Here is a 56,804-nt window from a genome sequence, read left to right on the forward strand (position 1 = left end):
ATTCGCGCAAATGCAACGCAGTACCGACGATTAACACCACGCTGGAAACAGTGCGACTGCCAAGCGGCACCTCTTCTTCCTTTTGCCGCATTGCCCACAAATATCCGCCTATTTTCACCCCCATGGACAGTGTTGGATGGAACGAACAAGTGCCGAGGTTTGGGTGAAACAAGAAAACGTGCCAGAAGGCGAGATGAGCCCGGATCGTTCGGACGTATCCACAGAAGAGTGGCTGAACGAGCTGGAAGATCTTGGCGAAGAACGCGGCTATTTCGAGCCGCTGGGATCAGATCATTCTGCCATTCTGACAGATGATGGGTCTACTCTTATCGTCACATTCGAGACGATAGATGACATCCGCAACACCTCGCCGCAGCAAGACCCCTTTGGTTGGGCGCTGGTGCGGGAAAACGGCTGGTCCAACCTCTGTATATTGTCCCACGGTCAGACATGGTTCCGCGACCGCGCTGTTTATGGCTATTTCGACCGCCTGATCGAAGATGGTTTCTTTGAAGAGTTCGACAAAGTCATTTTTTATGGGGCGGGAATGTGCGGATATGCTGCTGCTGCGTTTTCAGTTGTGGCACCCGAGGTCACGGTTATTGCAGTCCAGCCCCAGTCCACCCTCGACCCCGAGCGGGCGGATTTTGACCGGAGATTTCCCAAAGCTCGCCGACGCGACTTTACGGACCGTTATCATTACGCGCCCGAAATGGTTGAGATGGCGCAAGATGTGTTCATCCTGTTTGACCCGGCCATCCCGGAAGATGCCGTGCACGCCGGGATGTTCAAAGGCACGCATATCCACCGCATTCACTGCCGACATTTCGGGGAAAGTCTGGCCAAGGCGCTGCGCGCTATGGGCGTGACCCAAGCTCTGGTGGACCAAGCGTCAGATGACACACTCACAGACGTAATCTGTTACCGTGGTTTGCGGGCACGACACCGCTACCGACCCTATCTGCGCAGGCTACTTCAAACCGCTGAGGCACGCGGGAAGCCGTTACTGATCAAGTGGTTGGCTACCTCTGTCACAGCGCGCCAAAACGCCCCGCGATTTCAAGATGCGCTAAAACGAGCGGATAGTGCTTTGGCAAGCCCCGGTCATCGGGGGCCTTCCACCTAGCAGGCGCGGCAGTGTTTGCAGGTTAAGCCGTATGATCCAAGGGCGCGGGACACGCACCTTTTGAAACAGATTGCCCCGCTGTGCACTCCCCCCGCTGCCGACGAACTGTCGCGACTGCGCAAGCACGGACAGGAAAAAGTGCGCCCATAGGCCTGTGCTAAGGCACCATCACAGCACTCACATCGCGACGGTCAGGTTACATCAATCGGCCGAATCATCTGGCACGAATGGCGGCGCTGCGTTATGCCCTGTGCCGATGACCAAAACACTGACGCTTCACCGCCCCGATGACTGGCACTTGCATTTGCGCGATGGCGCGATGCTTGCAGCCGTTTTGCCCGAAACCGCGCGCCACTTCGGTCGCGCGATCATCATGCCCAACCTCGTGCCCCCGGTGGTCACCCGCGCGGATGCGGAGGCCTATCGCAACCGAATTTTAGCCGCCTTGCCGGCTGACATGCGTTTCGAACCTTTGATGACGCTTTACCTGACCGAAGACACGGACCCGGCCGATGTCGCCGCGGCAGCCGCAAGCGGCTTGGTGAAAGCCGTGAAGCTTTATCCGGCAGGCGCGACGACAAATTCCGCTTCGGGCGTGCAGGATTTCGACAAAGTGCGTCCCGTACTTGAGAAGATGGCCGAGATTGGCCTGCCGCTTTGCGTCCACGGCGAAGTCACCGACACCGAGATCGACATCTTTGACCGCGAGGCCGTGTTCATCGACCGTGTCCTTGACCCAATCCGACGTGCGACTCCCGACCTCAGGGTGGTTATGGAACACATCACCACCAAGGACGGAGCGGATTATGCGCGTGCGGGTGGCGACACGCTGGGCGCGACGATCACCACCCACCACCTGATCATCAACCGAAACCACATTCTGGTTGGCGGGATTAAGCCACATTACTATTGCCTGCCGGTCGCAAAACGCGAGGCGCACCGCCTTGCTCTGCGCGCCGCCGCCACGTCGGGCGATCCAACCTTTTTTCTCGGCACTGACAGCGCGCCGCATATCGACCCACTGAAGGAAAACAGCTGTGGCTGTGCCGGCTGCTTTACCGCAACCAACACGATGTCCTGCCTTGCAGAGGTCTTCGAACAGGATGGCGCGCTTGACAAGCTCGAAGCCTTCACCTCGCTCAACGGCCCCACATTCTATGGCCTTCCCGTGAACGAGGACACGATCACCCTGACCAAGGGCGAACCTGTCACCTATCCCGCGAAGATCGACAGCGGCGATGGCCCCGTCACCGTGTTCGACCCCGGCTTCCCGCTTCATTGGCGGGTCGAAGTTTAACCAAAACAAGGACGCTGCCCATGATCCCTTCAACCTTCCCCACCAAAGACGAGATTGCCCGTCTGACCGCCCGGATGCTGTTGGAAATTGGGGCCGTCAACTTCAACACAGACGAGCCGTTTACCTTGGCCTCTGGTCTGCCCAGCCCCTCCTATATCGACTGTCGCAAGCTGATCAGCTTTCCCCGCATCCGCTCGACCTTGATGGATTTCATGACGGTCGAGATTATGCGCGAAGCGGGCTTTGAAGCTTTCGACAACATCGCAGGGGGCGAAACCGCTGGCATCCCCTTCGCGGCCATGGTCGCCGAACGTCTGGCCCTGCCGATGACCTATGTGCGCAAGAAGCCCAAAGGCTACGGCAAGAACGCCCGCATCGAAGGTGCGATGAGCGAAGGACAGCGCGTGCTGCTGGTCGAGGATCTGACCACCGATGGCGGGTCCAAGCTCAGCTTCGTGGATGCGATTCGCGAAACGGGGGCCACCTGCGCTGCCACTGCGGTGATCTTTTACTACGACATTTTCCCCGAGACGGAAAAAACCCTTGGGGATCATGGCGTTCAACTGATCCACCTGTGTACATGGTGGGATGTGCTGGCCGAAGCCAAGGCCCAAGGCGCGTTCACGACCGATACGCTGGACGAGGTCGAACGCTTCCTAAATGATCCGCGTGCGTGGCAAGACGCCCGAATGAAGGCCTGAAACGCTTCAATATATGGGATTTCTGCTGCGCCGACCCGCCATATGTGGTAAGATCGCGTTATCCACAGGATTCCCACAGGAACATACATTTTGCGCTGTCACGCGCAGACGCGTAGAACCAACCCCACAAAAGGGGCATTGAGCAGATGAACGAGATTAGCGGCTTCCAGCAGGGCGGCGCGTCGGGCAAACCGGCGGATGAGGACGGGGTGCAGGACGCCCTGCCCCACCACATCGAAGCAGAACAACAGCTTCTGGGCGCGATCCTGACCAACAATGATGTCTTTGACCGTGTCGCCTCGATCATCAACGCGGGACATTTCTATGAACCCGTGCACGCGCGTATTTGGGAAATTGCCGCCAGCCGGATCTCCAAGAATGCTCTGGCCAGTCCCGTGACCCTGAAAGCCTTTCTGGAAGACGACGAAGGTCTGAAAGAGCTCGGTGGTCCCTCCTATCTTGCGCGCCTGGCCGGCGCTGCAATTTCCAGTTTCGCGGCGCGCGACTATGCGCAAATGATCTATGACCTCGCGATCCGTCGCGAGTTGATTCAGCTTGGTCAGGACATTTCCTCCAAGGCGCAGAAAGTCGACATTTCCTCCGAGCCAAAAGAACAAATCGTAGAGGCGGAACAAGCGCTTTATAAACTCGGGGAAGCGGGCCAAACCGACAGTGGTTTTCAGAGCTTTCTGAAAGCAGTGACAGACGCCGTTCAAGTCGCTAATGCCGCCTATCAGCGTGAAGGCGGGCTGGCAGGCGTGTCGACCGGGCTGTCTGATTTGGACACCAAACTTGGCGGGCTTCACCCGTCCGACCTACTGATCCTTGCAGGTCGGCCGTCGATGGGAAAAACCTCGCTGGCCACTAACATCGCCTTCAACGTGGCGAAGGCTTATAAGAAGGGCACCCGCCCTGACGGCAGCGAAGGCGCGATTGACGGCGGCGTGGTTGGCTTCTTCTCGCTCGAAATGTCCGCAGAACAACTGGCCGGTCGTATCCTTGCCGAAGCGTCCGAAATCTCGTCCCACAAAATTCGTCAGGGCGACATGGACGAAGGCGAGTTTCGCCGTTTTGTTAATGCAGCGAAGGACTTGGAAAGCTGCCCGCTGTTCATCGACGACACGCCCGCTTTACCAATCAGCCAGCTGGCGGCCCGCGCGCGCCGTCTGAAACGGACCCATGGTCTTGACCTTTTGATCATCGATTATCTGCAGCTCTGTCGCGGTACCGCCGAGAACCGAGTGAACGAGATCGCCGAGATCTCGATGGGCATGAAAGCCATCGCCAAGGAACTGAACATCCCTGTCATTGCGCTGTCTCAGCTCAGCCGTCAGGTGGAAAACCGCGACGACAAGCGCCCGCAACTGTCGGACCTGCGTGAATCAGGCTCGATCGAGCAAGACGCTGACGTCGTGATGTTCGTGTTCCGCGAAGAGTATTACAAGGAACGTGAAAAGCCCGGCGATCACGAGCTGGACCGTATGGCCGCATGGCAAGACGAAATGTCGAACTTACACGGCAAGGCCGAGGTCATCATTGGCAAGCAACGTCACGGTCCGATCGGCACTGTCGACCTGTCGTTCGAAGCGCAATTCACCCGCTTCGGCAACCTCGTCCAGAAGTGGCAACAAGGGTCAGACAGCGGCTTCTGATGGCGGTCACCGGCGTCAACCACATCACGCTTGCGGTCGCCAATCTTCCAAGATCGGTTTCCTTCTACACCAAGGTTTTAGGTGGGCGTTTGCGAGCCGATTGGGATCGCGGTGCCTATCTGGAACTGGGAAGCTTGTGGCTTTGTCTGACGCAGTCCGACGCGCCCATTGCGCCAAGGACCGATTACACCCACCTTGCCCTGTCTTGCCCAGATAGCGAATTCGCAGCTCTCAGCCAGACGATCCGTGCGAACGCCGATCTTTGGCAGGCCAACCAATCAGAAGGCCTGTCGCTCTACTTTCTCGATCCCGATGGGTACCGGCTCGAACTGCATCAAGGTGACCCGAGCAGCCGCCTTGATCATTATCGGACACACCCCGAAAAAGGCGTCCACCTGTACGCCTGACACCCCAGCTTCTTCTGGCCCCAAATATCCTGGGGTGAATGCGCGAAGCGCAGAGGGGCAAAGCCCCTACCCGCCCGTCTTCTCAACAGACACGCCCACAGACTTGTTTGCCGCGCCGCAGCGGGCTATGACCTGCGCGACTGCTCATCATTTGAAAAAAGGTCCGCGCGCATGATCCCCCGCTATTCCCGCCCCGAAATGGTTGCCATCTGGTCCCCCGAAACAAAATTCAAAATCTGGTACGAGATCGAGGCGCACGCCTGCGACGCCATGGCTGATCTGGGTGTGATCCCGCGCGAGAATGCTGAGGCCGTCTGGAAAGCCAAAGATGTCGAATTCGACGTGGCCCGCATCGACGAGATCGAGGCCGAGACCAAACATGATGTCATCGCCTTTCTCACCCACCTCGCCGAACATGTGGGCAGCGAAGAGGCGCGGTTTGTCCATCAGGGCATGACCTCGTCCGACGTTCTGGACACCTGCTTCAACGTGCAACTCGTTCGCGCGTCAGATATCCTGATCGAAGACATGCAGGGATTGCTCGCCGCCTTGAAGCGCCGCGCGCTGGAGCACAAAGACACGATCCGCATCGGGCGCAGCCACGGCATTCACGCGGAGCCCACAACAATGGGTCTGACCTTCGCCCGGTTCTATGCGGAAATGGACCGCAACCTGAACCGTCTGAAGAAGGCGCGCCACGAGGTTGCCACTGGCGCGATTTCCGGTGCGGTCGGCACCTTCGCCAATATTGACCCGGCCGTGGAAGAACATGTCTGCGCGCAACTGGGGTTAGAGCCCGAGCCGATTTCGACCCAGGTTATCCCACGCGACCGCCACGCGGCCTTCTTTGCAGCCCTTGGTGTGGTGGCCAGTTCGATCGAGAACGTCGCCACCGAAATCCGCCACATGCAACGGACCGAGGTTCTGGAAGCGGCCGAGTTTTTCTCGATGGGTCAGAAAGGTTCCTCCGCCATGCCGCACAAGAAAAACCCGGTTCTGACCGAAAACCTGACCGGCCTGGCCCGGCTTGTGCGCATGACCGTTGTGCCCGCGATGGAAAACGTGGCGCTTTGGCATGAACGCGATATCTCGCACAGCTCGGTCGAACGCAACATCGGCCCGGACGCCACCATTACGCTTGATTTTGCACTGGCCCGCCTGACCTCGGTCATCGATAAACTGTTGGTCTATCCCGAAAACATGATCGCCAATATGAACAAGTTCCCCGGTCTGGTCATGTCGCAGCGCGTGCTACTGGCCCTGACGCAAGCTGGCGTAAGCCGAGAAGACGCATACCGCATGGTGCAACGCAACGCGCTGAAAGTCTGGGAAACCGGCTGCGACTTCAAAGAAGAGCTGCTGGCAGATGGTGACGTGGTCAAAGCGCTCGGCGTCGACGGGATCGAAGAAAAATTCGACCTCGGTTACCACACCAAACATGTCGATACGATTTTCAAACGAGTATTCGGCGAGGACTGATCCACATCATGGCGTTCTTTGCGGTCTGGCTCCTAATTAAGCCTGACTGCAAAGGAGAACAACATGAGCAGCACCGCAAGGAATCGGGCCAGCGCTGTCTACGGCGTTGGCCTTTCATTTGTCGTCATGGTCGTCAGTGGCGCACTGCTTTTTCTGGCGCCTAAGGGGCAGACGGCACAAAGGATCGACTGGCACCTTCTTGGTTTGAGCCGTGAAGGGTGGGAGGCTCTGCACCTTGGCACATCCGTCGCGTTCTTGATCTTCGGCCTGTGGCATACGGTCCTTCATTGGCCCATTCTGCGCGGCTTCGTGATGGGCACATCAATGCATCCCGAAGGCCATCGTCGCGAAGGGGTAATTGTTCTGGGGCTGATTCTGCTTTTGGTCATCACAGCCATCTTGAACCTGCCGCCCACAAGTTGGCTTATTGACCTCAACGAGTTCTTCAAAAAGGAGTATTGGGAATTTTCCGGCTAATTTTGGATCGGGCTCTTTTCATGCTATGATGCGGCTTCCGAAAGGAGGATCCAATGAACTTCAAGACTCTCTTCTGCGCGCTTGCGCTTTCGCTGTTGCCGACACTTTCGACGGCAATGGGATGCGAGCGTGGTGACCACACAGCAGCAAGCTGTGAAGCAGGTCAGGTCTGGGACAGCGCTACGCAAGCCTGCGTTGACTCTGTCTCAAGCTAAAAAACGCGGCGGCGGTAAGCCCGCCTTAACGCAAGCGTGCCAATCTGAGCAAAACCAGATCAAAGAGGCCACGCTTGACCGCACTGGATATCGCGAAAACCGACATCATGTCGCCAGACATCGGGATGTCGCACAATTGTTTTGAGCCATCAAAGGGAGTGTCCGACGCTGTTCGGATACCTTCATCCCCAATTCCGTTGTCACGTAAACAGAAGGCCGCGATCATTGTGCGGCTTCTGCTGGCGGAAGGCGCCGTGTTGTCGTTGCAGGACCTGCCGGAAGCCCTGCAAACCGAACTGATCCATCAGATCTCTGTCATGCGGTATATTGATCGCGCCACACTGAAAGCGGTCGTGGATGAGTTTGTGTCCGAAATCGAGGACATCGGTCTGGCATTTCCAAATGGAATCGAAGGCGCTTTAACGGTGCTTGACGGTGCGATCAGTCCTGCAACGGCAGCGCGCGTGCGCAAGCTGGCTGGGGTCAACCTGTGTGGCGATCCTTGGGAAACCATCGCCAAACTGGACCCGGAGCTTCTGCTTTCCACGCTGGAGGAAGAAAGCGTCGAAATATCTGCGGTGCTTTTATCGAAACTGAAAGTCTCGGTCGCGGCAGATCTACTGGGGCGATTGCCAGGACCGCGGGCTCGAAAAGTTGCGTATGCCGTATCGCAGACCGGGTCGATTGCGCCCGACGTGGTCGAGAAAATCGGGCGCTCGCTCGCCGATCAACTTGGCACCCGCCCACCAAAGGCTTTCGATGATGGCCCAGTTGAACGGGTTGGCGCAATTCTGAACGCCTCGCCTGCCATCACCCGCGACGATGTTTTGGACGGGCTTGACCAGGATGACACCGCGTTCGCATCGGCTGTACGAAAAGCGATATTTACCTTCGCCGATATCCCTGGACGGATCGAACCCACAGATGTTCCGAAAATCACCAAAGACATTGATCAAGCCCTGCTTGTCACAGCCCTGATCGCTGGAACCGAAGCACTGGAGCCGGTGGTGGATTTCATTCTTGGGGCCATGTCCAAACGCTTAGCCGAGCAGATCCGCGAAGAGATGAGCGAGCGCGGCAAAGTCAAAGCAAAAGATGGCGAAGCCGCAATGGCCGCGATCGTCGCCCAGATTCGCGAGCTTGAAGCACTGGGTGAGATTTCCCTGATCGAAGTGGAGGAAGAGGATTGACCCACTTCAGCGTCTGTCTGCAAGTGCTTGCGAGCGCCTGCCCCTGCGGTTATGTCTGAGCACCTAAGAACGCCACGCGCGTTGTGCCCTGGCACGCGCTATTGGAGACAGGCAAGATGGTGCAGGAAAAACGGGGCATTGGTCCCTATCTCACGCATGTGGCGCTGTCTGCCGTTCTGAACCTGCCCCGCATTTTGCCCTATCATTGGCGCCTTCCCGCAGTTGGATGGTTGGCCGCACATGTGGTCGGCCCGATTGCGGGCTACGACAAACGCATTCGAAACAATCTGGCGCTGGCATGTCCGGACATGCCTTCCGCAGAGGTCGATCAGATGGTTGGGGCTGTGTTAACCAATGCCGGGCGCTTTTTGGCCGAGATGTGGTCGGGTGACGGTTTTAACAAACGCTTGGCGAAAACCAAACTCACTGGCCCCGGTGTAGCAGCATTGGAAAAGGCGAGGGCTGACGGGCGACCAACGATTGCGATCTCAGGCCATTTCGGAAATTACGACGCTGCCCGCGCCGTCACAATTCGGTCGGGATATGACGCAGGTGCGCTGTATCGGCCGATGTCCAACGCCTATTTCAATGAAAGCTACAAATCCCGGATGGAAGGGTTCGACGGCAAAGCGTTCGAACAGTCCCGTCGGGGCATGGCCGAAATGGTTAAGCACCTGCGCAACGGTGGGCTTCTGGCCATTCTTCTTGACCAGCGTGAAGATCAGGGGGCAAAACTTAGTTTCTTTGGTCAGCCCGCCATGACAACGCTGGCGGTGGCCGAAATGGCCCTGAAATACGACACGTTGTTCATCCCTGTCTTCGGGATCAGGCGAGAAAACGGCCTTGATTTCGACGTGGTGGTGGAAGAGCCGATCGCGCATAGCGACGCGGCAACCATGATGCAGGAATTCAACGACCGGTTAGAAGCACGCGTGCGAAAAAATATGGATCAGTTCCTGTGGATTCACAATCGCTGGCAATTGCCGGACACAGACTAGGTCGCAATCTCTGTCACCAATCCGGGGTCAGTCCAGCTTGATCGCGGCCAGAATCTCTCCGGGATATCCACCTTTCGACGCAGCCTGCAATACGATCGCGGCGGCCTGCCCTTCGGGGGCAATGGGAGTGGGCACGTCAAACTCGACGGTTTCCATTCCGTCCCATGAACCAAATCCTTGAATATCGGTCACCACATTGGTTGACGTGATCGACAGCCCAGCATTCTCGCCCCGGCTGATTTCCACCTGCGCCTTTGGCATAAACCGCACGATTTGCACCAGAATCTTGTTTGGCAGCGCCAGATGGGTCATCCGCGCGACGCGCAACCGCACGCCACCTGACGCGGCAGTCGTGGTTTGCAGAACCACGCGTGGCGATTTCCCTTGGTGGCGATGGATCACATCCATGACCTCGACAACATGACTGCCAACAGCTTGGTCAACGCCACCGATCACCATTTGCGGTGTATAGATTGAGCGCGTTCCAAAACCGTAGGCATAGGCCTTTTGACGCTTGGTGTGGGCGGCCTGCGCAAACGTATCTTTCCAACCGATGTAATCCCAGTAATCGACATGCAACGCGAGCGGCAGGATGTCGTCGTATTCGACGAGCTTACCCAACAGGGCATCTGCCGGCGGGCAAGAAGAACAGCCCTGCGACGTGAACAATTCGACAACCGTCACCGGTCGCTCTTCTGCAGTCGCGGGAAAGGCGCCGATCCACATGGCGCATACAAGGATTAAGGCTGAAACTGCTCTCATCGGTTCTTAATTTCCGTTTGGGTCAATCTTTGATAACGCGCTGATCGCAGAGCCGCCAATCAAGGTTTTGCGAGGGGTTTGTTACAGTTTTCGCCGATAAGTAGGGATAGGGGTCGATTTATGGTGTGCAATAGTATACAAAGCCTCGGAATCTTCTTGCGTCGGCTCTCATTATTGGGGCAAATGCAAGCCAGCCCAACCCTGTATCCTGACCATAAGGGAGCCATTCCATGACCATTATCGTAGGTTCAGACACCGCCAAAACGCGCAAGTCGCTGACGGCTGGTGGCTCGTCCATCGCATATTACTCGATCCCCGCCGCTGAAGCCGCTGGCCTTGGCAATTTCTCGCGCCTCCCGGCCGCGCTGAAAGTCGTTTTGGAAAACATGCTGCGTTTTGAGGATGGTGGCCGCACCGTCAGCGTAGACGACATCAAAGCATTCTCAGAATGGGCCGACAAGGGCGGGAAAAACCCGCGCGAGATCGCGTACCGCCCCGCCCGCGTTCTGATGCAGGATTTCACCGGCGTCCCGGCCGTGGTTGATCTTGCCGCCATGCGTGACGGCATCAAGGCATTGGGTGGCGACGCCCAGATGATCAACCCGCTGAACCCGGTTGATCTGGTCATCGATCACTCGGTCATGATTGACGAGTTCGGCAACCCGCGGGCGTTCCAGATGAACGTGGACCGCGAATACGAACGCAACCTTGAGCGTTACACCTTCCTGAAATGGGGTCAGTCAGCCTTTAACAACTTCCGCGTTGTGCCCCCCGGAACCGGCATCTGTCACCAGGTGAACCTTGAGTATCTTGCGCAAACCGTCTGGACGGATGCAGACCAGAATGGCGAACAAGTGGCTTACCCCGACACGCTGGTCGGCACTGACAGCCACACCACCATGGTGAACGGCCTGGCCGTTCTTGGTTGGGGTGTTGGCGGTATCGAAGCCGAAGCCGCGATGCTGGGTCAGCCGATCTCGATGCTGATCCCCGAAGTCGTTGGCTTCGAGCTGACCGGCGAGATGATGGAAGGCACCACCGGCACTGACCTCGTGCTGAAAGTCGTCGAAATGCTGCGCGCAAAAGGCGTGGTCGGCAAGTTCGTCGAATTCTACGGCAAAGGTCTGGATGTGCTGCCGCTGGCAGACCGGGCCACAATCGCCAACATGGCACCAGAATATGGCGCGACCTGTGGCTTCTTCCCCATTGACGGTGAAACACTGCGCTACCTGCGCACAACTGGCCGCGACGAAGACCGCATTGCGCTGGTCGAAGCCTACGCGAAGGAAAACGGGTTCTGGCGCGACGCGGATTATGCCCCGGTTTACACCGACACGCTGTCGTTGGACATGGGCACCATCGTTCCCGCCATCTCGGGCCCGAAACGCCCGCAGGATTATGTGCCGTTGACCAATGCCAAACACGCCTTCCGCAAAGAGATGGAAGACACCTTCAAGCGTCCGATGGGCAAAGAAGTCGCCGTCAAAGGCGAAGATTACACAATGGAATCGGGCAAGGTCGTTATCGCGTCGATCACATCGTGCACCAACACCTCGAACCCATATGTGATGATCGGTGCCGGTCTTGTGGCGCGCAGAGCCGCAGCACTTGGCATGGATCGCAAGCCTTGGGTGAAAACCTCGCTGGCGCCGGGAAGCCAAGTTGTGTCCGCCTATCTCGAGGCCGCAAACCTACAGGACGATCTGGACAAGGTTGGCTTCAACCTCGTCGGTTACGGTTGCACCACCTGTATCGGTAACTCTGGTCCAATCCAGGCCGAGCTGTCCGAAGCGATTGCCGAAGGCGATCTGGTGGCAACTGCAGTCCTGTCAGGCAACCGGAACTTCGAAGGTCGCATCTCGCCTGACGTGCGCGCCAACTATCTGGCTTCACCGCCCTTGGTTGTTGCCTATGCGCTGGCTGGCACGATGGACATTGATCTGGCCACCGACGTGATCGGTCAAGACAAAGACGGCAATGACGTCTATCTGAAAGACATCTGGCCCTCGACACAGGAAGTGGCAGAGCTGGTTGAGCAGACCGTTACTCGCGAAGCGTTCCAGTCGAAATATGCTGACGTCTTTAAGGGCGACGAGAAGTGGCAAGCGGTTGAGACCACAGGCGACGAGACCTATGATTGGCCGGCGTCGTCGACCTACATCCAGAACCCGCCCTATTTCCAAGGCATGTCCAAGGACGCAGGCGTGATTTCGGACATCGAAGGCGCGAAGGTGCTGGCTGTTCTTGGCGACATGATCACCACTGACCACATCTCGCCTGCTGGGTCTTTCCCGGCCTCATCGCCTGCGGGCAAGTACCTGACCGAGCGCCAAGTACAGCCACGCGAGTTCAACTCCTACGGCTCGCGTCGCGGCAACCACGAGATCATGATGCGCGGCACATTCGCCAACATCCGCATCAAGAACGAGATGCTGGATGGCGTTGAAGGTGGGTACACCAAAGGTCCCGATGGCGCACAGACGGCAATCTATGACGCGTCGATGGCCTATCAGGAAGCTGGCATCCCATTGGTGGTCTTTGGAGGCGAACAATACGGCGCCGGGTCCTCGCGTGATTGGGCGGCCAAAGGCACCAACTTGCTTGGCGTCAAAGCCGTGATTGCGGAAAGCTTTGAGCGCATTCACCGTTCAAACCTGGTCGGTATGGGCGTGATCCCGTTCGAATTCACTGGCGGTGACACCCGCAAGAGCCTTGGTTTGACAGGTGATGAAACGGTGTCGATCAAAGGTCTGGCGGGCGATCTGAAACCCTTGTCGAACGTGCCGTGCACAATCACCTTCGCGGATGGTTCGGTGAAAGAGATCGAACTGAAGTGCCGCATCGATACTGAGGTCGAGATCGAATACGTCGAAAACGGTGGCGTGCTGCACTATGTGCTGCGCAATCTTGCCAAGTCGTAAACCGATCCGATCAGACTGAAACGAAACGCGCCCTTTCGAGGGCGCGTTTTTTATTGCCGGGAATTTAGCTCGATAATGTGCGCTGTATCTGAAATAGGTCTGCGGCAGAGTGATCGACAGCACACCCGGAACATGGTCTCGCAGGCTAGAAAGAAAGCATTACACAGTTTTTTCAGCTGACGATCTGGATCAGTCGTCTGGAAAATGTTATCGTTACGTTAGGTCAATTATTTCATTGGCCGCGCTAGAACTAATTTGAACTGCCATTTTGCCAAGGTTTATTTCATGTACAGACGCCTGCGCCATTTTCCTCTGCCGATTTTAGAAATCGCCGCGTTCAGCGTGTTCATCCTGCTGCTTCAGGCTGTCGGTTAGCGACTGGCGGCGTCTTCCATCGCGGGTCGAATCACGCTTTCCAGAATGCTTTCGGTGATCGGACCGGCAAAGCGCTTCACCACCGTGCCATCGGCTGCAATGATGAAGGTTTCCGGCACACCATACAGCCCCCATTCCAGGCCCGTACGCCCGTCGGCATCCGCCATCAGTTTGGCAAACGGGTTGCCTAGTTGCTCAAGGAACCGGCGCGCATTAGCTGGGTCGTCCTTGTAGTTGACCCCGTTGATCACCACGCCTTCTTGCGCAAGCGTTTCCAGTTGCGGATGCTCGGCGCGGCACGGGGCGCACCAGCTGGCCCAGAAGTTCACCAGTTTTACACCACCTGAGGTCAGATCGTCTTGGGTGAAGCCTTCGGCCCCCTCGAATGCTGTCAGTTGCAGCGCGGGCACAATGCCGCCTTCGCGGGTCGACGGCAGGGCATTTCGGTCGCTTTGGTTCATCCCCCAAAGAAACATGACAGCCAGCCCGATGAACAACACCGGCGGCAGGATCATCAACCACGAGATACCCTTTTTCTTGTCTTCAGCCATTGTCTGACGCCCTTTTTTCAGCGGCTTGGAGTGCCTTCTTCACTTGGACCGAACGGCGCCAAGTCACAAGGACCAGAGCGATCAAAAGAGCGAGAGTGATCCCCCACGAGGACAGGATCGCGCCCGCATATTTTCCAAGCTCAAGCATCAGTCATCCTTTCGCGGATTTCCAAACGGTGCAGGCGCACAAGCCGCAATTCGGTCCGGGTCCGGATCAAGACCAGCGCCACAAACAGCAGGATGAAACCTGCGATGCACAGAAGCAGCGGTTGGTAATAGACATTGGACACATGTTCTTCCTTATCCAAGGACAGAGACGCGCCTTGATGAAGGCCCTGATTCCAGAAATTCACTGCGTAACGGCTAAGGACCGCGAAGACGGACCCGACGATGCACAGGACCGATGTCAGGTCTGCGGCGGTGTCCGGGTTCTCGATCGCCGCCCACAGCGCCATATAGCCCAGATAGAACAGAAACAGGATCAGGAAGCTGGTCAGGCGCGGATCCCACGCCCAATAGGTGCCCCACATCGGTTCGCCCCAGATCGCGCCGGTGATCAATGCGATGACCGTCATAGTCACGCCGATTAATGCGGCGGCCTTGGCCGCCCGCACCGAGACATGGTGGCGGCGCACGATCCAGATCAGCGACGTGACCAGCATCATCACCCAGATATTGATCGCCATCATCGCAGAGGGCACGTGAATATAGATGATCTTGACCGAATTGCCGAAATTCGTGGCCTCTGGCGTGAAGAAGAAGCCCCAGATCAGGCCCGGTATCAGCGTCAACACGGCAAGGCCGATCACCCAGGGCAACACCTTGCCGCTGAGCGCCATGAACTTGACCGGGTTTGCGAATTCCCAAAGTGACATTTGCTTCCTCTATTCGGTGGCTATGATTTGCGCAAGCATAGTGAGTCTGTTTTCACGGCGACTTGACCTATCTCAGGTTAATTCGAAGGGCCGCCGCAGCCGCGAAGGGTAAAAGGGCGATGGATCCAGCGGTGATACCCGCCATCATCAGAAGCGGTGTCAGCGCGGACAGCCCCGCAGTGCCGCGCGTTGCCGCCTCGGCCCCGAAGATGAGTGTGGGGATGTAGAGCGGCAGGACCAGCAAGGATAACAAAAGCCCGCCTCGCTTCAGGCCAACGGTTAACGCTGCCCCGAAAGCGCCGATCATCGACAGCGCAGGCGTGCCAATCAACAGCGTGATAAAAATCCAGAAATGACCCGGCGATTGCAGGTTCATCAGCGCGCCAAACGCCGGCGCCGCCAGCGTCAGCGGCAATCCAGTGACCAGCCAATGGGCCAGCGCTTTGATCGCAACCGTGCCCTCCATCGGGATGGGGGCGGTGGCCAGCAGGTCCAATGAGCCGTCTTCGAAATCCAGCTGAAAGATGCGGTCCAGCGACAAAAGGCATGCCAAGAGCGCGCCGACCCAAAGAATGCCGGGGGCAATGCGCGACAGGATCGCGGCTTCAGGGCCGACACCAAAGGGCACAAGCGTTGATACAATCAGGAAAAAGGCCAACCCCAGCCCAAAGCCCCCACCCGCGCGCATCGCAAGCCGCATGTCCCGGACCAAAAGCGCGATCATGTAAAGGCCTCGTCAAAATCGGCATAGCCGTCGCGACTGTCGTCGTCGCGTGTGCCGTTTGGATCGGCACGGTACGGCCCGATATCGAACGTGTCAGCTTCCAGCCCCAAGTCGATATGGGTGGCAATCAGAGCCGCACCCCCACCCGCCATATGGGCGCGCACCGCATCTGCGAAGAGACCGACCGAGGCCGTGTCCAGCGACACAGTTGGTTCGTCCAGCAGCCAGATCGGCCGTCCCGTCACCAACAGCCGCGCAAGACCCAAACGGCGTTTTTGCCCGGCGGAAAGGTTCCCGGCCGGGCGGTGGGTCAGCCCCTCCAGATTAAAATCCGTCACGGCCGCATCGATACTGCCAATGCCGTGCACAGACGCCCAGAAGCGCAGGTTTTCTTCCACTGTCAGCGTGGCCTTGAGCCCATCCGCATGCGCTCCATAGGTGATCTGTTCAGGGTTCGCGGATACCTGCCCGGCGATCGGGGGCTGCAAACCCGCCAAGGTGCGCAGAAGCGTGGTTTTGCCCGAGCCGTTTGGCCCCCGCAGGATCAACACCTGTCCGGCGGACAGCGTGAAGTTCACACCTTCCAGCACCGGCACGCCACCGCGCGCAACAGACAGGTTATCGACCCTCATTTCCATGCCAGAAGGCTTAGACCGGAAGGGCGGCCAGCGCAATGCGCCGACCTTCGGACACCAGCACATTATAGGTGCGGCAGGCTGGCGCAGAGGCCATCGCCTCGATGCCGATCCCGACATCCTCAAGTGCTTTGCGCAAATCTGCCGGGGGGTGCGCCGGATCAGCACCGGTGCCATAGAACAAAACGTCGATCTTTCCCGCCAGTGCCAAAAGCGGCGCAAGATCGTCAGGACCTTCCCAACTGATCACTGTGTCTTCTGTCACAAGGATCGCACCCTGTATCACCTCGCCCGCGACACGAAAGAAGCCGGGGCCATAGCTGTCCACCGGTTGGGCGCGGTCGTATTTGACTTCGTGAAACTGCATATCGGATCCTTGCGGGTTAAGTCACGATAACGCGGCATAAAGCCCGGACAGGCTGGACGCCGCGATTATCACATAGGCCACATTACGATAGAGGGATTCGTATCTGGGGTGAAACATCGCGCCACCAGAAAGATTACCCACCAGATTGGGCAACATAAGAAGCAGCCCAAGGATCAACGGCATGCCCGCCAACCGTCCGGCAAACAGGAACCCAACCAACATCATCACGTCGAAGAAAAACAGGTAAGCGGTTGAATTGGCGCGGATCACCCGGGCCGGGTGGGACGACGCCATGTAAAGTAAAATGACAGGCGGGCCGGGAATTCCTGCAGCACCACCAAGCAGCCCAGCCGCCCCGCCCGTGGCCCAGACAATGCGCGGTGTGACGAAGCCACGATACCTGAACCCCGTCATCAGTGCCGCAAGCATGGCCAGACTGACCACCGAGACCACCAGCTTGAACACAGCCGGGTCAACCTTGAACAGCGCGATCAGCCCAAGCGGTAGCGCCAAGGCTGTGCCCGCGACCAGTCGCATCAAATCCTTGGGATGGCCGTCTTTCAAAGCGCGGGGGATCGCGGGGGCGGGGCCAGCAAGGTCCATCACGATCAGAACCGTGACCGCCCAAACCGGGTCGATGATCTGCGCGGCGACTGGCAGGAAAATCAACGCCGTGCCGAACCCAACGAACCCGCGCACCAAGCCCGCGGTAAAGGCTATCATGACCAGCCAGCCAAGCCCCGGCAATGCCAGGGCCTGCGCCAGCAGATCAGGCATCTATATCTGCGAATTGATTGCCCGCATTGGCGTCGGGTTTGGACCAGTCGCGCTTCACGCCAAGTTTCAGCAATATTGCCGAGGCTACGAAGATCGACGAATAGGTCCCGACAACAACACCCCAGATCATCGCAAAGACAAAGCCGCGGATCACGTCGCCACCCAGGATATACAGCGCGATCAGCGCCAACAGCGTGGTCAACGAGGTCATCATCGTGCGCGACAGCGTTTCGTTGATCGACAGGTTCAACACCTCTCTCAGGTCCATCTTCTTATAGCGGCGCAGGTTTTCCCGCACCCGGTCAAACACGACCACGGTATCGTTCAGCGAATAGCCGACGATGGTCAGAAGGGCCGCGATAATCGCAAGATCGAACTTGATGCCCATAAGGGCAAAGACCCCGATCGTTAGCACCACGTCATGTACAAGGGCAGCCACAGCCCCAAGCGAGAACTGCCATTCGAATCTGAGCCAGATATAGACCAGCACCGCCGCAATGGCCGCGACAACAGCCAGAACGGCCGTGGTCACCAATTCGCCTGATACTTTCGGGCCAACGCTTTCCACACTTGGGAAGGTGATCGCCGGATCGACACTCATCAACGCTTGCTCAATCACCTCGATGGTTTCCGGCGTGATCGCTTCTTGGCCATCCTGTGCCTCGATGCGAATCTGTGCCACGTGCTCGTCTTCTGCGAAATTCACGTCGAATACCTGTGCAATCGAAATATCACCAAGCCCCAGCGGTGCCAGCGCATCGCGGTAAACCCCGACGTCAACAGCTTGGCTGCTTTCCGTGCGGATCGTCGTGCCGCCGCGGAAGTCGATCCCGAAATTCAGGCCAACGATCAGGAACAGCAGAACCGATGCAACCATCGCCAGCCCGGATGCGCCCAAGGTTGCAATCGAATTGCGGAAGAAATCGAATACCCGGTTCTGCGGCGCGATGCTAAACCCTTTGATCTCAAGGGTTCGCGGGCGCTTGCGCTCGAACCACATGACCAGCATCACGCGGGTCAGATAAATGGCCGTGAACACCGAAGTCAGAATGCCCAGCGCCAGAGTGATCGAGAAGCCGCGCACCGGACCAGAACCCATGATGAACAGGATAACGGCGGTAATGAAGGTTGTGATGTTGGCGTCCAGAATGGCGGACAGGGCTTTTTCATAGCCAAGTTCAATGGCCCGCGCCGGGCCGCGCCCGGATTTCAGCTCTTCCCTGATCCGCTCGAACACCAAAACGTTGGCATCCACGGCCATCCCGATGGTCAACACGATCCCGGCAATACCCGGCAAAGTCAGCGTGGCCCCGATCATCGACAGAAGTCCAAAGATCATGCCGACATTCAGGATCAGCGCGATGTTTGCGATGACGCCAAACCAACCGTAGGACGCGAACATGTAGATCAACACGCCCAAAAAGGCGACCATCGACGCAACTTTACCCGCATCGATGCTGTCTTGACCCAGCTCTGGCCCAATGGTGCGTTCTTCGACATAGGTCAGTTCAGCAGGCAGCGCGCCTGCCCTGAGCAGCACGGCAAGATTGGTCGATTCTTCGATCGTGAAGTTGCCCGAGATGATCCCTGACCCGCCGCAGATCTGTTCATTGATGCGCGGCGCAGAGATGACTTCGGAATCCAGCACAATGGCAAACGGGGCCCCAACATTTGCGCCGGTATAATCGCAGAATTTGCGCGCGCCCGAGACATTGAAGCGGAAGTTCACCGCCGGCGATCCATTCTGGTCAAACGCCGGCTGCGCGTCGTTCAGCTCTTCCCCGGTAACGACCGGAGTTTTTTCCAACTCATACAACACTCCGTCTTCGTCCAGAGACGGGAACAGGACGTTGCGCGGACCAGGCTGGGTGCTGGCATCCGTGGTACGACCGACCACCGGGTGGAAGGTCAGCTTGGCGGTCTTGCCGATGATCTCTTTCAACTCGGACGCACTGCCGATACCGGGCACCTGAATAAGGATGCGCGCATCGCCCTGACGTTGGATTGTTGGCTCGCGCGTGCCAACCTCATCCACACGACGGCGAATGATTTCAAGTGTTTGCTGGATTGTGCGGTCATCCGTTGCGATGCGCTCGGCCTCGGACAGGGTAACGACAAGCTCACCTTCTCGGCCCGGTTTGACTTCGATATCCGTGGATCCGACTCCAGACAGGCTGACGACGGGCTGAGCCAATTCCTGCACCAGTTCGATGGCGCGGGGCAAACCTTCTGGTTGCGAAACTTTGACGCGAAGCTCATCTGTCGCGCCATCCTGCCGCCGGATTGTCCCGATGGTTGCGCGTTCATCGCGAAGTGCATCACGCACCTCTGGCCACAGCGCATCCATACGCGCGCCATATACGTCGGCGACCTGAACCTCGGCCAGCAGATGTGCGCCACCGCGCAGATCAAGGCCCAAGTTCACAAGAGAATTCGGCGCCCAATCCGGCCAAGCAGACTGGTTCGCCTCCAGCTCGGGCGTCGCGCCCGTTGCTTCGATCGATGCCACCGCATCATTGTGCAGCTCAACCCGGCTGTAAAAGCCGTTAGGGGCCGCAAAATACAAGCCAAGGGCCACCAGCCCCCAGATCACAAGACGTTTCCAGGTCGCGATTTGAAGCATAAGCCCCTGCCTTATAAGCGTTTGATATCGTTATGGGTTGGCGGGAAGTCCCGCCCTTGGTCAGCTATCGACTGGTTCAGTCTTGCCAATCACTTTGACGATCGTGGCCCGCACAGCACGCACCTTGACGCCTGTTGCGATTTCAACTTCAACCTCAGTGTCGTCCTTGACCTTCAGGATTTTGCCAATCAGACCGCCCTGCGTGATGACCTGATCACCTTTGCGCAACGCGCCAAGCATCGCCTGATGCTCTTTCATCTTCTTCTGCTGCGGACGGATCATGAAGAAATACATGATCGCGAAAACCAGCAACATCGGAACCAGCATCGAATTCAATAGCCCACCGGTGGGCGCGCCCGCGGCTTGTGCAAAAGCAGGAGTGGCAAACATGTGGATATCCCTTTCTTGACGGGCCTCGGCCCCAAACGTTGGCGCACACTATATGCGGGTCTTGGGGTTGTCCAGCAGGCGAAATAACCAGAAAAAACAGCAGACGGCTTTACATATCTCTCACTGGAGCCTTGTCGAGCACTGTGCAATCATCTTCGTAAAACGCACCCGCTGTGACCCCAATAACCAGAAAAGAGCATCCTGATGAGTACATTGGCAATTGTTGTAGACAAGATTGGTTCAGCAGAGGTTGAACGCCCGTCGGCCGAAAGGCTCATTTCCGGCGACCCGGAGTTTACCACTTGGAACCTGGAAGACCGTGGCGGGCTTTACGCTGGCATCTGGCAATCGACCCCCGGCAAATGGCGCGTGCAGTATGACGAATGGGAATACTTCTCAATCCTCGAAGGCCACTCGGTGCTAACGGATGCGCAAGGTGTGGAAACGCACTTGAAGGCCGGTGATCGTATGGTCTTACGCCCCGGCTTCTCCGGCACGTGGGAGGTTCTGGAAACCACGGTTAAAGATTACGTGATCCGGCTATAGGCTAGGGGCTTCCCCCCCGCCCCGGCTTCTGGCATATGCCGAGCATGAGAAACGAGGAAGCAAGCCATGCATGACATCCGTATGATCCGCGACAACCCTGAAGCCTTCGACGCCGGAATGGCCCGCCGGGGCCTGTCGCCATTGTCGGGTGAAATCCTTGCGCTGGACGAAGCCCGGCGTGCCTCGATCCTTGCTGCGGAAACCGCGCAGGCAGACGCGAACAAGGCCGCCAAGTCTGTGGGTGCCGCTAAAGCCTCGGGCGATGAGGCGGAATTTGAACGTCTGCGCGCGCTGGTGGGCGACAAGAAAGCCGAGATCGGCAAGCTGAACGACGAGGCAAAGGCGCTCGACACCAAACTGAGCGATCTGCTGATGGGATTGCCCAACATTCCGGGCGACGACATTCCGGATGGCGAAGATGAAGCCGACAATGTCGAGATCAATCGCTGGGGCACACCTACCGAATTCGATTTCAAGCCGCTGGAGCACTATGACCTGCCTGCGGTCAAATCTGGCATGGACTTTGAAACTGCGGCGAAACTGTCCGGTTCGCGCTTCATGGTGTTGTCGGGTGCCGTCGCGCGTCTGCACCGTGCGCTCGCGCAATTCATGCTTGATGTGCATACCGAAGACAACGGCCTGACCGAAACCTGGACCCCAGTGCTGGTCAAGGAAGAGATGATGTACGGCACCGGACAGCTGCCTAAGTTCGGCGATGATAGCTATCAAACCACCAATGGCTGGTGGCTCGTGCCAACCGCCGAAGTCACACTGACCAATATCGTGAACGGGGCGACCGTCGACGACGGCTACCTGCCACGTCGCTATGTCGCCCACACCCAGTGCTTCCGGTCAGAAGCCGGCTCAGCAGGCCGCGACACCGCCGGTATGTTGCGCCAACACCAGTTCGAGAAAGTCGAAATGGTGTCGATCACGCGCCCTGAAAATTCGCGGGCCGAACACCAGCGCATGACCCGCTGCGCCGAAGATATTCTGGAGCGCTTGGGCCTTCCTTATCGTACCGTTGTGCTTTGCACGGGCGATCTGGGCTTTGGCATGAAGCGCACCCACGACATCGAAGTGTGGCTGCCCGGCCAGAACCAGTACCGAGAGATCAGCTCGGTCTCGTTGGCCGGTGATTTTCAGGCCCGCCGCATGAACGCACGCTACAAACCCGCCGATGGGGGCAAGCCGCAATTCGTTCACACACTGAACGGCTCGGGCCTCGCCGTGGGCCGTGCCCTGATTGCGGTGCTGGAAAATGGTCAACGACAGGATGGATCAGTGCTGCTACCACAAGCGCTGCACCCCTATCTGCGCGGCAAAACCCAGATCACTGCGGACGGCGAGCTGGCCTGACGAACTGGCCTAACAGCCCGCTTCTTCTGGCAACAAACATCCTGGGGTGAATGCGCGCAGCGCAGAGGGGCAAAGCCCCTTCCCGTCACGCCAATACCACGCCTCTGCGTCCAGCCAGATCAACGAAATACTGCCACGCGACACGCCCTGACCGAGCGCCGCGTGTGGCCTGCCACTCGATCGCTTCCGCGCGCAAGATGGCCGGGTCAATCGCGACGCCATAGGCATCACAATAGCCTCGGATCATCGCAAGGTATTCGTCCTGATCACAGGGGTGGAACCCAAGCCAAAGTCCGAAACGGTCCGACAGCGACACTTTCTCTTCCACCGCCTCGGACGGATTGATTGCCGAAGACCGTTCGTTCTCAATCATATCGCGCGGCATCAGGTGGCGGCGGTTCGATGTGGCATAGAACACCACGTTGTCGGGTCGCCCCTCGATCCCACCATCCAGCACAGCCTTCAGGCTTTTGTAATGCTGGTCGTCATGGCTGAAACTCAGATCGTCGCAAAACAGAAGAAACTGGTGTGGAGCGTTGCGCAGCAGCCCCAGAAGACGGCTGATCGACGGCAGGTCTTCGCGTTGCACCTCGACGATCTTCAATGCCTCGCCTTGCTTCAGCACCTCGGCGTGAACCGCTTTCACCAGCGATGATTTCCCCATCCCCCGCGCGCCCCACAGAAGGGCATTGTTCGCAGGCAGCCCACGGGCAAATTGCAGCGTGTTCTCAAGCAGCGTATCGCGTGACCGGTTCACCCCAATCAAAAGCTCGATTGCGACCCGGTTGACCTTAGCAACTGGCTCCAGACGATCCGGCGTGGTGTGCCAGACGAACGCATCAGCCGTTGAGAAATCTGGCGCGGATAACGGTGCCGGCGACATCCGCTCCAACGCATCTGCAATGCGCGTCAGGGCGTCGGCGTCGCTCATTCGCCCTTCTCCACCTGGCCCGGATCATCGTCTTCATCTGCGTCAAATTCGGCCATCAACTCATCCTCGTCGGCCTCATCCTCGTCATCTTCGAACCACAGCCCCTGTTCGCGCAAATCCGCTTCGCGCTTTTTCTCGACCCGCTTCACCAACTGGATCGAGATCTCGTAAAGGCCATAGACGACGACGAACAAGATCACCTGCGTGATCACGTCAGGGGGCGTGACCAGAGCGGCGAGCACAAGGATGCCCACCACCGCATATTTGCGGACATCGGCCAGACCCTGTGCGCTGACCAGCCCCGCTTTGCCCATCAGGGTCAGAAGCACAGGCAGTTGGAAACACAGGCCAAAGGCCACGATGAACTTGATGGTCAGGCGCAGGTATTCCTGCACGGACCCCTGAAAATCGATCGAGGCCGCGACATCGGTTTCCCCAACATTCCCGGCCTGCTGGAAGCCCAGAAAGAAGTCAAACGCCAGCGGCATAACGACATAGAACGCAAAAGAAGCGCCGATGAAAAACATCACCGGCGAGGCGATCATGAAGGGCAGAAAGGCGTTCTTTTCCGACTTGTAAAGCCCCGGGGCCACGAAACGCCACAGCTGATAACTGATGTACGGGAACGACAGCACAAGTCCACCAAACAACGAGATCGAGATCGCAACGAAGAAGCCTTCTTGCAGCTTGATCAGGATCAGCCCGCATTGGTCTTGTCCGCGTTCCGCCATGGTCGTGCACAGCGGCTCGGTCAGGAAGTTGAAGATCGGGTTCCACACGGTGAAACAGATCACCATGCCAACAACAAAGGCCAGCGCCGAGTGGATCAGACGCGTGCGCAGCTCGGTCAGATGCTCGATCAACGGGGCCGAGCTGTCTTCGATCTCTTCAGGGTCGCTCATGCGTCAGATTTGTCCGTGGGTTTGGTCTTCGCCTTGGCGACCGGTTTGCCAGCAGATGTCTTGGCCGCTGGTTTTTTGGCTGCCGGTTTTTTGGCTGCGGGCGATTTGGGTGCGGGCTTTTTAGCAGCCGGTTTCTTGGCGACTGGCTTTTTCGCGGGCGTTTTTGCGTCGTCTGGTTTGCCGACTGTCCGTTCTGTAGGGCGTTTTGACGGCGGGCTTTTGACCTTCAGCATCTCGGCCGACTTTGCAGCATCAGCGGCTTTGCGGTCCGATGCGGCCTTAGCGCTCGCATCATGAATTTTCCGCGCCGCTTCGTCGCCTGCTTTTTCGGGTGCGGATTTGGTATCGCCAGCTTTTGCACCAGACTTGGTCGCGGCGTCAGCAGCCTTTTGATCCCGCAATGCTTTGGAGGGGTCCCATTTTTCAAACCCGTCAGCGGCCTTGTTCAGCGCATCCAGTCCCATCGCTTTGGACGATGTCGCAGATTTGAACGTGTCGGCGATGTCTTTGGCACCTGACTCGTCAGCGGCTTCATTCATCGCTTGGCTGAACTCGCGCCCCATCTGGCGCGCGCGCGCGGTGAACCGCCCCAACGTGCGGAACATTCCCGGCAGATCCTTGGGACCGACCACGATCAGGGCAACAACCCCGATCACCAATAGCTCGGAAAACCCGATATCAAACATGGGCAGCGCCCCCTAACGGTCGCGGCTTACGCCTTTTCCTTGTCTTTCTCGGGGGTGACGTCCTTTGCGACATCTGCGGCCTGATCTTCGATCTCTTGTTTGCCGTCATCAACGCCTTTTTTGAACGCGGTAATGCCTTTGCCAACTTCGCCCATAAGCGAAGAGATTTTGCCGCGGCCAAACAGCACCAGCACCACGATCGCGATCAGCAGAAGGCCCGGAAGGCCGATATTGTTGAGCATGTTATTCTCCCTCATCGGAGGGGCATGACGCCCATCCACATGTATAACGCCTGAAACATTTATTGCTTCGCGGGCCAAGTTCAAAGCCCCAAAGCGAAAAACTATCGCGAAAATGATGTGTGGAAGGCGCGCAGTCGGCTTTTTTGCCATTCTGGTTGCGCCTGCGCGCACCGATCCCTCAGTCGTGCGGCGCGTCCACTCCGGGCGCGGTACCGTGTCGAAAGACAAAACAGCGGTCGCGCCGAATCGCTATCCACAAAGGTGTGCCCTGCTTTGGTAAAAAAACGGACGGGACCGAAGCCGTCAGGATCGACCCATCGTCTTCCATGCAAAAATCAACAAGGCTTTCCTTGCCGATGAACCGCGCACGATCAACCAAAGCGCGCGCCCAAACACCGTGATCCGGCGTCGGGCTTGGCCCCTTGCCGCCCCGGTCAAAGTCAATCTTCAGATGCTGCGGACGGATCACGATGTCCACCTTAGCACCATCGGGAACGCCGGGCGCCAGAAACTGACCAAAGGCCGTATTTGTTAACGCCCCTTGCACTTTCCCGGTGATCACATTGACGTCCGAGAAAAAGGCCGCAGCCTTCAGGTCTGTCGGCGCATTATAAAGGTTATAGGGCGCGCCACATTGCACGATCCGCCCGTCGCGCATCAGGGCGATTTCGTCGGCCATACGCATGGCCTCTTCTGGTTCATGAGTAACCAAAAGTACCGCGGCACCTTCGTCTTTCAGGATGCCCAAGGTTTCGTCCCTGATTTCGTCGCGCAGTCGGTTATCAAGACCCGAAAAAGGTTCGTCCATCAACATGATCGACGGGCGCGGCGCCAAGGCACGGGCCAAAGCCACGCGCTGTTGTTCACCACCTGACAGCTCGTGCGGGAAGCTGTCAATGAACCGGGCCAGTCCGACCTTCTCCAGCAACTCGCGTACCCGCAAACGTTTTTGAGTGCGCGACCCTTTCAGGCCGAACGCCACATTGTCTGCGACAGACAAATGCGGGAAAAGGGCGAAATCCTGAAACATCAGACCGATATTGCGTTTCTCTGGCGGCAGGAACACATCTGGTCCTGCCACTTGCTGGCCGTCGATCCAGACCTCGCCCGAATTCTGGCGGTCAACACCCGCAATGATGCGAAGTGTCGTGGACTTGCCGCACCCGGACGGCCCCAACAACCCGGTGACCTGCCCGGCCTGCAAGGTCAGTGACACGCCACTCACCACCGGCCGTCCGCCGAATTCGCGATGGATATCACGGATCACCAATCGGGCTTTGTTCAGTGTTGCACCATCCATGATGGGGGGCAGATCCTTTGCTTTTCCCACGGGCGCGGGGGATACCCGATGAATTCCATCAGGCTTTCAAACGGCATATCAGCCCCCCTTTTGCCCCGCAAGCCCAACTCCGGATTTGTCGCAGTTACGACACAGCCGCGCATCAGACCGTCGCTTTGGGCCTAGCCTCGTCTGGCAAAACCCCGATGCTAGTCAAAACCGCTGAGGTCCCGATGCGCTTCCTGATTTCTTTTGCTCCACTACTGTTGTCCGTCGTTCTGCTGCAACTCAGTTCGGGCGGGGTCGGGCCGTTGGACGCCGTGTCCGGGCTGGGCCTTGGCTTTACCAAAGCCGAGATTGGGATGCTGGGATCGGCCCATTTTGTCGGTTTTTTCGTAGGGTGTTGGTGGGCACCGCGCCTTATGGGCAGCGTGGGCCATGCGCGCGCCTTTGCAGGCTTCACTGCGATGGGAGCGATTGGCCTGCTGGCGCACATGTTGTGGGTCGCACCAGTGCCCTGGGCCGTCATGCGCATCGCGACGGGGCTAAGTGTCGCTGGCGCTTATACCGTGATTGAAGCATGGCTTAACGCCAGTATCACAAATGAAACGCGTGGCCGCGCAATGGGGGGATATCGGCTGGTTGATTTGGGCGGGTCACTAGCCGCACAGCTTCTGATCGGCGTGCTTGAGCCAGCCCATTACGCGTCTTACAACGTGTTGGCCTTGGCGTGTTGCGCGGCCATCCTGCCTCTGGCCCTGACACGCACGCCGCAACCAGAAACACCAGACACCCCACGCCTGCGCCCAATGCTGGCTTGGACCTGCTCACCCTTGGCGGTTGCGGGCGTCGTCGTTGCCGGCATCACGTCAGCCGCTTTTCGGATGGTCGGCCCGATCTACGGGCAAGAGGTCGGCCTTGCCACCGGACAATTGGCCTGGTTCCTGGCCAGTTTCGTTTTAGGCGGCGCGGTGGCACAGCTTCCGGTTGGCTGGCTGGCGGATCGGTATGACCGCCGCGGTGTTCTTATTGGCCTGTCTGTCGCGGCCATCCTAAGCTGCGGCGTGACGGTCTTGGCGTCCGGTATGGGCCAAAGCGCAGCTTTCGTGACCGCAGGTCTGTTCGGCTTCACCACATTTCCAATTTTCTCCGTGTCCGCTGCCCATGCCAACGATTTTGCCACCAGCGAACAACGGGTCGAGCTGTCGGCCGCGTTGATGTTCTTCTATGCGGTCGGCGCCATCGCGTCGCCCTTGGTCGCCTCGGGCCTGATCGAACAGTTCGGCCCACCGGCCCTGTTCGCCTTTGTCGCCGTCGGCCATCTGGGTCTGATCGTATTCGGTCTGGCACGGTCCCGTCAGCGGCCAACGCTGGCTGTTCGCACGCCCTACACCTATACGCCGCGCACATCATTTTCGATGGGACGCCTGTTTGGGCGGCTCCGCGATCGTGACTAGGCACCCGTGACACCCCCGCGCGTTCGGCCCGAAGCACTGGCATTGCCAGTAGCCATGGCGTATACGGCCAAAAACTCAGAACCGGAGCTGACATGAACCGCGTCCTTATCACCTCGGCGATCCCCTATATCAACGGGATCAAGCACCTCGGCAATCTGGTTGGCTCGCAACTGCCCGCCGATCTGTATGCGCGTTACAACCGTGGTCGGGGCCGCGAGGTCATGTTCATCTGTGCCACCGACGAACACGGCACGCCCGCCGAACTGGCCGCCGCGAAGGCCGGAAAACCAGTAGCCAAATTCTGCGCCGAGATGCACGCGGTTCAGGCCGAGATCGCCGACGGCTTCCGCCTGTCATTCGACAATTTCGGGCGCTCGTCATCCGACCGGAACCATAAGCTGACCCAACATTTTGCAGGCAAGCTGGCTGAGAACGGATTGATCGAGGAAGTGTCCGAGAAACAGGTCTATTCCCATACCGACGGTCGCTTCCTGCCGGATCGCTATATCGAAGGCGAATGCCCGAACTGTGGCTATGACGGTGCGCGCGGCGACCAATGTGAAAACTGCACCAAGCAGTTGGACCCGACCGACCTGATCAACCCCCGCTCGGCCATCTCTGGATCAACCGACCTTGAGGTGCGCGAAACCAAACACCTGTATCTGCGCCAGTCGAAACTGAAAGACCAGTTGGATGCGTGGATCGACACCAAGACCGATTGGCCGGTGCTGACCACCTCGATTGCCAAAAAATGGCTGCATGACGGCGACGGGCTGCAAGACCGCGGCATCACGCGCGATCTGGACTGGGGCGTGCCGGTCAAGAAGGGTGACGAAGATTGGCCCGGCATGGAAGGCAAGGTCTTCTATGTCTGGTTCGATGCGCCCATTGAATATATCGCTGCCACGGCTGAGCTTGCCGACAAGTTGGGTGAAGGCGACGACTTCTGGCAGCGCTGGTGGCGCACGGATAAGGGTGCCGACGACGTGCGTTACGTCCAGTTCATGGGCAAGGACAACGTGCCCTTCCACACGCTGTCATTCCCGGCCACCATCATGGGGTCGGAAGAGCCATGGAAGCTGGTCGACTACATCAAGTCCTTCAACTATCTGAACTACGATGGCGGGCAATTCTCGACCTCAAAGGGTCGCGGCGTGTTCATGGATCAAGCTTTGTCGATCCTGCCAGCCGATTACTGGCGTTGGTGGCTGCTAAGCCACGCGCCCGAAAACTCGGACAGCGAATTCACATGGGAGAACTTTCAGGTCTCAGTGAACAAGGATCTGGCTGACGTGCTGGGCAACTTCGTCAGCCGCGTCACCAAGTTCTGCCGCTCGAAATTCTCGGAAGCTGTGCCGGAAGGCGGCGAGTATGGCGCGGCAGAAACCGCGCTGATCGCGGATCTGACGGCCAAAACCCGAGCCTATGAAGGTCATATGGAAGCGATGGACGTGCGCAAAGCCGCACAGGAATTGCGCGCGATCTGGGTCGCGGGCAATGAATACCTGCAATCCACTGCGCCTTGGACGACTTTCAAAACTGATCCTGACCAAGCGGCTGCGCAAATCCGGCTGGCCCTGAATCTTATTCGCCTCTATGCCGTGCTGTCCGCCCCCTTCATTCCTGATGCGTCGGAAACACTGCGCGAAGCCATGAACACCGATCTGGACTGGCCAGGGGATGTGGCGGAGGCACTGAGCACACTGAAGCCGGGCGACGCTTTCACTGTGCCGGACAACTTGTTTGGCAAGATCGCAGACGAACAGCGGGAAGAATGGCAGGCGCGATTTGCAGGCACACGCGACTGATCAGATCGTTGGCAGCACCTTCAACCGATGGTTACACCGGATATGGCGCGCCTGCCCCACTCTGACACCACATATGGCTTTTTTCTTTATTTTTCTATGAAACGGGCTATCTTTACGTGAACATAACAATAACCGGGCAGTTTTACCGGCGAGATGGGTATTAAGGGCGGCAAGAAGTTGACGATCGCGAAAAGCAAGCCACGGCCTATAAAGCTTTCGCTAAGTGACAAGCGATCCGTGCGAACACAGTTCGGCGCGCTGCCTTATCGTGTGAAAAATGGCAAAGTTGAAATCCTGTTGATCACCACCCGTGGCACCGGGCGTTGGATCATTCCAAAAGGCTGGCCGATGAATGACCAGACCCCAGCAGGATCGGCCGCAACCGAGGCTTTCGAAGAAGCCGGTGTGGAAGGCAAGTTGAGCCACGATGTGCTTGGGTTCTTTGCCTATAATAAAGCGTATTCGGGCGAGCGGCTGCCCTGCGTTGTTGCGGTCTTCCCGCTAAAGGTTAAGAAACAACACAAGTCCTTTCCCGAAAAGGGGCAGAGGCGGCGCAAATGGGTGTCGCAGAAAAAAGCCGCCCAACTGGTTTGGGCACCTGAACTGCGCCGTATCATTCGCGATTTCGACCCTTCCACGCTCAGCTGACCTCCTGACATGATCGAGTCTTGCTTTGGATGGGTTGCACCCGCTTGCCCGGATCGCCATATACTGTTCGTCAGGTTAATTCGGAAGATACGATGATCCGCTACGCCTTAAAATGCGACCAGAACCACGCTTTTGAAAGCTGGTTTCAGAATGCGGCAGCCTATGATGGGTTGCGCGCGGCGGGGCATGTGAGCTGCCCGAACTGCGGGTCGACCACGGTTGAAAAAAGCCTGATGGCGCCCAAAGTGCGCCCCGCACGGTCTGCCGCTCCAGCATCGGTTCCGGCCAAATCGCAAACGCCGACTGCACTTGCCGCCCCCAACCCTGAGATTGCGGCCGAGATCGCCAAGCTGCGCGCCACGGTGGAAGCGGAAAGCGAATATGTGGGCGGGTCCTTCGCCAGTGAAGCGCGGGCCATGTATCTCGGCGAAGCGCCCGAACGGTCCATCTATGGTGAAGCAAAACTGGCCGACGCCAAGGAATTGCTGGAAGATGGCGTGCCGGTCATGCCCCTGCCCTTTACGCCGACGCGCAAATCAAACTAAAGCGTTTCGAGAATAACCTGCGGCATCGGTTTCTGGTGAAACGCGCGAAATGCTGAACTGTTGAACGGCGTTTCGAATGAACCCTGTCTCAGGTTTAATTCGAAACACTTTGGGCCACCTTTCCCAGCCCGAACCACGCGCAGTCTTGCGCTTTTTCCGATCACGCCCTAAACACGCGCAAACACAGGAAAACGGACGGGATTTGGGGCCAAGATGCCAATTCTGGTGATGAAATTCGGCGGCACATCGGTCGCCACGCTGGACCGGATTCACCGGGCCTCGAAACGGGTCGCGCGTGAAGTCGCCAATGGCTATGACGTGATCGTCATCGTATCCGCCATGTCGGGGCGCACGAACGAGCTGGTGGGCTGGGTCGAAGAAACCTCGCCGCTGTTTGACGCCCGTGAATATGACGCGGTGGTCAGCTCGGGTGAGAATGTCACCGCTGGCCTGATGGCGCTGCGCTTGCAGGAAATGGATGTGCCGGCCCGCAGTTGGCAGGGTTGGCAAGTACCGGTGAAAACCTCGGGTGTGCATTCGGCGGCGCGGATTGAAGACATCCCGAATGACAACATCAAAGCCAAGTTTGGCGAAGGCATGCGTGTCGCCGTGGTCGCGGGCTTTCAGGGCATTGCCGAAGACGGACGCATCACCACGTTGGGGCGTGGTGGATCGGATACGACGGCCGTAGCATTTGCCGCCGCTTTCGATGCTGAACGCTGCGATATCTATACCGATGTGGACGGGGTCTATACCACCGACCCACGCATTTCGGACAAGGCGCGCAAGCTGGATCGCATCGCTTTCGAAGAGATGCTGGAACTTGCCTCGCTGGGCGCGAAGGTTCTGCAAACCCGTTCTGTCGAACTGGCAATGCGCTATAAGGTGAAGCTGCGGGTGCTCTCGAGCTTTGAGGAATATGACCCGGAGGCAGGCACGCTGGTCTGCGACGAGGAGGATATCATGGAAAGTAAAGTTGTTGCCGGTGTCGCCTATCAACGCGACGAAGCCAAAATGACCCTGATTTCGGTGGCTGACCGCCCCGGCATCGCCTCGGCCATTTTTACCCCGCTGGCCGAAGCCGGCGTGAATGTCGACATGATCGTTCAAAACATCTCGGAAGAAGGTCGCACCGACATGACCTTCTCGTGCCCCGTCGATCAGGTGGCGCGGGCTGAAAAAGCAGTGACAGCGGCCAAGGACAAGGGCGACATCAACTTCCACGACATCGTGGCGGACAAGGATGTGGCCAAAGTGTCTGTCGTCGGCATCGGTATGCGCAGCCACACCGGGATCGCGGCCAAGATGTTCGACGTGCTGTCAAAAGAAGGCATCAACATCAAGGTTATCACCACCTCCGAGATCAAGATCTCGGTCCTGATCGACCGCAAATACATGGAGCTGGCCGTGCAGGCGCTGCATGACGCGTTTGAGCTGGAGAAGGCGTAGGGGATTACGGCCCTACGGTTGCTAATGTAAGCGGTCTCGCCGAAGGGCGGGGCCGTTATGTTTGGTCGGAACAAGGAGCAATCACCTCTGTGCGACGGAACTAGAAAAGAAAGTTCGAAGCACAATGGCCTTGCTAACAGCGTAGTTCAGGCCAAACTTTGAGATCGGTGTACATTAACCACCCAAGCCCTTCTTCATCAAATCCCATCCAGCCCCCCCGGAAATGACCGCCATGACGCCTGCAGCCAAACCACCAGAACCGGTGCTGATCAACACGTCTATCGTGATCGTTGTTACGCCCACGATAACATCGGTCGCTGCAGTGGCGAGAAACAGTTCTGCTTCACCTGCTGGGGCGTTTGGACCCGTGCCACCAAGAATCCGTGCTTCGCAAAAGCGCGTTTCAACGTCACTTTCTGTCAAAAGATCTTCGTCAATAAATGGGGCTTCAAGTGGCATTGTGGCGCGCTCGAACAATGCTTGCTCCACGATACCGATTGCGGCTTCAGTCGCGCCAGCTTTCCTAAATTCCTCAATCTCAAAGGCTACAAAATCTTCGATCGCAGTTTCTTGCACCACATCGGTTTCGGGATAGCCCACCCTTTCTAGCCAAAGAGCTGTGTTTAACAGAAGGTCGTCGGCTAAAATTTTGCGAACGGTACCACAGCCCACTTCCGCAATGACTGAGACGTCGGAAATGGTCAACTCGCCTTGCATCCAAATCTCTGCTACGGCATTCAGATCAGAGATATAAGCTTCGGCATCGAACACGTTAGTTGAGGGTTCTTGTGCCTGAGTTTGAACCGCAAACACACCAAAAACGAGTAAAAAAAAAGTTTTTGTAATTCTATACATGGCAATAGTCCCCTTATGGATAACTACGGCCAACACTATAGCACGAATTTCCTACCACTTCTAATGCTCGTCAAAGTAGATTAAAGGCTCTGCCTAGTGCAGCTTTGGTTAGATTATTTCTACCGTGATTGCTTCAGCCCCAATTATGGTTTTGCTTACTCACTAGGTCAGGGTACGCTTTGACAGACTTTTACCACGCAGCCCAAAAAATCTTTGCTATCGGTCAAATATCATCTCCACCCCGAAACTAAATCCTGCTGCCCTCCAACATCTGAACCGTTGCAAGTGCACTGGGGTCGCGAATGTTGGGATAAAGATTGTTCGGAATCAGATCCAGTGTTTCGCCGGTGACGCGTGCAGCAAAAGCAGGGTCAGGCAGCGGGCGTTGCGCAGAATACGCCGGACCAGCACAAACACCGCCTGCCCAAGTGGCATTCTGCCCAAATGCCCGGCACTTGGGCGCAATACTGCCGGGTTCACAAATATTACTCAAAAAGACTTTAAGGAGTTTCTGGAAAAACCTCTGCTCTCACATTACGGTAGGGTTCGTCCAAGTGGTTCGACGGGTTGCCCAATCGCAGGCGTCCCGATAACGCCCACAGGAACAGGGAACGGTGAGAATGGCAGAAAGCCAGCAAAGTGACAGTCGCAAGCTTCTGGTTAAGCTGCGCGAAACCCTCGCCTCTGCCTCGCAGGGGCAGGAACGTCTGGACAGAATCACATCGTTGATTGCAGAAAGCCTCGGGGTTGAGGTGTGCTCGATCTATCTGTTTCGGGACAGTGAAACGCTTGAGCTCTGCGCGACCCAAGGGTTGAATGCTGCCGCTGTCCACCAGACCCGTTTGCGGGTCGGCGAAGGCCTTGTGGGTCGCGTCGCGCGCCGTGGCCGCCCCATCAACACCCGCAACGCCCCATCGGAAACCGGGTTTCGGTATATGCCGGAAACCGGCGAAGAAATCTATTCCAGCTTTCTGGGTGTCCCAATCCAGCGTCTGGGCGAGAATCTGGGCGTCCTTGTCATCCAGTCCAAGGATGAACGGGATTTCTCAGCCGACGAGCTTTATGGGCTTGAAGTCGTCGCAATGGTGTTGGCCGAGATGACCGAACTTGGCGCGTTTGTCGGCGAAGGCGAGGCGATGGGCGCCCTGCACCAACGCCCGACCACGTTCACGGGTGGCATCGGTCAGGAAGGCGCGGCCGAAGGCCATGTCTGGCTGCATGAACCACGTGTTGTCGTCACCAACCCGGTGGCCGACGACCCCGAAGTCGAGCTGGCCCGCCTGAAGGAAGGCGTCGAGACATTGCGCGTGTCAGTGGACGAGCTACTGGCCAATTCAATGACCAAGGACAAAGACCAGATGCAGGTCCTTGAGGCCTATCGCATGTTCGCCAATTCCAAGGGGTGGATGCGGCGGATGGAGGCCGATATTGACCTCGGCCTGTCTGCTGAAGCTGCGGTCGAGAAAGAACAATCCGCCGCCCGCGCCCGGATGAGCCAGGTGCCGGATGCCTATCTGCGCGAACGCCTGCATGATCTGGACGATCTGTCCAACCGACTTCTGCGTATCCTGACCGGTCAGGGCAAGGATACCGGCGCGGAAATGCCCGAAAACCCGATCCTGATCGCCACCAATATCGGGCCGGGCGAATTGCTTGAATACGGGCGCGGCTTGCGCGGGATCGTGCTGGAGGAAGGCTCGATTGCCAGCCACGCGGCGATTGTTGCCCGCGCGCTGGCCATCCCACTGATTGTGCAGGCTGGCCGCATCTCGACCGAAGCCCTGAACGGCGACCATGTTCTTGTCGACGGTGAAAACGGCATCGTCCATCTGCGCCCCGAAGAAACCGTTGTCAGCGCCTTTCGTGACAAGATGGCAATGGAGGCCGCACAACAGGAACGCTATCGCAGTCTGCGCGACAAACCCGCGATGGGGCTGTGTGGCACAGAGGTGAAGCTGCATATGAATGCAGGGCTGATGGCCGATTTGCCGTCCCTTGAAAACTCGGGCGCCGAGGGCGTTGGCCTGTTCCGCACCGAGTTGCAGTTTCTGACCGTCGACCGGGTGCCACGTCGCGGTGACCTTGCGGCGACTTATGCCCGAGTGCTGGACGCTGCCAAAGGCAAACGCGTGACATTCCGCACGTTGGATATCGGGTCAGATAAAGTGCTGCCTTACATGAACCCGCTGGACGAACCCAACCCTGCCCTTGGCTGGCGCGCGATCCGCGTGGGCCTGGACAAGCCCGGCGTCATGCGCATGCAGTTGCAGGCGTTGATACGGGCGGCCGCTGGTCGGGACCTCAGCGTGATGTTTCCCTTTGTCGCGCAATTGGATGAATTTCGTGATGCGCGCGAGATGGTGTTGGCCGAGATCGAGCGCGAACGCACTATGGGTCACGTTCTGCCCAAAACAACCGAGATCGGCGCAATGCTGGAGACACCGTCGATGGTGTTCGCCCCACAGCAGTTCTATGAAATGGCGGATTTCATCTCGATCGGCGGCAACGATCTTAAGCAGTTTTTCTTCGCAGCCGACCGCGAGAACGAACGGGTGCGCCGCCGATATGATACGTTGAACGTGTCGTTTCTAAACCTGATCGAGGAAATTGTCACGCGGTGCGATGCGGCACGCACGCCGCTGAGCTTTTGCGGCGAGGACGCTGGCCGCCCCATCGAAGCCGTGTGTTTTGCAGCATTGGGCATGCGGCACCTGTCCATGCGTCCCGCATCGATTGGGCCGGTTAAGCATCTTATAAGACGTACAAATCTTTTGGATCTTCGCGACGTGATCGATGATGCGCGCCTGTCCGGTGCGCAATCCGTGCGACCCGCTGTGCTGGAATATCTGACGCGCAGGAAGTCTTCCTGACCAGCGGAACGCATTAGCCTTTGATGAAAATTTTAGGTGGTTATCACTTTATTCACATAATTGGAACAAAACTAGAACGGTATAAGGAGAATGCCTATGCCGATCAATATAATCATCACCGGAATCCTCACTGGAACCGTCGCCGCCGCGTTTGCCATCAGCCTCGACAGTGGGGCCATGTGGGCGTTTGTATCTTACTCTATGTCGGGGGCATTGGCGTTATTTGGGGCAGGTTTGGTCACGTCGATCCGACGTAACGCCTGGCCTCGAAAAAGTTGGTATGCGCGGCTGGACCAGATGGTCGGTCAGTCAGATTGCACCAACCATATTGGCGTCTTCACCGCCGTCAAACGGGATCGTCAGGTCCGGATGTGACGCGCGCAACATGCCCTGTGACACCGGCCCAAGCGCCATTTTTCAGGCTGTAGCCAAGTACCCGATCCGGGTTTGTTGGGGGCGGCATAAAAATGCCCTCCAGCTTGGAAAACCCAAAGCGCTGATAATAGGGCGCATCCCCGACCAGCATCACCCGCGTCATGCCCATCTTTTCGGCCACCAAAAGGCTTTCACGAATCAAATGGCCACCCAACCCTTCACCCTGACGGGTCGGGTGCACGGCAACCGGGCCAAGCAGCAAAGCGGCATGTTGCGCGCCATTGCCAACAATCGTTACGGGCCAATAGCGGATCGCGCCTGACAAAATTCCTGCATCGTCGCGGGCAATCAGCGACAGATTGGCGACGGGCGGAACACCGTCACGCAACCGGTAGGACGACAATGCCTCGCGTCCCGGCGCAAAACAAAGGTCGTAAAGTGCTTCGACCTCCCACCAGTCCTGTTCGGTTTCTTCTGTCAGGTGATACACCTGCTGCCCCTCGTCTTTTGCCGTCCTTTGCTGCTATCACGGCTGGACGTAAAAAAGGAAGGGAGAAGCGGGTGTTCTATGAGCCGAAAAACGGGCACGGGTTGCCTCATAACCCGTTCAATGCGCTGATTGTCCCGCGCCCTATTGCATGGATATCGACACGCGGGGCGGATGGCTCCGAAAACCTTGCGCCGTACTCGTTTTTCAACGGGGTCGCTTATGATCCGCCGCAAGTGATGTTTGCCACCACATCGGGCAAGAACGACCGGGAACTTGGCAAAGATACGATGGGCAATATCAACGAAACCGGTGTGTTTTGTGTCCATATGGTCGGCGAAGAACTGACCGATGCAATGAATATCAGTTCTGGCAGTTACGGACGGGCTGTAGATGAGATTACACTGGCGGGACTGGACCGGGTTGAATGCAGCACGATTGCCGCGTCGCGCCTTACTGCTTCGCCCGCTGCACTGGAATGCAAGCTGACCCAGATTACACGCCTTCCCGGCGACGAAAACCTCGTCTGCTTTGGCGAGGTCACCGGTATTCATCTGCGCGACGATTGCATGGTGGATGGCATTTTCGACATCACGCGCGCCCGGCCTTTGGCGCGGCTTGGGTATCGCGATTACGCCGTGGTGACAGACAAATTCGCCCTGAATCGCCCCGGTGAATAGACGGGGTATCACCTGCCTGTTATCGTCAATACACAGCCATGGAGGGTGACATGAACAAACCGGCCTGAATCTTCGTTTCTTTCTTCAAGGAGGTCACATGCCGTTTGTCATGCCCGACGCCACACGCGTCCATCCCGTAACCCTGCCCGATGGCTCTCTCCATCATGGCACGGTTTTCCTGTCCAACGTGATTGATCAGCCCAATATCGACGTGGGCGATTTCACCTATGCCTCGGATTTCGATCCGCCACCGACCGACGGTTGGGCAGCGCGATTGGCCCCCTATCACTTCCCGATGTCCGACGGGCGACTGACCATTGGGAAGTTTTGCCAGATCGCCCATGGTGTCCGCATCATTACAGCGGCTGCAAACCACGCCTTTGATGGGCTGACCAGTTTTCCATTTGGCATCTTTGCATTGGACAAAGAGGTCATGGCCCAACCCGACAGCCGCGATACGCGTATCGGGCATGATGTGTGGCTGGGCTATGGCGCGATCATTTGCCCCGCGGTGACAATCGGCAATGGCGCAATCATTGGTGCCGGCGCCGTCGTGCGCGAGGATGTGCCAGACTATGCAATCGTCGCCGGAAATCCCGCGCAGGTCGTCAGGATGCGCCTGCCTTCTGAGGACATCGACCGGATGAACCGGCTTGCGTGGTGGGACTGGTCAACATATCAGATCGCCCGCGCGCGCGAAGCGCTGGAAGCAGGCGGTCTGGATGCGTTAGAGGCCCTTGCCCCAGCAGATCAGTGAGAGCCAAGAATGCCCGTGCGCACGGAATAGTCGGCGGCGACCTCGTAATCGGGGTCGTCGTCGCTGTCGACCATCAGGTGCCCGGCCTTGTTCAGCAGCGTGTGGCAATCGCGGCTTAGGTGACGCAGTTGAATGCGCTTGCCAGCGGCCTCGTATTTCAAAGCCACAGCCTCGATCGCTTGCAGGGCGGATTGATCGACCACGCGCGAGCGCGCAAATTCAATCACCACCAGATCGGGATCATTCTCGACGTCGAACAGCTCGACAAATCCATCGGCTGACCCGAAGAAGAGCGGTCCCTCGACGTCATAAACCTTGCCGCCATCTTCTTCGCGCGTGACAGCGTGGATGCGCGCGGCGGCGTTCCAGGCATAAGCCAGAGCCGACACGATCACACCAACCACAACAGCCACCGCGAGGTCTTCATAGACGGTCACAGCGGTCACCAGCAGGATGACGAAGGCGTCGGTTTTTGGAACGCGACGCAGGATGGTCAAAGAGTTCCAGGCAAATGTGCCAATCACCACCATGAACATCACACCGACAAGGGCGGCCAGCGGGATTTTCTCGATCCATGACGACGCCACCACGATGAACAGCAGCAAGAACACGGCTGCCGCGATGCCAGCAATGCGCGTGCGCCCGCCGGATTTCACATTGATCATCGACTGGCCGATCATGGCACAGCCGCCCATGCCGCCAAAGAAGCCGGTGACGACATTGGCCGTGCCCTGCGCGATACATTCCTGCGATGCGCCGCCACGATGACCGGTCATTTCACCCACAAGGTTCAGGGTCAGCAGGCTTTCGATCAAGCCAATAGCGGCCAGAATGATCGCGAAGGGCAGAATGATCCACAGGGTTTCAAGGTTAAACGGGGCAAGCAGTGCCGGGGGGTAAAGGCCTTCGCCGGACCCAAAGGGATTGTGGAAGCTTGGCAGCCCGCCTTTGATCGACGCCAGATCGCCCACTGTCGGCACATCGATTCCAAAGGCGATGACGATCCCCGCCACAAGGCCGATCCCAGCCAGCGGCGCCGGGATGATCTTGGTCAGCTTCGGCATGCCCCAGATGATCAACATGGTCAGGCCCACAAGGCCCAACATCGCGTAAAGCGGCAGACCGGTCAGCCATTCCTCGGTGTTATCCGGGTTCTTGAATTGCGTGAGCTGCGCCAGAAAAATCACGATCGCGAGGCCGTTCACAAAGCCCAGCATCACCGGGTGCGGCACCAGCCGGATGAACTTACCCCAGTGCATAACACCTGCAAACACCTGCAAAATCCCCATCAGGATGACTGTTGCGAACAGGTATTCGACCCCGTGTTGGGCGACCAAGGCCACCATGACAACTGCCAGCGCGCCGGTCGCGCCCGAGATCATACCGGGCCGCCCACCAATAACCGCAGTGATCAGGCCGACCAGAAAAGCTGCGTAAAGGCCAACCAGCGGATGAACCCCGGCTACGAACGCAAAAGCCACCGCTTCCGGCACCAGCGCCAGAGCAACCGTCAGCCCAGAAAGCACTTCGATCTTGATGCGATTGGGCGTCAGCGCTTCGGACTGCGACAGACGCAGGTCAGGACGTTCAATACGTTTGGCAAAGCTTGCCAGCAGGGCTCGGGCCACGGGTCACCTCATTCGGGGAAATCTGTTCGCGATCCGCGCTCACTACTAGCATTCCGCTGTGCAAACAATGCCCCATATGGGAAACCACACTGTAATTGCCGCATGGCAACAGGCGCGACGTCGCGTTAGGTTCACACCATCTGAAAAAAGGGAGAGTGGCATGGGCACGGTCATCGGTATCATCGGCGGTTCAGGCGTCTACGACATTGACGGGCTGGAAGACGCAGTATGGCGCACCGTCGAAAGCCCATGGGGCCTTCCATCCGATCAGGTGCTGACGGGCCAGCTGGACGGGGTGAAGATGGTCTTTCTTCCACGCCACGGGCGCGGTCATATTCATGCCCCATCCGATATTCCCTATCGCGCAAATATTGACGCGCTCAAGCGGTTGGGGGTGACCGACGTGATCAGCGTGTCGGCCTGTGGATCGTTCCGCGAAAATACGGCACCAGGCGATTTTGTCATTGTGGATCAATTCATTGACCGTACATTCGCCCGCCCGAAAAGCTTCTTTGGTTCGGGCTGCGTGGCACATGTCGGCTTTGCCCATCCAACCTGCCCGCGCCTGTCAGAAGCCTGTGCGACCTCAGCGCGCGAGGCGGGTGTCACGGTGCACGAGGGCGGCACCTATCTGGCCATGGAGGGTCCGCAGTTTTCGACCCTTGCCGAAAGCCGGTTGTATCGCGATCAGTGGGGCGCGGATGTGATTGGCATGACCAACATGCCAGAAGCCAAACTCGCCCGGGAAGCGGAGCTTTGCTATGCCTCGGTCGCGATGGTCACCGATTTCGATTGCTGGCACCCGGACCACGACCAAGTCGACGTGGCGCAGGTGATTGCAACCCTGACCGGAAATGGCGACAAGGCCCGTCGGATGGTGGCTGGACTGCCCGCCCTGCTTGGAGAAGAGCGCGCCGCTTGCCCACATGGCTGTGACCGCGCGCTCGACATGGCGATCATGACGGCACCTGACAAGCGCGATCCCACGCTTCTGGCCAAGCTCGACGCCGTCGCGAGGCGCGTTCTGTGACCATCCGCCACTTGCGTCACTGACCGGATTGCGCCACAAAAAAATCGACTGTTTCTCGAAAGGCGTTCCCATGAACAAGGGCAAGACCGTCAAAGACTATATCCGCACCATCGTCGACTTCCCGCATGAAGGTATCTTGTTTCGCGATGTCACTACGCTTTTCGCCGACCCGCGCGGCTTTCGTATGGCGGTGGACCAGATGCTGCATCCATACGCGGGGATGAAGATCGACAAAGTGATCGGGCTAGAGGCGCGCGGGTTCATTCTGGGTGGCGCGATCGCCCACCAGTTGACGCTGGGCTTCGTGCCGATCCGCAAGAAAGGCAAGCTGCCCGGCGCAACCCTGTCGCAAGCCTATACGCTGGAATACGGCGAGGCCGTGGTGGAAATCCACGACGACGCGATCCAGCCCGGCGAGAAGATCTTGCTGGTCGATGACCTGCTGGCCACTGGCGGCACCGCCGAAGCCGGCATCAAGTTGATCGAGCGGTTGGGCGGCGACATTGTCGGCTGCGCCTTCATCGTTGATCTGCCGGAACTTGGTGGCCGCAAGCTGATCGAGGACATGGGCATGGACGTCCATGTCTTGTGTGAATTCGACGGGTTGTGAACCTCGCATTAACTTTAATGCGCTAAACCCGGTCTTGCCTGACAGCCGTTAGGCGCTGCTTGCGAGCATGACATTTCGTGCAACGCCGCGCCCCACCCTGGCGCGGCGTTTTCTTTTGAAAAGCTTAAGTTGCTTTTTACAACCTGCTAGCAGATCATCCGAAAATAACGCCCGGGTTCATGATCCCCGCAGGATCAAGCGCGTCTTTGATCTTGCGCATTGCGGCAAGGCGCGCCGGATCGCCATACCGCTGCAAGTCAGCGGGCTTAAGTCGACCAATCCCATGTTCGGCACTGAACGATCCGTCATGGCTTTGGACAAGGCCATAGACGATATCGCGAAGCTCTTGACGCCGGGGGGCGAAATCAGCCGTGCGCTGCCCCTCGGGGGGAAACACGTTGTAGTGCAGATTGCCGTCGCCCAGATGCCCAAAGGCGTTGATCCGGAATGGCTCGGTTTGGGCCAATGCCGCGTCAGCTTCGGTCAGAAATGCCGGGATGGCCGACAGGGGCAGGGATATGTCATGCGAGCTGATTGCCCCGACGGCCTTGTTGGCCAGTGGAATCGCCTCGCGCAGTTTCCAAAGGGCGGCGCGCTGCCCTTCGCTTTGGGCGATCACGCCATCATCGCTGAGACCAGTTTTGTCTGCAGCTTCAAAAAGCGCGGCCAACTCAGCTTCCGGATCCTGTTTCGGACCCAAGCCAAGTTCGATAAGAACCGACCATTCGGGTCGTTTTGCAAATGGCTGTGGCCCGCCCAATCCAGCGGCCAGTAAGAAATCCAATCCGGTGCCTTTGATCAACTCGAAGGCGCTGATGCCGTTGCCCAGACGCGCTTGCGCCATGGTCAGAAGCTCTAACGCCGCTGCCGGGTCACGCACTGTCAGCAGTGCGGTGCCCTGACTGGCCGGTTTGGGAAACAGCCGCAGGCTGGCGGCGGTGATGACACCCAGCGTCCCTTCGGCTCCACACAAAAGCGCGCGCAGGTCATATCCCGTATTGTCCTTGCGCAACCGTTTCAGGCCGTGATGGACCGACCCATCAGGCAAAACGGCTTCGATCCCAAGGCACAGATCACGCGCGGACCCATAGCGCAGCACGTTGACGCCGCCTGCATTGGTGGACAGGCAGCCGCCAATGCGGCACGACCCTTGAGATGCAAGCGACAAAGGGAACAATCGCCCTGCCGCGTCTGCCGCGGCTTGGACCTCGGCCAGCACAGCGCCGGCTTCGGTCACCAGAACATTTTCATCGGCATGAATGGCACGGGTGCGGGTCATCCGCTCAAGGCTCAGGATCACAGGGCGCGCATCCGGCATGATCTGACCGCCAACAAGCCCGGTGCCGCCGCCATATGGCACAACTGGCACTTTGCCCTTAGCGCAGGCGCGAATAATCGTGGCGACCTCATCGGTAGATGCAGGTGCCAGAAGAAGGCCGCCATTGCCATGAAACAGCCCGCGGGGTTCTTCCAGATAATGCGGTGCCAAGGGTCGAAACACCGCATCGGGCAGTCCTGCCCGCAAGCTTGCTTCAAACGCTCCATCGGCAGAATTCAAACCAACGCTCCCTATTCCTTACCTAAAGCGTTTCGAATTAAACCTGAGACAGGGATCATTCGAAACGCCGCTCAACATTTCAGCGTTTCGCGCGTTTCGCCAAAAACCGGTGTCGCAGGTTTTTCTCGAAACGCTTCAAGCCCTCCGGGACCGCGCGATACACGCGCCGACATGAAGCTTGAAACGACGGCCCTAGCCCGCCTGCGTGCGCCCACGCCGGTCCGACCGAAGGTTGGCATAAAGCACATGATTGCGCCAGCGCCCGTTGATTTGCAGATAGCTCTGCGCGACGCCTTCATACTTATAGCCGACCTTTTCCAGCACCCCGCGCGAGGCCGCATTTTCGGGCAAGCACCCTGCTTCGAGCCGCGACAGATCAAGTTCGTTAAAAGCGTAATGCACCATTGCTTCCAACCCTTCGCGCATAAAGCCTTGGCGCGCAAAGCGTTCGCCCACCCAATACCCGGTGGTGCCAGCCTGTGCAGGTCCACGGCGGATATGATCCAATGTAACCGCCCCAACCAAGACATTGTCCGCCCGACGGAACATGAACAACGGCAGCGCGGTTCCCCCCTGGATCGAGCGGTTTGCCCAATAGACCCGGTTGGTGAAACTTTTGCGGCTCAGATGATCCTGCGCCCAAGTGGGTTCCCATGGCGTCAGAAATTCACGCCCTGCCGCCCGCAAAGCCGACCACGCGCGAAAATCGCCATGTGCGGGCGGGCGCAGAAACAACCGGTCTGTGTCGATCCTGACCTTCTTGGACCGCCCCAGCATCAGGCAGCACGCCTGTCTTGAAGGGCCGCGAGGCTCAGGGCATTTTCCGCCGGGCCATAAACGGCCATCGCCATTTTGCCTTTGGTCAGGCTACTTCCGAAATCACGCAGGTCGGCAAGCGTCACGGCATCAATCTTGTCGACCGCTTCCGACAGCGGCGGCACACGATCCCAGATCGCCACCAGCCGCGCCATGCGCTCGGCGCGCGCCGACGGGCTTTCCAGCCCCATCAACAGACCCGCTTTCATCTGAACGCGCGCGCGCGCCAGCTCTCGTTCCGTCATGTCGCTGGCGGCACGCTTCATCTCGTCAATGCACAGCGTGGAAAGCCCGGCGATATCACTGCCCGATGTCCCGGCATAGATGGTCATCATCCCCGTATCATCATAGGCCCCCAGCTGCGAGAAGATCGAATAACACAACCCGCGCTTTTCGCGCACTTCCTGAAACAATCGCGAGGACATACCGCCGCCCAACGCCGAGCTGAACAGCTGCGCGGCATAGAACGCGTCGTCGCGGTAGCTTGGCGCTTCTAGCCCCAGTGTAAAATGAACCTGCTCAAGCCCATTGCGCACCTCGATCCGTTCGCCGCTGCTCCAACGCGCCGTATCTATCGCCCGAGGTTTGCTGGGTTTCAGATGTCCGAATGCGGCTTCCGCAAGACGCAAAATCTGATCATGGTCCACCGCTCCGGCGGCAGACAGGATCAATTGGTCCGGGCCATAATGCTGATCAACGAAAGACGACAGGTCACGCTTATCAAAGCTCTGCACGCGTTCGGCCGGGCCAAGAATGGTCCGTCCTATGGGCTGATCGGGAAAGGCAGCTTCTTGCAGCCAGTCAAAGACCACATCGTCCGGCGTATCCAGCGCCTGGCCGATCTCCTGCAAAATCACGCCGCGCTCGATCTCGATCTCGCTGTTGTCAAAGACAGGGTTCAGAACAATGTCTGAAATCACGTCCAACGCCAGTGCCACATCATCTTTCAGTACGCGCACATAATAGGCTGTCACCTCGCGCGAGGTATAGGCGTTGATATAGCCGCCCACATCCTCGATCGCCTCGGCAATCTGAAGCGCATTGCGCTTTTTCGTGCCCTTGAAGGCCATATGCTCCAGAAAATGTGCAATGCCATTTTGGGCGGGCGTTTCGTGGCGACCGCCTGCTGTAACCCACACACCGATTGACGCGCTTTCCAAGCCCGGCATCGCCTCGGAAACCACGCGCACACCATTGGGCAATCTGTCCAGCTTCACATTCATCTGGTTCCTACCGCCCCGTCCGTTCGCGGATCAACGCTTCCAGAGCGTTAAGATCGTTGGCAACACGTGTCATGCGTTCGTCACGGTCAAACAAGTCCGCCATATGCGGCGGCAACGGTGCATCTTGCCCGCAGGCGTCTTTGACCGCTGCCGGGAATTTTGCGGGATGCGCGGTGGCCAGCGTCACCATCGGGCTGTCGTGCAAATGTTCATTGGCAACCTTCACGCCAACTGCCGAATGCGGGCACAGCACCTCGCCCGTATGGGCAAACGAGGCCTTGATCTGCGCCATCGTCTCATCTTCTGACGCGCGCCCGCTGTCAAAGGTCTCGCGCAGGAATTCCATTGCGCCCTGACTGATCGTGAAACTGCCGCCCGACAAGTCGGCCATCTGATCAGCCACAACCTTGCCGTCGCGCCCATAGGCGTCAAACAACACCCGTTCGAAATTCGACGATACCTGAATATCCATCGACGGGCTGATTGAGGGCGTGACGCCCGCCTTGGTATAGGCACCGGTTTCCATCGTGCGGTGCAGGATGTCATTCTGGTTTGTTGCAATCACCAGTTGGTCAATCGGCAGGCCCATTTTCTTGGCGATGTAGCCTGCGAAAATGTCGCCAAAATTGCCGGTGGGCACCGTGAAGCTGACCTTCCGGTGCGGCGCGCCCAACGCGACCGCCGAAGTGAAGAAATACACCACCTGCGCCAGCACGCGCGCCCAGTTGATCGAGTTCACGCCCGCCAGCTTCACCGCATCACGAAATTCGAAATCATTGAACATATCTTTCAGACGCGCTTGGCAATCGTCGAAATCCCCTTCCATGGCCAGTGCATGCACATTGGCCTCGTCCGGGGTGGTCATCTGGCGACGCTGCACATCCGAGACCCGGCCATGCGGGAACAGGATAAAGACGTCAACCGCATCCAACCCCTTGAAGGCTTCAATGGCCGCCGACCCGGTATCACCCGAAGTAGCGCCGACGATGGTCACCTTTTCACCCCGGCGGCTCAGCGCCACCTGAAAAAGCTGGCCGATCAGTTGCATCGCGAAATCTTTGAAAGCCAGCGTGGGGCCGTGAAACAGCTCCAGAAGGAAATGGTTTGGGCCAAGCTGAACAAGGGGGGCGCGGGCGTCGTGTTTGAACCCGGCATAGGCCTTGGCGATGATGTCGGCGAATTCTTCGTCGGTGAAGGTGTCGCCAACAAAGGGACGCATCACGCGAAAGGCGACCTCTTCATAGGGCAGACCGGCCAGGGCTGCGATGTCGCCCGCGCTCATGGTTGGCACAGTTTCAGGCACATAAAGGCCACCGTCACGGGCCAGACCCGTCAGCATGGCATCTTCAAAGCTGAGAACCGGGGCGTCACCACGGGTAGAGATATAGCGCATTTCAATCGTTCCTTGGGGCGAGTGTATCACGTGTTCCGCGCTTCATACGCCAAAGCGCAAAGCCTGTCATCACCACCCATGTCGCTGCCATCAAAAACCATGTGACGGCGTATTCAAGATGGTCGTTGGGAATGCCCGCGCTGGTGACGGGCATTGGCAGGATGCCGGGCTCGGCCGGGGTGGCTTGCCGGGCGACGATCAGCAGTGGGCGGGTGTTCAGCACGTCTGCCATCTGGTCAATGTCACGGGCAAACCATGTGTTGGTTGCAACCTCGTTCTCAGGCGTGGCGCTGTTGCGGTCATCCGGCCAGTGCAGGTTGCCCACAATCGACATCTCGCCTCCGGTTGGGGGCGGCACAGCGTCGGCCACGCGGATGAACCCGCGGTCGACCAGAACCGCGCCATCAGCCGTTTCGAGCGATGAGATCAGACGATACCCGGCCCCCGCATCGCGGCTGCTGACCAAGACACGCAGCGTATCACCACCCATCGTTCCGGTGACGGTCACGGGAAGGTATTTGTCGCGCGCCGGGTCGGGCTGTGCGGGCAGGTCCACGGGGGCGGCGGCGATCTGGCTTTCAATCTCGGCCAGGACGCCTTCTTTCCAATACAACCGATCCAGCTGCCATTTCCCAAGGCCAAGAAACACCGCCAGAATGGCGATGCTAAGACTGGCAGTCAGGATCAGGCGAAAGCTCATGAACAGGTCCACAGCGGGTCACGTGAAAGGGGCGCGAAGGTTTCCCCTCGCGCCCCGAATAGGACTATTTGCGGGCTGGTTTCAACCGCCCCAGATATACACCGCGGCAAACAGGAACAGCCATACGACGTCAACGAAGTGCCAGTACCAAGCGGCCGCTTCGAAACCCACATGGCTTTCCGGTGTGAAATGACCTTTCATGGCCCGCAGCAGGCAGACGAACAGGAAGATCGTGCCGACGATCACGTGGAAGCCGTGAAAGCCTGTCGCCATGAAGAAGTTCACGCCATAGATGTTGCCGGCGAAATCGAAGGCCGCGTGGCTGTATTCGTAGGCTTGGAAAAGGGTGAACAGCACGCCAAGAATAACCGCCAGCGCCAGTCCGGTGACCAGATCTTTGCGGTTGTTTTCATGGGCAATAGCGTGGTGCGCCCACGTCACGGCGGCACCTGACAAAAGCAGGATCAGCGTGTTGATCAGCGGCAGGTGCCATGGGTCGAAGGTTTCGATCCCGACGGGTGGCCAAGGGCCGTCAATCGCCGGAGAGCCTTCGGTCATCGGGTACATGGCGTGTTTGAAGAAGCTCCAGAACCACGCCACGAAGAACATGACCTCGGACATGATGAACAGGATCACACCATAGCGCAGGCCGATTTTTACAACCGACGTGTGGTCGCCGGTTTCGCCCTCGTGCACGATATCGGACCACCAGGCGAACATGACGTACAGAACGCCAGCCAGACCGATGAAGAAAATCCATGGAACGCCATTGGCCATCCACTGGACTGCCCCGAAAAGCATTATGAAGCCTGCCAAAGCCCCAAGGAACGGATTAACCGAAGGTGGCAGAATGTGGTAATCGTGGTTCTTTGCATGTGCCATAAGCGTATAGTCCCTGTTCTTCTGGCTCAGTTTTGCACTGCCGTGGCGGTCGGCGCAAGCTGCGCGACATCTTCAGGCAATTCTGTTTCGTGGAATGTGTAAGACAGCGTGATGGCTTTGAGGTATTTGGCCTCGCGGTCATCAAGGATTTCCGGGTCAACATAGAAGGTGACCGGCATGGTCACGCGTTCGCCCGGTTGCAGCACCTGCTCTTCAAAGCAGAAGCAGTCGATCTTGGTGAAATAGCCCCCCGCCGCAAAAGGCGCGACGTTATAGCTGGCCGTTCCTGCCACGGGGCGATTGGTCGGGTTGTAGGCTTCGTAGAAGGCCAGACCGGTTTCACCCAGTTTGATCTCCATTTCGTGCTGCATGGGTTTGAAGTCCCACGGCATGCCACGCTCTTTCGACGCATCAAAACGCACCAAAACCGTCTGATCCAGCACCACGTCTGACCCGCGCTCAGCGACGGCAGTTTCGCCGCCAAATCCGGTGACCCGGCAGAACCAGTCATAAAATGGCACCGACGCCCATGATAGCGATCCCATCAGGATCACCACACCGACCATCTTGGCCGCCGTTTTCTGTGGGCGCGTCAAGCTCATTGGCTGACCTCTGAACTTGAAGGCTCAGGTTTGTAAAGGTCGCTCACCTTGGCGACGGTCAGGCCGTAAACCAGCCCGACAAAAAGGATCAGCGCGATGCCAACGCCCACATTGCGGCTGAGGCGGCGCTTATGCAGTTCGTGATCAACCTTGATCGCCATCAGCCCCAGCCCCCCAAACCGAAGGGATTCAGCGAGGCTTCGACCAGAAGCGCGCCGTAATGCAGGAACAGATAGGCCAGCGACAGCTTGAACAGGCCCCGCTCGGCTTTGTGGGTGTCTGCGTCCGAGGCGGCATCGTCGCGGCGGAACACGTCCCATGCGCCTTTGATAAACATACCGTTCAGGATCAGCGCGACGACCATATAGACCGGCCCACCGATAGAGGTTAGGCCCAGCGCAATCGCTACGACCGCAAGCACCAGAGAATAGCCCAGAATATGCGCGCGGGTCGCTTTGCGCCCGTGGGTCACGGTCAGCATCGGCACGCCCGCATTGGCATAGTCACCCTTGGTGAACAGAGCCAGCGCCCAGAAATGCGGCGGGGTCCACGCGAAGGTCAGGGCAAACATCAGCACGCTTTCGACCGAAATACCTCCGGTTGCGACGGCCCAGCCGATCATCGGAGGAAACGCACCAGCGGCCCCACCGATCACGATGTTCTGCGGGGTCCAGCGTTTCAGCCACATGGTGTAGATCACGACGTAGAAGAAGATCGTGAAGGCCAGAAGCGCGGCGGCCATCAGGTTCGCCGCAAGCCCCAGCATGACCACGGCCATAGCCGACAGGGCCATGCCGATGGCAAACGCCTCGCCCTCGGTCACTTTGCCGGATGGGATCGGGCGCGATTGTGTGCGGCGCATTTTGCGGTCGATATCCGCATCCCACCACATGTTCAGAGCACCCGAGGCGCCCCCGCCAACAGCAATAAACAGGATCGATGCCAACCCGACCACCGGGTTCACCCCGACAGGTGCCACAAGCAGACCCACCAGTGCCGTGAACACGACCAACGACATCACGCGCGGCTTCAACAGCGCGAAATAGTCGCCAAACCCGGCTTCGCGGGTGTCGGTGTTGGTCTGGATGCTGGCGTCGCTCATATGGGTTATCGCGATCTGGCTTTAGACTGGTGTGTTACGAAAACCGCCCCATCTCGGGGCGGCTGGCGAGGGGTGCAACCTTAGCCGGGCACCCCGGTAAATTTATTGCGCGGTGGCGACCTGAACGGTGGGCAGCGATTGTGCGTTGCCCGCATATTCGTCCACGGCACCCTTCAGCCAAGCGTCATAATCGGCTTGCGACACAGCTTTTACAGTGATCGGCATATAAGCGTGGTCTTTGCCACACAGCTCGGAACACTGACCGAAATAGATGCCCTCTTTGCCCTCATCGACTTCGAACCACAGTTCGGCCAGACGGCCCGGCACGGCATCTTGCTTCACACCAAAGGCTGGGATGGTCCACGAATGGATCACGTCGGCACCGGTGACCTGAACAACAACTTTCTTGCCGGTCGGCACCACCATTGCGGTGTCGGTCGCCAGAAGATACTCGGCTTCGCTGTATCCATTGGCTTCCAATTCGTCTTTGGCCAGCAGGAAGCTGTCAAATCCGAACTCATGCTCGGGATACTCATAACCCCAATACCACTGATATCCTGTCGCCTTGATCACCACGTCACCCTTTGGGATGACCTGTTGCTGGAACAGAACCGGCAAAGAGAAGGCGCCGATGAACACCAGAATGACAACCGGAACCAACGTCCAGATGATCTCGATCGGGGTGTTGTGGGTGAAGGTTGCGGGCTCAGGGTTCGCCCGACGATTGAAGCGCACGACCACAATAGCCAAAAGCACAGTCACGAAGATTGTGATCGCGATGATGATGACGTTGATCATCCCATCCAGCCCATGCGCCGCCTGCGCGACACTGGTCACTGACGGCTGGAAGCCCGTCGCGCCATCGACAGGTTTGCCGATGATTTCCAGATTTTCCTGAGCCATGGCCTGACTGGCTGTCAGAATGGCAGTTGCAGTGGCGAAAAGGCTGCTGAAACGCATCATGTTCGTCTTTCTCTTCCCTGTGCGGCTTGGCCCATTTGCTGACCCGAAAGTCGGCGCGGCAATTGCTCGCTCATACCTCTCCCGTGCGCTGGCGCGGGAATCCTTGTTTCTCTTTGGTGAGAAACCATATTAGAAAGCTGGGAACAAGGAAAAACCTTCTCAGGTTAAGCAACAAAAACCAAGTTTAGCGCTAATTCGAGGCCCCCATGACAGATGCCACTCCGTTTCGCCCGTTTGAGACTCATCTGGACGCAGACCGCGCCCGAACAGTTCTGGCAGAGGTGACAAAAGGTGCCGATGACGGCGAGTTATTTCTGGAGAGGATGCGGTCAGAAGCGCTGGTTTTTGACGACGGCAGATTGAAAACTGCGAGCTATGATGCCTCAGAAGGCTTCGGATTGCGCGCGATTAAGGGCGAGACGGCAGGGTACGCCCATTCCACTGAAATCAGCGAAGCAGCCTTGCTCCGCGCGGCGACAACGGCACGGCTTGCAGTTGGCGACGGCGGCGGAACATGGGCCGATGCCCCCGCGCGCACCAACCAAAAGCTCTATACAGACGCCGACCCGATGGCCCATGCAGGCTTCGGCCTGAAGGTTGAGCTGTTGCGCGACATCGACGCGTTCACCCGCGATCTTGACCCGCGCGTGGTTCAGGTCTCGGCCACCATCGCCGCCAGCTTGCAAGAGGTGCATATCTTGCGCCCTGACGGTGCTTTGGTCTCAGACACGCGCCCGATGACGCGACTTAATGTCTCAGTCATCGTTGAGAAGGACGGACGGCGCGAAAGCGGCTCGTCCGGCGGTGGGGGACGTGCGGGACTGGCCGGGTTGATGGCGCCGGAAAACTGGCAAGCCTCGGCCCGCGATGCGCTGCGCATCGCGCTGGTCAATCTTGAAGCCGTTCCAGCCCCCGCTGGCGTGATGGACGTGGTGCTTGGCAATGGCTGGCCCGGTATTTTGCTGCACGAGGCCGTCGGGCACGGGCTTGAGGGTGATTTCAACCGCAAGGGCACATCAGCCTTCTCGGGCCTTGTGGGTACACAAGTGGCGTCCAAGGGTGTCACGGTCGTCGATGATGGCACGATCCCCGACCGCCGCGGCTCGCTGTCGGTTGACGACGAAGGCACGCCAACAGGCCGTGCCGTCTTGATCGAAGACGGTGTGCTGGTGGGCTATATGCAGGATCGCCAGAACGCCCGCCTGATGGGGGTCGCCCCCACCGGCAACGGGCGGCGCCAAAGCTATGCCCACGCCCCCATGCCGCGGATGACCAACACGATCATGGAAAGCGGCACAGCTAGCCCCGAGGAGGTGCTGGGCGAACTGAAAGACGGGATCTATGCCGTCGGCTTCGGCGGCGGGCAGGTGGACATCACCAATGGTAAATTCGTGTTTTCCTGCACCGAGGCCTACCGCGTTGAAGGCGGTAAGGTCGGCGCCCCTGTCAAAGGGGCCACTTTGATCGGCGACGGCCCGGCCGCGATGAAGCAAATCCGCGCCATCGGTAATGATATGGCCATGGACCCGGGAATCGGCACCTGCGGCAAGGCCGGACAATCGGTGCCCGTGGGCGTGGGCCAGCCTTCGCTGCTGATCGGTGGTCTAACCGTGGGTGGGTCGGCGGCGTGAACCCCGACCGATCGCGTGCCTTAAACGAACACGCCCGCGCCAAGATTGCCTGACAGTCTGCCGTTAGGGTGACGTTAACCAATGAGGGTGCATGGTTAATCCGCAAGAGACGGAATCAATCATGCCCCTGGAAATGTCACCTTCCCTAACGCACCCCACCCCCTCCCCTCAGTCTGTGGAAGATGAGTTGGCGTGGATCCGTCTCTTGCGCTCGCGACGGGTTGGCGTCGCGACGTTCTTTCGGCTGTTGGCAGAGCACGGGTCTGCCCAGGAAGCGCTGCGGGCCCTGCCAGAAGTGGCTGCTGAAGCAGGCGTAAAGGGCTATGCCCCCTGCCCCGCAGAGGTTGCGGAAGAAGAGCACCGTCGCGCCCGTTTTGCCGGCGCGACGATGGTGGCTTGGGGCACACCAGCTTACCCTGAACTTTTGTCGGAAATCTCAGACCCGCCGCCGTTTTTCTGGGCGATGGGCGACGTGTCATTACTGCACCGTCCCATGGTCGCCTTGATCGGGGCGCGAAACGCGTCGTCGATCGGATTGCGTATGGCCCGCAAACTGTCGCGCGAGCTGAGCGAGGCCGGGTTTACGATCGTATCCGGGCTTGCGCGCGGCGTCGACACGGTGGCGCATGATGTCGCGCTTGAAACGGGCAAGACCGTCGCGGTGATGGCAGGCGGTGTTGACGTGATCTATCCAAAAGACAACACGGTTTTGGGGGAAGAGATTGCGCGCAAAGGCCTGCGCCTGTCCGAACAGCCCCCCGGCCTGACCCCGCAGGCGCGCCATTTTCCACGCCGCAACCGGCTGATATCGGGCCTGGCCCGCGCGGTTGTTGTCGTTGAGGCTGCAGCCAAGTCAGGCTCTCTGATCACCGCACGCAATGCCTTGGACCAAGGCCGGGACGTGCTGGCCGTTCCCGGCCACCCGTTCGACGCTCGTGCATCCGGCTGCAATTTTCTGATCCGTGATGGCGCGGCCTTGGTGCGCGGCGCTCAAGACGTGATCGAAGCCATTGGTCCGGCCGTAAATGCGACCGCCGATGTCGCGGCAATCTCGACGGACAAAGCTCCTCAGGACGGGCCAGACCTGGTAGCGTCGCGCAACAAACGCACCTTGTCAGAAACCACAAAGCTGCACAGCCAGATCCTGTCGCGGTTGGGTCCCAGTCCCTTGGCTGAGGATCAGTTGATCCGAGATCTGGGCGACCTGACCGGCGCGGGATCAGGCGATATCTTACCGGAACTGGTTAATCTTGAGCTGGATGGACGAATCACGCGCCAACCCGGTGGACTTCTTTCCAAACCCCACTAGGCTAGAAGGGTCGCTGACGCAGCTTTGGTAAGTTCTTTTTACCAATTTTCATCCAATCCTTGCGCAATCCTTACAAACCCTATTGCGCTGCAATGCAGCACCCCCTACGAATTGCAGCCAATTCGGCGACTTTGGCCGAGACTTGGGGGACAATAAGATGCGTGACTTTCAAAAAATCCTGATTGCCAACCGGGGCGAGATCGCCATTCGCGTGATGCGGGCCGCCAACGAGATGGGCAAGAAAACCGTCGCGGTCTATGCCGAAGAAGACAAACTTGGCCTGCATCGGTTCAAAGCCGACGAAGCTTATCGCATCGGCGAGGGCATGGGACCCGTTGCGGCCTATCTGTCGATTGACGAGATCATTCGCGTGGCCAAGACCTGCGGCGCTGACGCGATCCATCCCGGCTATGGTCTGCTGTCCGAGAACCCCAATTTCGTGGATGCCTGCGCGGCCAACAACATCACCTTTATCGGTCCCAAGGCTGAAACCATGCGCGCGCTTGGCGACAAGGCGTCCGCCCGCAAGGTAGCCATCGAAGCTGGCGTGCCGGTCATCCCCGCAACCGAAGTTCTGGGCGATGACATGGACGCGATCCGGGCGCAGGCCGCCGAAGTCGGATACCCCCTGATGCTTAAGGCCAGCTGGGGCGGCGGTGGGCGCGGCATGCGCCCAATCCATGGCCCGGACGAGTTGGAAGAAAAGGTTCTGGAAGGCCGCCGCGAAGCTGAAGCCGCCTTCGGCAATGGCGAGGGATATCTGGAAAAGATGATCACCCGCGCGCGCCACGTCGAGGTTCAGATCCTCGGCGACAGCCACGGCAATATCTACCATCTTTACGAACGGGATTGCTCGGTGCAGCGCCGTAACCAGAAGGTCGTCGAACGCGCCCCTGCCCCTTACCTATCCGAAGCCCAGCGCGAAGAAATTTGCGAGCTTGGCCGCAAAATCTGCGCGCATGTGGATTACGAATGCGCGGGCACGGTTGAGTTCCTGATGGATATGGAAAGCGGCAAGTTCTACTTCATCGAAGTGAACCCCCGCGTGCAGGTCGAACACACTGTGACCGAGGAGGTCACCGGCATCGACATCGTGCAAGCGCAAATTCTGATCGCCGAGGGCAAGTCACTGTCAGAAGCCACAGGAAAGGCGTCGCAATACGATATCCGCCTGAATGGGCACGCCTTGCAAACCCGCGTAACGACCGAAGATCCGCAGAATAATTTTATCCCCGATTACGGCCGCATCACCGCTTATCGCTCGGCCACCGGCATGGGCATCCGGCTGGATGGCGGCACAGCCTATGCTGGCGGTGTCATCACGCGCTACTATGACAGTCTGCTGACGAAAGTGACGGCTTGGGCCCAGACGCCTGAAAAAGCGATTGCCCGAATGGACCGCGCCCTGCGGGAATTCCGCGTGCGGGGCGTTTCGACGAACATCGCGTTTGTCGAGAACCTGCTGAAACACCCAACCTTTCTGAACAACCAGTACACGACCAAATTCATCGACGAGACGCCAGAGCTGTTCCAGTTCAAAAAGCGCCGCGACCGCGGCACAAAGGTGCTGACCTATATCGCGGACATCACCGTGAACGGGCACCCCGAAACGCAGGGTCGGACCGCGCCGCCCAGCGATCTGAAGCCGCCAAAGCCGCCGGCCTTGCGCACCGAACCGACAGCCGGCACACGCAACTTGCTGGAGGCCGAAGGACCACAAGCCGTCGCAGACTGGATGAAAGCGCAGAAAAAACTGCTGATCACCGACACCACGATGCGCGATGGGCACCAGTCGCTTCTGGCCACTCGAATGCGCTCGATTGATATGATCAAGGTTGCGCCTGCTTATGCTGCGAACTTGCCCGAGCTGTTATCGGTCGAATGTTGGGGCGGAGCCACCTTCGACGTGGCGTACCGGTTCTTGCAGGAATGCCCGTGGCAGCGTCTGCGAAACCTGCGCGAAGCAATGCCCAACGTGATGACCCAGATGCTGCTGCGCGCGTCCAACGGCGTGGGCTATACCAACTACCCCGATAACGTCGTGCAGGCCTTCGTGCGTCAGGCGGCCCTGACTGGCGTCGATGTGTTCCGCGTGTTCGACAGCCTCAACTGGGTAGAGAACATGCGCGTCGCGATGGACGCCGTGGTCGAGGCGAACAAAATCTGCGAGGGCACCGTTTGCTATACCGGCGACATCCTGAACCCGGACCGCGCCAAATATGACCTGAAATACTATGTCGGCATGGCGAAAGAGCTGGAAGCCGCAGGTGCGCATGTCTTGGGATTGAAAGATATGGCGGGGCTTTTGAAACCCGCCGCCGCGCGCGTGCTGGTCAAGGCGTTGAAAGAAGAGATCGGCTTGCCGATCCACTTCCACACACACGACACGTCGGGCATCGCTGGCGCAACCATCTTGGCCGCCGCCGATGCGGGGGTCGACGCCGTCGACGCAGCGATGGATGCGTTCAGCGGTGGCACGTCACAAGCCTGTCTTGGTTCGGTGGTCGAAGCCCTGCGCAACACGGATCGCGACACCGGAATGGACATCGGAGCCATCCGCGAAATCTCGAATTACTGGGAAGGTGTGCGGGCGCAATACGCTGCATTTGAAAGTGGCATTGCCGCGCCTGCATCCGAAGTCTACCTGCACGAAATGCCCGGTGGGCAGTTTACAAATCTCAAGGCGCAAGCACGGTCGCTGGGGCTTGAGGAACGCTGGCACGAGGTCGCGCAGACCTATGCAGATGTGAACCAGATGTTCGGCGACATCGTAAAGGTGACGCCATCCTCCAAGGTTGTTGGTGACATGGCACTGATGATGGTCAGCCAAGGCTTGACCCGCGCCGAGGTCGAAGACCCGAAAACCGATGTGGCCTTCCCTGACAGTGTCGTCGACATGATGCGGGGCAATCTGGGGCAACCTCCCGGCGGGTTCCCGG

56 protein-coding genes (2 of these 56 running past the window's edge) are annotated in these 56,804 nt (G+C 58.4%); 28 read left to right on the forward strand and 28 right to left on the reverse strand.

Translation table 11 applies throughout. From position 1 onward, the window contains the following. The 11 genes from K3556_RS11115 to K3556_RS11165 all read left to right on the forward strand — a co-directional run. Positions 1 to 34 carry the final stretch of a glycosyltransferase family 2 protein gene (locus K3556_RS11115; RefSeq protein WP_260516850.1) on the forward strand. Its footprint begins 1,013 nt before the window's first position, so the window shows 34 of its 1,047 coding nt (coding positions 1,014–1,047); its start codon lies off the left edge, out of view; the stop codon is at positions 32 to 34. Positions 35 to 136: 102 nt separating this feature from the next. Then, complete coding sequence (locus K3556_RS11120) at positions 137 to 1,126, forward strand: phosphoadenosine phosphosulfate reductase (protein ID WP_260516851.1); 990 nt, start codon at positions 137 to 139, stop codon at positions 1,124 to 1,126. Between the two features lie 256 nt (positions 1,127 to 1,382). After that, positions 1,383 to 2,423, forward strand: coding sequence for a dihydroorotase (pyrC, locus tag K3556_RS11125; protein WP_260516852.1), 1,041 nt, complete (start codon positions 1,383 to 1,385; stop codon positions 2,421 to 2,423). Between the two features lie 20 nt (positions 2,424 to 2,443). After that, entirely contained in the window at positions 2,444 to 3,124 is a 681-nt protein-coding gene (locus tag K3556_RS11130) for an orotate phosphoribosyltransferase (RefSeq protein ID WP_260516853.1), read from the forward strand. Between the two features lie 146 nt (positions 3,125 to 3,270). Continuing rightward, a complete protein-coding gene (locus K3556_RS11135; protein ID WP_260516854.1) occupies positions 3,271 to 4,776 on the forward strand; it encodes a replicative DNA helicase in 1,506 nt (501 codons plus the stop codon). Beyond that, entirely contained in the window at positions 4,776 to 5,183 is a 408-nt protein-coding gene (locus tag K3556_RS11140) for a VOC family protein (protein ID WP_260516855.1), read from the forward strand. The genes K3556_RS11135 and K3556_RS11140 overlap by 1 nt, the downstream gene beginning before the upstream one ends. A 171-nt stretch (positions 5,184 to 5,354) precedes the next feature. After that, positions 5,355 to 6,662, forward strand: a complete 1,308-nt coding sequence (gene purB / locus K3556_RS11145; RefSeq protein WP_260516856.1) for an adenylosuccinate lyase — start codon at positions 5,355 to 5,357, stop codon at positions 6,660 to 6,662. A gap of 63 nt (positions 6,663 to 6,725) precedes the next feature. After that, positions 6,726 to 7,139 (forward strand): DUF4405 domain-containing protein, encoded by a 414-nt coding sequence (locus tag K3556_RS11150; protein WP_260516857.1) that lies wholly within the window; start codon positions 6,726 to 6,728, stop codon positions 7,137 to 7,139. A gap of 53 nt (positions 7,140 to 7,192) precedes the next feature. Beyond that, on the forward strand, positions 7,193 to 7,354 hold the full coding sequence (locus K3556_RS11155) for a chitin-binding domain-containing protein (protein ID WP_260516858.1): 162 nt from the start codon (positions 7,193 to 7,195) through the stop codon (positions 7,352 to 7,354). 74 nt (positions 7,355 to 7,428) lie between these two features. Beyond that, positions 7,429 to 8,544, forward strand: a complete 1,116-nt coding sequence (locus K3556_RS11160) for a flagellar motor switch protein FliG (protein ID WP_260516859.1) — start codon at positions 7,429 to 7,431, stop codon at positions 8,542 to 8,544. Positions 8,545 to 8,660: 116 nt separating this feature from the next. Beyond that, the gene (locus K3556_RS11165; RefSeq protein ID WP_260516860.1) at positions 8,661 to 9,542 is read left to right on the forward strand and encodes a lysophospholipid acyltransferase family protein; all 882 of its coding nucleotides are present in this window, start codon (positions 8,661 to 8,663) and stop codon (positions 9,540 to 9,542) included. Positions 9,543 to 9,569: 27 nt separating this feature from the next. Here the strand turns inward: K3556_RS11165 and K3556_RS11170 are convergent, their stop codons facing one another. After that, positions 9,570 to 10,304 carry a DUF1223 domain-containing protein gene (locus K3556_RS11170; protein ID WP_260516861.1) on the reverse strand — a complete coding sequence of 245 codons (735 nt, stop codon included), beginning with the start codon at positions 10,302 to 10,304 and terminating at the stop codon, positions 9,570 to 9,572. Positions 10,305 to 10,534: 230 nt separating this feature from the next. Between K3556_RS11170 and acnA the strand changes: the two genes are divergently transcribed. Continuing rightward, entirely contained in the window at positions 10,535 to 13,225 is a 2,691-nt protein-coding gene (gene acnA / locus K3556_RS11175; RefSeq protein ID WP_260516862.1) for an aconitate hydratase AcnA, read from the forward strand. Between the two features lie 371 nt (positions 13,226 to 13,596). Here acnA and K3556_RS11180 read toward each other — a convergent pair whose 3' ends face one another. The 9 genes from K3556_RS11180 to yajC all read right to left on the reverse strand — a co-directional run bounded on the left by K3556_RS11180 (position 13,597) and on the right by yajC (position 20,542). Continuing rightward, positions 13,597 to 14,151 carry a DsbE family thiol:disulfide interchange protein gene (locus K3556_RS11180; RefSeq protein WP_260516863.1) on the reverse strand — a complete coding sequence of 185 codons (555 nt, stop codon included), beginning with the start codon at positions 14,149 to 14,151 and terminating at the stop codon, positions 13,597 to 13,599. Further along, positions 14,144 to 14,299 carry a heme exporter protein CcmD gene (gene ccmD / locus K3556_RS11185; RefSeq protein WP_260516864.1) on the reverse strand — a complete coding sequence of 52 codons (156 nt, stop codon included), beginning with the start codon at positions 14,297 to 14,299 and terminating at the stop codon, positions 14,144 to 14,146. The genes K3556_RS11180 and ccmD overlap by 8 nt, the downstream gene beginning before the upstream one ends. Further along, entirely contained in the window at positions 14,292 to 15,026 is a 735-nt protein-coding gene (locus K3556_RS11190; protein WP_260516865.1) for a heme ABC transporter permease, read from the reverse strand. The genes ccmD and K3556_RS11190 overlap by 8 nt, the downstream gene beginning before the upstream one ends. A 67-nt stretch (positions 15,027 to 15,093) precedes the next feature. Then, positions 15,094 to 15,750 (reverse strand): heme exporter protein CcmB, encoded by a 657-nt coding sequence (ccmB, locus tag K3556_RS11195; protein WP_260516866.1) that lies wholly within the window; start codon positions 15,748 to 15,750, stop codon positions 15,094 to 15,096. Then, positions 15,747 to 16,388: a heme ABC exporter ATP-binding protein CcmA gene (gene ccmA, locus K3556_RS11200; protein ID WP_260516867.1), complete on the reverse strand. Its 642-nt coding sequence runs from the start codon at positions 16,386 to 16,388 to the stop codon at positions 15,747 to 15,749. Before ccmA ends, ccmB begins: the two co-directional genes overlap by 4 nt. A 10-nt stretch (positions 16,389 to 16,398) precedes the next feature. After that, a complete protein-coding gene (locus K3556_RS11205; RefSeq protein WP_260516868.1) occupies positions 16,399 to 16,752 on the reverse strand; it encodes an Mth938-like domain-containing protein in 354 nt (117 codons plus the stop codon). A gap of 21 nt (positions 16,753 to 16,773) precedes the next feature. Continuing rightward, a complete protein-coding gene (locus K3556_RS11210) occupies positions 16,774 to 17,529 on the reverse strand; it encodes a sulfite exporter TauE/SafE family protein (RefSeq protein WP_260516869.1) in 756 nt (251 codons plus the stop codon). Next, entirely contained in the window at positions 17,522 to 20,152 is a 2,631-nt protein-coding gene (gene secD, locus K3556_RS11215) for a protein translocase subunit SecD (RefSeq protein ID WP_260516870.1), read from the reverse strand. Before secD ends, K3556_RS11210 begins: the two co-directional genes overlap by 8 nt. Before the next feature lie 60 nt (positions 20,153 to 20,212). Further along, a complete protein-coding gene (gene yajC, locus K3556_RS11220) occupies positions 20,213 to 20,542 on the reverse strand; it encodes a preprotein translocase subunit YajC (RefSeq protein ID WP_260516871.1) in 330 nt (109 codons plus the stop codon). Positions 20,543 to 20,746: 204 nt separating this feature from the next. Between yajC and K3556_RS11225 the strand changes: the two genes are divergently transcribed. Then, positions 20,747 to 21,088, forward strand: coding sequence for a cupin domain-containing protein (locus tag K3556_RS11225; RefSeq protein ID WP_260516872.1), 342 nt, complete (start codon positions 20,747 to 20,749; stop codon positions 21,086 to 21,088). A 66-nt stretch (positions 21,089 to 21,154) separates the two neighbouring features. Then, positions 21,155 to 22,447, forward strand: coding sequence for a serine--tRNA ligase (gene serS, locus K3556_RS11230; protein ID WP_260516873.1), 1,293 nt, complete (start codon positions 21,155 to 21,157; stop codon positions 22,445 to 22,447). Between the two features lie 85 nt (positions 22,448 to 22,532). On the opposite strand, the gene K3556_RS11235 is transcribed toward serS, so the two are convergent. From K3556_RS11235 to K3556_RS11255, 5 genes are all read right to left on the reverse strand, one after another. Continuing rightward, the gene (locus K3556_RS11235) at positions 22,533 to 23,378 is read right to left on the reverse strand and encodes an ATP-binding protein (protein ID WP_260516874.1); all 846 of its coding nucleotides are present in this window, start codon (positions 23,376 to 23,378) and stop codon (positions 22,533 to 22,535) included. Next, a complete protein-coding gene (gene tatC / locus K3556_RS11240) occupies positions 23,375 to 24,280 on the reverse strand; it encodes a twin-arginine translocase subunit TatC (RefSeq protein WP_260516875.1) in 906 nt (301 codons plus the stop codon). The genes K3556_RS11235 and tatC overlap by 4 nt, the downstream gene beginning before the upstream one ends. After that, positions 24,277 to 24,966, reverse strand: a complete 690-nt coding sequence (tatB, locus tag K3556_RS11245; RefSeq protein ID WP_260516876.1) for a Sec-independent protein translocase protein TatB — start codon at positions 24,964 to 24,966, stop codon at positions 24,277 to 24,279. The genes tatC and tatB overlap by 4 nt, the downstream gene beginning before the upstream one ends. A gap of 26 nt (positions 24,967 to 24,992) precedes the next feature. After that, positions 24,993 to 25,208 (reverse strand): twin-arginine translocase TatA/TatE family subunit, encoded by a 216-nt coding sequence (locus K3556_RS11250; RefSeq protein ID WP_260516877.1) that lies wholly within the window; start codon positions 25,206 to 25,208, stop codon positions 24,993 to 24,995. Between the two features lie 178 nt (positions 25,209 to 25,386). After that, positions 25,387 to 26,508: an ABC transporter ATP-binding protein gene (locus tag K3556_RS11255; RefSeq protein WP_260516878.1), complete on the reverse strand. Its 1,122-nt coding sequence runs from the start codon at positions 26,506 to 26,508 to the stop codon at positions 25,387 to 25,389. 212 nt (positions 26,509 to 26,720) lie between these two features. Here K3556_RS11255 and K3556_RS11260 point away from each other — a divergent pair, with 212 nt between their 5' ends. The 5 genes from K3556_RS11260 (at position 26,721) to K3556_RS11280 (ending at position 32,394) form a co-directional block, all read left to right on the forward strand. Further along, entirely contained in the window at positions 26,721 to 27,944 is a 1,224-nt protein-coding gene (locus K3556_RS11260; RefSeq protein WP_260519241.1) for an MFS transporter, read from the forward strand. Between the two features lie 92 nt (positions 27,945 to 28,036). Further along, positions 28,037 to 29,752, forward strand: a complete 1,716-nt coding sequence (gene metG, locus K3556_RS11265; RefSeq protein ID WP_260516879.1) for a methionine--tRNA ligase — start codon at positions 28,037 to 28,039, stop codon at positions 29,750 to 29,752. Between the two features lie 237 nt (positions 29,753 to 29,989). After that, positions 29,990 to 30,400, forward strand: a complete 411-nt coding sequence (locus tag K3556_RS11270) for an NUDIX hydrolase (protein WP_260516880.1) — start codon at positions 29,990 to 29,992, stop codon at positions 30,398 to 30,400. 92 nt (positions 30,401 to 30,492) lie between these two features. Continuing rightward, positions 30,493 to 30,945 carry a DUF1178 family protein gene (locus K3556_RS11275; protein ID WP_260516881.1) on the forward strand — a complete coding sequence of 151 codons (453 nt, stop codon included), beginning with the start codon at positions 30,493 to 30,495 and terminating at the stop codon, positions 30,943 to 30,945. Positions 30,946 to 31,158: 213 nt separating this feature from the next. Then, complete coding sequence (locus K3556_RS11280; RefSeq protein ID WP_260516882.1) at positions 31,159 to 32,394, forward strand: aspartate kinase; 1,236 nt, start codon at positions 31,159 to 31,161, stop codon at positions 32,392 to 32,394. A 174-nt stretch (positions 32,395 to 32,568) separates the two neighbouring features. Here K3556_RS11280 and K3556_RS11285 read toward each other — a convergent pair whose 3' ends face one another. Next, on the reverse strand, positions 32,569 to 33,249 hold the full coding sequence (locus K3556_RS11285) for a hypothetical protein (protein ID WP_260516883.1): 681 nt from the start codon (positions 33,247 to 33,249) through the stop codon (positions 32,569 to 32,571). 620 nt (positions 33,250 to 33,869) lie between these two features. Here K3556_RS11285 and ptsP point away from each other — a divergent pair. Both ptsP and K3556_RS11295 read left to right on the forward strand, forming a co-directional pair. Next, positions 33,870 to 36,119: a phosphoenolpyruvate--protein phosphotransferase gene (ptsP, locus tag K3556_RS11290; RefSeq protein ID WP_260516884.1), complete on the forward strand. Its 2,250-nt coding sequence runs from the start codon at positions 33,870 to 33,872 to the stop codon at positions 36,117 to 36,119. Between the two features lie 96 nt (positions 36,120 to 36,215). After that, on the forward strand, positions 36,216 to 36,494 hold the full coding sequence (locus K3556_RS11295) for a hypothetical protein (RefSeq protein ID WP_260516885.1): 279 nt from the start codon (positions 36,216 to 36,218) through the stop codon (positions 36,492 to 36,494). Here K3556_RS11295 and K3556_RS11300 read toward each other — a convergent pair. Next, positions 36,466 to 36,984, reverse strand: coding sequence for a GNAT family N-acetyltransferase (locus K3556_RS11300; RefSeq protein ID WP_260516886.1), 519 nt, complete (start codon positions 36,982 to 36,984; stop codon positions 36,466 to 36,468). The two genes, K3556_RS11295 and K3556_RS11300, sit on opposite strands and share 29 nt — an antisense overlap. A gap of 71 nt (positions 36,985 to 37,055) precedes the next feature. Here K3556_RS11300 and K3556_RS11305 point away from each other — a divergent pair, with 71 nt between their 5' ends. Together K3556_RS11305 and K3556_RS11310 are read left to right on the forward strand one after the other, a co-directional pair. Continuing rightward, complete coding sequence (locus tag K3556_RS11305) at positions 37,056 to 37,661, forward strand: flavin reductase family protein (RefSeq protein ID WP_260516887.1); 606 nt, start codon at positions 37,056 to 37,058, stop codon at positions 37,659 to 37,661. Positions 37,662 to 37,758: 97 nt separating this feature from the next. Then, positions 37,759 to 38,418: a CatB-related O-acetyltransferase gene (locus K3556_RS11310; RefSeq protein ID WP_260516888.1), complete on the forward strand. Its 660-nt coding sequence runs from the start codon at positions 37,759 to 37,761 to the stop codon at positions 38,416 to 38,418. Here the strand turns inward: K3556_RS11310 and K3556_RS11315 are convergent. Further along, entirely contained in the window at positions 38,412 to 40,046 is a 1,635-nt protein-coding gene (locus K3556_RS11315) for a SulP family inorganic anion transporter (protein ID WP_260516889.1), read from the reverse strand. The two genes, K3556_RS11310 and K3556_RS11315, sit on opposite strands and share 7 nt — an antisense overlap. A 160-nt stretch (positions 40,047 to 40,206) precedes the next feature. Here K3556_RS11315 and K3556_RS11320 point away from each other — a divergent pair, with 160 nt between their 5' ends. Both K3556_RS11320 and K3556_RS11325 read left to right on the forward strand, forming a co-directional pair. After that, positions 40,207 to 41,076, forward strand: coding sequence for an S-methyl-5'-thioadenosine phosphorylase (locus K3556_RS11320; protein WP_260516890.1), 870 nt, complete (start codon positions 40,207 to 40,209; stop codon positions 41,074 to 41,076). A 70-nt stretch (positions 41,077 to 41,146) separates the two neighbouring features. Then, entirely contained in the window at positions 41,147 to 41,686 is a 540-nt protein-coding gene (locus K3556_RS11325) for an adenine phosphoribosyltransferase (protein ID WP_260516891.1), read from the forward strand. Between the two features lie 154 nt (positions 41,687 to 41,840). Here the strand turns inward: K3556_RS11325 and K3556_RS11330 are convergent, their stop codons facing one another. The 10 genes from K3556_RS11330 to coxB form a co-directional block, all read right to left on the reverse strand. After that, positions 41,841 to 43,244 carry an FAD-binding oxidoreductase gene (locus K3556_RS11330; RefSeq protein ID WP_260516892.1) on the reverse strand — a complete coding sequence of 468 codons (1,404 nt, stop codon included), beginning with the start codon at positions 43,242 to 43,244 and terminating at the stop codon, positions 41,841 to 41,843. A 192-nt stretch (positions 43,245 to 43,436) separates the two neighbouring features. Continuing rightward, positions 43,437 to 44,021 (reverse strand): GNAT family N-acetyltransferase, encoded by a 585-nt coding sequence (locus K3556_RS11335; RefSeq protein ID WP_260516893.1) that lies wholly within the window; start codon positions 44,019 to 44,021, stop codon positions 43,437 to 43,439. Further along, positions 44,021 to 45,283 (reverse strand): pitrilysin family protein, encoded by a 1,263-nt coding sequence (locus K3556_RS11340; RefSeq protein WP_260516894.1) that lies wholly within the window; start codon positions 45,281 to 45,283, stop codon positions 44,021 to 44,023. The genes K3556_RS11335 and K3556_RS11340 overlap by 1 nt, the downstream gene beginning before the upstream one ends. Before the next feature lie 7 nt (positions 45,284 to 45,290). Continuing rightward, positions 45,291 to 46,676 (reverse strand): threonine synthase, encoded by a 1,386-nt coding sequence (thrC, locus tag K3556_RS11345; protein WP_260516895.1) that lies wholly within the window; start codon positions 46,674 to 46,676, stop codon positions 45,291 to 45,293. Position 46,677: 1 nt separating this feature from the next. Next, positions 46,678 to 47,376, reverse strand: coding sequence for an SURF1 family protein (locus K3556_RS11350; RefSeq protein ID WP_260516896.1), 699 nt, complete (start codon positions 47,374 to 47,376; stop codon positions 46,678 to 46,680). An 81-nt stretch (positions 47,377 to 47,457) separates the two neighbouring features. Next, positions 47,458 to 48,258, reverse strand: coding sequence for a cytochrome c oxidase subunit 3 (locus K3556_RS11355; RefSeq protein ID WP_260516897.1), 801 nt, complete (start codon positions 48,256 to 48,258; stop codon positions 47,458 to 47,460). Positions 48,259 to 48,284: 26 nt separating this feature from the next. Then, positions 48,285 to 48,860, reverse strand: a complete 576-nt coding sequence (locus K3556_RS11360) for a cytochrome c oxidase assembly protein (RefSeq protein WP_260516898.1) — start codon at positions 48,858 to 48,860, stop codon at positions 48,285 to 48,287. Continuing rightward, positions 48,857 to 49,021: a hypothetical protein gene (locus K3556_RS11365; protein ID WP_260516899.1), complete on the reverse strand. Its 165-nt coding sequence runs from the start codon at positions 49,019 to 49,021 to the stop codon at positions 48,857 to 48,859. Before K3556_RS11365 ends, K3556_RS11360 begins: the two co-directional genes overlap by 4 nt. Further along, positions 49,021 to 49,962, reverse strand: a complete 942-nt coding sequence (gene cyoE / locus K3556_RS11370) for a heme o synthase (protein WP_260516900.1) — start codon at positions 49,960 to 49,962, stop codon at positions 49,021 to 49,023. Before cyoE ends, K3556_RS11365 begins: the two co-directional genes overlap by 1 nt. A gap of 102 nt (positions 49,963 to 50,064) precedes the next feature. Beyond that, positions 50,065 to 50,922, reverse strand: coding sequence for a cytochrome c oxidase subunit II (gene coxB, locus K3556_RS11375; RefSeq protein WP_260519242.1), 858 nt, complete (start codon positions 50,920 to 50,922; stop codon positions 50,065 to 50,067). A gap of 209 nt (positions 50,923 to 51,131) precedes the next feature. Here coxB and tldD point away from each other — a divergent pair, with 209 nt between their 5' ends. The 3 genes from tldD to K3556_RS11390 all read left to right on the forward strand — a co-directional run. After that, positions 51,132 to 52,556, forward strand: a complete 1,425-nt coding sequence (gene tldD / locus K3556_RS11380) for a metalloprotease TldD (protein WP_260516901.1) — start codon at positions 51,132 to 51,134, stop codon at positions 52,554 to 52,556. A gap of 187 nt (positions 52,557 to 52,743) precedes the next feature. Then, on the forward strand, positions 52,744 to 53,865 hold the full coding sequence (dprA, locus tag K3556_RS11385) for a DNA-processing protein DprA (protein WP_260516902.1): 1,122 nt from the start codon (positions 52,744 to 52,746) through the stop codon (positions 53,863 to 53,865). Positions 53,866 to 54,022: 157 nt separating this feature from the next. Next, on the forward strand, positions 54,023 to 56,804 hold the 5' portion of the coding sequence (locus K3556_RS11390) for a pyruvate carboxylase (RefSeq protein ID WP_260516903.1). It continues 659 nt past the right edge of the window; 2,782 of the gene's 3,441 nt are visible here — the first part of the coding sequence; it begins with the start codon at positions 54,023 to 54,025; its stop codon lies beyond the right edge, outside the window.

Source organism: Aliiroseovarius sp. M344 (assembly GCF_025140835.1).
Taxonomy (GTDB): Bacteria; Pseudomonadota; Alphaproteobacteria; order Rhodobacterales; family Rhodobacteraceae; genus Aliiroseovarius.

What these genes read in the sequence shown, in the direction of transcription:
- K3556_RS11120 (WP_260516851.1), top strand. Translation starts at nt 137, where the DNA reads ATGGAACGAACAAGTGCCGAGGTTTGGGTGAAACAAGAAAACGTGCCA.
- pyrC (WP_260516852.1), top strand. Translation starts at nt 1,383, where the DNA reads ATGACCAAAACACTGACGCTTCACCGCCCCGATGACTGGCACTTGCAT.
- K3556_RS11130 (WP_260516853.1), top strand. Translation starts at nt 2,444, where the DNA reads ATGATCCCTTCAACCTTCCCCACCAAAGACGAGATTGCCCGTCTGACC.
- K3556_RS11135 (WP_260516854.1), top strand. Translation starts at nt 3,271, where the DNA reads ATGAACGAGATTAGCGGCTTCCAGCAGGGCGGCGCGTCGGGCAAACCG.
- K3556_RS11140 (WP_260516855.1), top strand. Translation starts at nt 4,776, where the DNA reads ATGGCGGTCACCGGCGTCAACCACATCACGCTTGCGGTCGCCAATCTT.
- purB (WP_260516856.1), top strand. Translation starts at nt 5,355, where the DNA reads ATGATCCCCCGCTATTCCCGCCCCGAAATGGTTGCCATCTGGTCCCCC.
- K3556_RS11150 (WP_260516857.1), top strand. Translation starts at nt 6,726, where the DNA reads ATGAGCAGCACCGCAAGGAATCGGGCCAGCGCTGTCTACGGCGTTGGC.
- K3556_RS11155 (WP_260516858.1), top strand. Translation starts at nt 7,193, where the DNA reads ATGAACTTCAAGACTCTCTTCTGCGCGCTTGCGCTTTCGCTGTTGCCG.
- K3556_RS11165 (WP_260516860.1), top strand. Translation starts at nt 8,661, where the DNA reads ATGGTGCAGGAAAAACGGGGCATTGGTCCCTATCTCACGCATGTGGCG.
- K3556_RS11170 (WP_260516861.1), bottom strand. Translation starts at nt 10,304, where the DNA reads ATGAGAGCAGTTTCAGCCTTAATCCTTGTATGCGCCATGTGGATCGGC.
- acnA (WP_260516862.1), top strand. Translation starts at nt 10,535, where the DNA reads ATGACCATTATCGTAGGTTCAGACACCGCCAAAACGCGCAAGTCGCTG.
- K3556_RS11180 (WP_260516863.1), bottom strand. Translation starts at nt 14,151, where the DNA reads ATGGCTGAAGACAAGAAAAAGGGTATCTCGTGGTTGATGATCCTGCCG.
- ccmD (WP_260516864.1), bottom strand. Translation starts at nt 14,299, where the DNA reads ATGCTTGAGCTTGGAAAATATGCGGGCGCGATCCTGTCCTCGTGGGGG.
- K3556_RS11190 (WP_260516865.1), bottom strand. Translation starts at nt 15,026, where the DNA reads ATGTCACTTTGGGAATTCGCAAACCCGGTCAAGTTCATGGCGCTCAGC.
- ccmB (WP_260516866.1), bottom strand. Translation starts at nt 15,750, where the DNA reads ATGATCGCGCTTTTGGTCCGGGACATGCGGCTTGCGATGCGCGCGGGT.
- ccmA (WP_260516867.1), bottom strand. Translation starts at nt 16,388, where the DNA reads ATGGAAATGAGGGTCGATAACCTGTCTGTTGCGCGCGGTGGCGTGCCG.
- K3556_RS11205 (WP_260516868.1), bottom strand. Translation starts at nt 16,752, where the DNA reads ATGCAGTTTCACGAAGTCAAATACGACCGCGCCCAACCGGTGGACAGC.
- K3556_RS11210 (WP_260516869.1), bottom strand. Translation starts at nt 17,529, where the DNA reads ATGCCTGATCTGCTGGCGCAGGCCCTGGCATTGCCGGGGCTTGGCTGG.
- secD (WP_260516870.1), bottom strand. Translation starts at nt 20,152, where the DNA reads ATGCTTCAAATCGCGACCTGGAAACGTCTTGTGATCTGGGGGCTGGTG.
- yajC (WP_260516871.1), bottom strand. Translation starts at nt 20,542, where the DNA reads ATGTTTGCCACTCCTGCTTTTGCACAAGCCGCGGGCGCGCCCACCGGT.
- K3556_RS11225 (WP_260516872.1), top strand. Translation starts at nt 20,747, where the DNA reads ATGAGTACATTGGCAATTGTTGTAGACAAGATTGGTTCAGCAGAGGTT.
- serS (WP_260516873.1), top strand. Translation starts at nt 21,155, where the DNA reads ATGCATGACATCCGTATGATCCGCGACAACCCTGAAGCCTTCGACGCC.
- K3556_RS11235 (WP_260516874.1), bottom strand. Translation starts at nt 23,378, where the DNA reads ATGAGCGACGCCGACGCCCTGACGCGCATTGCAGATGCGTTGGAGCGG.
- tatC (WP_260516875.1), bottom strand. Translation starts at nt 24,280, where the DNA reads ATGAGCGACCCTGAAGAGATCGAAGACAGCTCGGCCCCGTTGATCGAG.
- tatB (WP_260516876.1), bottom strand. Translation starts at nt 24,966, where the DNA reads ATGTTTGATATCGGGTTTTCCGAGCTATTGGTGATCGGGGTTGTTGCC.
- K3556_RS11250 (WP_260516877.1), bottom strand. Translation starts at nt 25,208, where the DNA reads ATGCTCAACAATATCGGCCTTCCGGGCCTTCTGCTGATCGCGATCGTG.
- K3556_RS11255 (WP_260516878.1), bottom strand. Translation starts at nt 26,508, where the DNA reads ATGGATGGTGCAACACTGAACAAAGCCCGATTGGTGATCCGTGATATC.
- K3556_RS11260 (WP_260519241.1), top strand. Translation starts at nt 26,721, where the DNA reads ATGCGCTTCCTGATTTCTTTTGCTCCACTACTGTTGTCCGTCGTTCTG.
- metG (WP_260516879.1), top strand. Translation starts at nt 28,037, where the DNA reads ATGAACCGCGTCCTTATCACCTCGGCGATCCCCTATATCAACGGGATC.
- K3556_RS11275 (WP_260516881.1), top strand. Translation starts at nt 30,493, where the DNA reads ATGATCCGCTACGCCTTAAAATGCGACCAGAACCACGCTTTTGAAAGC.
- K3556_RS11280 (WP_260516882.1), top strand. Translation starts at nt 31,159, where the DNA reads ATGCCAATTCTGGTGATGAAATTCGGCGGCACATCGGTCGCCACGCTG.
- K3556_RS11285 (WP_260516883.1), bottom strand. Translation starts at nt 33,249, where the DNA reads ATGTATAGAATTACAAAAACTTTTTTTTTACTCGTTTTTGGTGTGTTT.
- ptsP (WP_260516884.1), top strand. Translation starts at nt 33,870, where the DNA reads ATGGCAGAAAGCCAGCAAAGTGACAGTCGCAAGCTTCTGGTTAAGCTG.
- K3556_RS11295 (WP_260516885.1), top strand. Translation starts at nt 36,216, where the DNA reads ATGCCGATCAATATAATCATCACCGGAATCCTCACTGGAACCGTCGCC.
- K3556_RS11310 (WP_260516888.1), top strand. Translation starts at nt 37,759, where the DNA reads ATGCCGTTTGTCATGCCCGACGCCACACGCGTCCATCCCGTAACCCTG.
- K3556_RS11320 (WP_260516890.1), top strand. Translation starts at nt 40,207, where the DNA reads ATGGGCACGGTCATCGGTATCATCGGCGGTTCAGGCGTCTACGACATT.
- K3556_RS11325 (WP_260516891.1), top strand. Translation starts at nt 41,147, where the DNA reads ATGAACAAGGGCAAGACCGTCAAAGACTATATCCGCACCATCGTCGAC.
- K3556_RS11335 (WP_260516893.1), bottom strand. Translation starts at nt 44,021, where the DNA reads ATGCTGGGGCGGTCCAAGAAGGTCAGGATCGACACAGACCGGTTGTTT.
- K3556_RS11340 (WP_260516894.1), bottom strand. Translation starts at nt 45,283, where the DNA reads ATGAATGTGAAGCTGGACAGATTGCCCAATGGTGTGCGCGTGGTTTCC.
- thrC (WP_260516895.1), bottom strand. Translation starts at nt 46,676, where the DNA reads ATGCGCTATATCTCTACCCGTGGTGACGCCCCGGTTCTCAGCTTTGAA.
- K3556_RS11350 (WP_260516896.1), bottom strand. Translation starts at nt 47,376, where the DNA reads ATGAGCTTTCGCCTGATCCTGACTGCCAGTCTTAGCATCGCCATTCTG.
- K3556_RS11355 (WP_260516897.1), bottom strand. Translation starts at nt 48,258, where the DNA reads ATGGCACATGCAAAGAACCACGATTACCACATTCTGCCACCTTCGGTT.
- K3556_RS11360 (WP_260516898.1), bottom strand. Translation starts at nt 48,860, where the DNA reads ATGAGCTTGACGCGCCCACAGAAAACGGCGGCCAAGATGGTCGGTGTG.
- K3556_RS11365 (WP_260516899.1), bottom strand. Translation starts at nt 49,021, where the DNA reads ATGGCGATCAAGGTTGATCACGAACTGCATAAGCGCCGCCTCAGCCGC.
- cyoE (WP_260516900.1), bottom strand. Translation starts at nt 49,962, where the DNA reads ATGAGCGACGCCAGCATCCAGACCAACACCGACACCCGCGAAGCCGGG.
- coxB (WP_260519242.1), bottom strand. Translation starts at nt 50,922, where the DNA reads ATGCGTTTCAGCAGCCTTTTCGCCACTGCAACTGCCATTCTGACAGCC.
- tldD (WP_260516901.1), top strand. Translation starts at nt 51,132, where the DNA reads ATGACAGATGCCACTCCGTTTCGCCCGTTTGAGACTCATCTGGACGCA.